Annotated in this window: 47 protein-coding genes, 1 tRNA gene and 1 other annotated feature; of the genes, 44 read left to right on the forward strand and 4 right to left on the reverse strand. The window is 37.8% G+C overall.

All coding sequences use genetic code 11. From position 1 onward, the window contains the following. Positions 1–121 precede the first annotated feature (121 nt). From EDD71_RS11555 to EDD71_RS11590, 8 genes are all read left to right on the forward strand, one after another. Positions 122–538: an ATP synthase subunit C gene (locus tag EDD71_RS11555; protein WP_133628899.1), complete on the forward strand. Its 417-nt coding sequence runs from the start codon at positions 122–124 to the stop codon at positions 536–538. A gap of 11 nt (positions 539–549) precedes the next feature. Continuing rightward, positions 550–858, forward strand: coding sequence for a V-type ATP synthase subunit F (locus EDD71_RS11560; RefSeq protein WP_133628900.1), 309 nt, complete (start codon positions 550–552; stop codon positions 856–858). Between the two features lie 9 nt (positions 859–867). Next, complete coding sequence (locus EDD71_RS11565; protein WP_133628901.1) at positions 868–1,467, forward strand: V-type ATP synthase subunit E; 600 nt, start codon at positions 868–870, stop codon at positions 1,465–1,467. 11 nt (positions 1,468–1,478) lie between these two features. Then, positions 1,479–3,248 (forward strand): V-type ATP synthase subunit A, encoded by a 1,770-nt coding sequence (locus tag EDD71_RS11570; RefSeq protein ID WP_133628902.1) that lies wholly within the window; start codon positions 1,479–1,481, stop codon positions 3,246–3,248. 5 nt (positions 3,249–3,253) lie between these two features. Then, complete coding sequence (locus tag EDD71_RS11575) at positions 3,254–4,624, forward strand: V-type ATP synthase subunit B (protein WP_133628903.1); 1,371 nt, start codon at positions 3,254–3,256, stop codon at positions 4,622–4,624. A gap of 4 nt (positions 4,625–4,628) precedes the next feature. Then, the gene (locus EDD71_RS11580; protein ID WP_133628904.1) at positions 4,629–5,267 is read left to right on the forward strand and encodes a V-type ATP synthase subunit D; all 639 of its coding nucleotides are present in this window, start codon (positions 4,629–4,631) and stop codon (positions 5,265–5,267) included. A gap of 145 nt (positions 5,268–5,412) precedes the next feature. Then, the gene (locus tag EDD71_RS11585; protein ID WP_279233028.1) at positions 5,413–6,690 is read left to right on the forward strand and encodes an ArsB/NhaD family transporter; all 1,278 of its coding nucleotides are present in this window, start codon (positions 5,413–5,415) and stop codon (positions 6,688–6,690) included. 44 nt (positions 6,691–6,734) lie between these two features. Next, positions 6,735–7,211, forward strand: a complete 477-nt coding sequence (locus EDD71_RS11590; protein ID WP_133628905.1) for a hypothetical protein — start codon at positions 6,735–6,737, stop codon at positions 7,209–7,211. Between the two features lie 18 nt (positions 7,212–7,229). Here the strand turns inward: EDD71_RS11590 and EDD71_RS11595 are convergent, their stop codons facing one another. After that, complete coding sequence (locus EDD71_RS11595; RefSeq protein WP_133628906.1) at positions 7,230–8,162, reverse strand: 3'-5' exoribonuclease YhaM family protein; 933 nt, start codon at positions 8,160–8,162, stop codon at positions 7,230–7,232. Positions 8,163–8,235: 73 nt separating this feature from the next. Between EDD71_RS11595 and ndk the strand changes: the two genes are divergently transcribed. The 11 genes from ndk to EDD71_RS11645 all read left to right on the forward strand — a co-directional run bounded on the left by ndk (position 8,236) and on the right by EDD71_RS11645 (position 20,642). Then, positions 8,236–8,640 carry a nucleoside-diphosphate kinase gene (gene ndk / locus EDD71_RS11600; RefSeq protein ID WP_133628907.1) on the forward strand — a complete coding sequence of 135 codons (405 nt, stop codon included), beginning with the start codon at positions 8,236–8,238 and terminating at the stop codon, positions 8,638–8,640. A 121-nt stretch (positions 8,641–8,761) separates the two neighbouring features. Then, a tRNA-Pro gene (locus tag EDD71_RS11605) sits at positions 8,762–8,837 on the forward strand. A 302-nt stretch (positions 8,838–9,139) separates the two neighbouring features. After that, positions 9,140–10,054, forward strand: coding sequence for a transposase (locus EDD71_RS11610; protein WP_133628908.1), 915 nt, complete (start codon positions 9,140–9,142; stop codon positions 10,052–10,054). Between the two features lie 441 nt (positions 10,055–10,495). Beyond that, the gene (locus EDD71_RS15405; RefSeq protein WP_166636467.1) at positions 10,496–10,654 is read left to right on the forward strand and encodes a hypothetical protein; all 159 of its coding nucleotides are present in this window, start codon (positions 10,496–10,498) and stop codon (positions 10,652–10,654) included. 303 nt (positions 10,655–10,957) lie between these two features. Next, a complete protein-coding gene (locus EDD71_RS11615; RefSeq protein ID WP_133628909.1) occupies positions 10,958–11,716 on the forward strand; it encodes a hypothetical protein in 759 nt (252 codons plus the stop codon). Positions 11,717–12,019: 303 nt separating this feature from the next. After that, the gene (locus EDD71_RS16010) at positions 12,020–12,322 is read left to right on the forward strand and encodes a HesB/IscA family protein (RefSeq protein ID WP_332925427.1); all 303 of its coding nucleotides are present in this window, start codon (positions 12,020–12,022) and stop codon (positions 12,320–12,322) included. 337 nt (positions 12,323–12,659) lie between these two features. Continuing rightward, the gene (locus tag EDD71_RS11625) at positions 12,660–13,622 is read left to right on the forward strand and encodes an RluA family pseudouridine synthase (protein ID WP_133628911.1); all 963 of its coding nucleotides are present in this window, start codon (positions 12,660–12,662) and stop codon (positions 13,620–13,622) included. A 180-nt stretch (positions 13,623–13,802) separates the two neighbouring features. Next, on the forward strand, positions 13,803–14,789 hold the full coding sequence (locus tag EDD71_RS11630; protein WP_133628912.1) for a hypothetical protein: 987 nt from the start codon (positions 13,803–13,805) through the stop codon (positions 14,787–14,789). A gap of 23 nt (positions 14,790–14,812) precedes the next feature. Continuing rightward, a complete protein-coding gene (locus EDD71_RS11635) occupies positions 14,813–15,703 on the forward strand; it encodes an RluA family pseudouridine synthase (RefSeq protein ID WP_133628913.1) in 891 nt (296 codons plus the stop codon). 211 nt (positions 15,704–15,914) lie between these two features. After that, positions 15,915–16,415, forward strand: a complete 501-nt coding sequence (locus tag EDD71_RS11640; RefSeq protein WP_133628914.1) for a hypothetical protein — start codon at positions 15,915–15,917, stop codon at positions 16,413–16,415. Positions 16,416–16,697: 282 nt separating this feature from the next. Further along, complete coding sequence (locus EDD71_RS11645; RefSeq protein ID WP_166636469.1) at positions 16,698–20,642, forward strand: 5'-nucleotidase C-terminal domain-containing protein; 3,945 nt, start codon at positions 16,698–16,700, stop codon at positions 20,640–20,642. Between the two features lie 20 nt (positions 20,643–20,662). Here EDD71_RS11645 and EDD71_RS11650 read toward each other — a convergent pair whose 3' ends face one another. After that, a complete protein-coding gene (locus EDD71_RS11650; protein ID WP_133628916.1) occupies positions 20,663–21,262 on the reverse strand; it encodes a class D sortase in 600 nt (199 codons plus the stop codon). Positions 21,263–21,659: 397 nt separating this feature from the next. Then, entirely contained in the window at positions 21,660–23,183 is a 1,524-nt protein-coding gene (spoVB, locus tag EDD71_RS11655; protein ID WP_133628917.1) for a stage V sporulation protein B, read from the reverse strand. Between the two features lie 270 nt (positions 23,184–23,453). Beyond that, positions 23,454–23,690, forward strand: a binding site (T-box leader). A 97-nt stretch (positions 23,691–23,787) separates the two neighbouring features. Here spoVB and leuS point away from each other — a divergent pair. The 23 genes from leuS to EDD71_RS11765 all read left to right on the forward strand — a co-directional run bounded on the left by leuS (position 23,788) and on the right by EDD71_RS11765 (position 47,990). Next, entirely contained in the window at positions 23,788–26,232 is a 2,445-nt protein-coding gene (gene leuS, locus EDD71_RS11660; RefSeq protein ID WP_133628918.1) for a leucine--tRNA ligase, read from the forward strand. A gap of 128 nt (positions 26,233–26,360) precedes the next feature. Beyond that, positions 26,361–27,143: a zinc ribbon domain-containing protein gene (locus EDD71_RS11665; protein WP_133628919.1), complete on the forward strand. Its 783-nt coding sequence runs from the start codon at positions 26,361–26,363 to the stop codon at positions 27,141–27,143. 289 nt (positions 27,144–27,432) lie between these two features. Next, complete coding sequence (locus EDD71_RS11670) at positions 27,433–28,176, forward strand: zinc dependent phospholipase C family protein (protein ID WP_133628920.1); 744 nt, start codon at positions 27,433–27,435, stop codon at positions 28,174–28,176. Positions 28,177–28,326: 150 nt separating this feature from the next. Continuing rightward, positions 28,327–28,884, forward strand: a complete 558-nt coding sequence (locus EDD71_RS11675; protein ID WP_133628921.1) for a class I SAM-dependent methyltransferase — start codon at positions 28,327–28,329, stop codon at positions 28,882–28,884. Next, complete coding sequence (locus EDD71_RS11680) at positions 28,859–30,529, forward strand: B12-binding domain-containing radical SAM protein (protein ID WP_133628922.1); 1,671 nt, start codon at positions 28,859–28,861, stop codon at positions 30,527–30,529. The genes EDD71_RS11675 and EDD71_RS11680 overlap by 26 nt, the downstream gene beginning before the upstream one ends. A gap of 244 nt (positions 30,530–30,773) precedes the next feature. After that, complete coding sequence (locus tag EDD71_RS11685; protein ID WP_133628923.1) at positions 30,774–31,100, forward strand: hypothetical protein; 327 nt, start codon at positions 30,774–30,776, stop codon at positions 31,098–31,100. Continuing rightward, the gene (locus tag EDD71_RS11690) at positions 31,087–33,021 is read left to right on the forward strand and encodes a V-type ATP synthase subunit I (RefSeq protein ID WP_133628924.1); all 1,935 of its coding nucleotides are present in this window, start codon (positions 31,087–31,089) and stop codon (positions 33,019–33,021) included. Before EDD71_RS11685 ends, EDD71_RS11690 begins: the two co-directional genes overlap by 14 nt. 14 nt (positions 33,022–33,035) lie before the next feature. Then, positions 33,036–33,527, forward strand: a complete 492-nt coding sequence (locus EDD71_RS11695) for a V-type ATP synthase subunit K (protein ID WP_133628925.1) — start codon at positions 33,036–33,038, stop codon at positions 33,525–33,527. Positions 33,528–33,541: 14 nt separating this feature from the next. After that, on the forward strand, positions 33,542–34,141 hold the full coding sequence (locus EDD71_RS11700; protein ID WP_166636470.1) for a V-type ATP synthase subunit E: 600 nt from the start codon (positions 33,542–33,544) through the stop codon (positions 34,139–34,141). 107 nt (positions 34,142–34,248) lie between these two features. After that, positions 34,249–35,238, forward strand: coding sequence for a V-type ATP synthase subunit C (locus tag EDD71_RS11705; protein ID WP_133628927.1), 990 nt, complete (start codon positions 34,249–34,251; stop codon positions 35,236–35,238). Continuing rightward, positions 35,225–35,548: a V-type ATP synthase subunit F gene (locus EDD71_RS11710; protein ID WP_207669344.1), complete on the forward strand. Its 324-nt coding sequence runs from the start codon at positions 35,225–35,227 to the stop codon at positions 35,546–35,548. The genes EDD71_RS11705 and EDD71_RS11710 overlap by 14 nt, the downstream gene beginning before the upstream one ends. Before the next feature lie 42 nt (positions 35,549–35,590). Continuing rightward, positions 35,591–37,363: a V-type ATP synthase subunit A gene (locus tag EDD71_RS11715; RefSeq protein ID WP_133628929.1), complete on the forward strand. Its 1,773-nt coding sequence runs from the start codon at positions 35,591–35,593 to the stop codon at positions 37,361–37,363. Next, complete coding sequence (locus EDD71_RS11720) at positions 37,356–38,738, forward strand: V-type ATP synthase subunit B (RefSeq protein WP_133628930.1); 1,383 nt, start codon at positions 37,356–37,358, stop codon at positions 38,736–38,738. Before EDD71_RS11715 ends, EDD71_RS11720 begins: the two co-directional genes overlap by 8 nt. A 2-nt stretch (positions 38,739–38,740) precedes the next feature. Then, positions 38,741–39,373 carry a V-type ATP synthase subunit D gene (locus EDD71_RS11725; protein WP_133628931.1) on the forward strand — a complete coding sequence of 211 codons (633 nt, stop codon included), beginning with the start codon at positions 38,741–38,743 and terminating at the stop codon, positions 39,371–39,373. Between the two features lie 334 nt (positions 39,374–39,707). After that, positions 39,708–40,619 carry an N-acetylmuramic acid 6-phosphate etherase gene (gene murQ / locus EDD71_RS11730; RefSeq protein ID WP_133628932.1) on the forward strand — a complete coding sequence of 304 codons (912 nt, stop codon included), beginning with the start codon at positions 39,708–39,710 and terminating at the stop codon, positions 40,617–40,619. Between the two features lie 15 nt (positions 40,620–40,634). Then, positions 40,635–41,972, forward strand: a complete 1,338-nt coding sequence (locus EDD71_RS11735; RefSeq protein WP_133628933.1) for a PTS transporter subunit EIIC — start codon at positions 40,635–40,637, stop codon at positions 41,970–41,972. A 74-nt stretch (positions 41,973–42,046) separates the two neighbouring features. Next, positions 42,047–43,123 carry a DUF871 domain-containing protein gene (locus EDD71_RS11740; RefSeq protein ID WP_133628934.1) on the forward strand — a complete coding sequence of 359 codons (1,077 nt, stop codon included), beginning with the start codon at positions 42,047–42,049 and terminating at the stop codon, positions 43,121–43,123. A gap of 198 nt (positions 43,124–43,321) precedes the next feature. Next, the gene (locus tag EDD71_RS11745) at positions 43,322–44,173 is read left to right on the forward strand and encodes a MurR/RpiR family transcriptional regulator (protein WP_133628935.1); all 852 of its coding nucleotides are present in this window, start codon (positions 43,322–43,324) and stop codon (positions 44,171–44,173) included. A gap of 101 nt (positions 44,174–44,274) precedes the next feature. Further along, positions 44,275–44,397, forward strand: coding sequence for a hypothetical protein (locus EDD71_RS15955; protein WP_279233029.1), 123 nt, complete (start codon positions 44,275–44,277; stop codon positions 44,395–44,397). Positions 44,398–44,499: 102 nt separating this feature from the next. Further along, complete coding sequence (locus EDD71_RS11750; RefSeq protein ID WP_133628936.1) at positions 44,500–44,760, forward strand: HPr family phosphocarrier protein; 261 nt, start codon at positions 44,500–44,502, stop codon at positions 44,758–44,760. Between the two features lie 291 nt (positions 44,761–45,051). Further along, entirely contained in the window at positions 45,052–45,522 is a 471-nt protein-coding gene (def, locus tag EDD71_RS11755) for a peptide deformylase (protein WP_133628937.1), read from the forward strand. Between the two features lie 132 nt (positions 45,523–45,654). Further along, entirely contained in the window at positions 45,655–46,788 is a 1,134-nt protein-coding gene (locus EDD71_RS11760) for a CapA family protein (protein WP_133628938.1), read from the forward strand. Positions 46,789–46,988: 200 nt separating this feature from the next. After that, the gene (locus EDD71_RS11765) at positions 46,989–47,990 is read left to right on the forward strand and encodes a sugar phosphate nucleotidyltransferase (RefSeq protein ID WP_133628939.1); all 1,002 of its coding nucleotides are present in this window, start codon (positions 46,989–46,991) and stop codon (positions 47,988–47,990) included. A gap of 22 nt (positions 47,991–48,012) precedes the next feature. Here EDD71_RS11765 and EDD71_RS11770 read toward each other — a convergent pair whose 3' ends face one another. Continuing rightward, the gene (locus EDD71_RS11770; protein ID WP_133628940.1) at positions 48,013–49,080 is read right to left on the reverse strand and encodes a hypothetical protein; all 1,068 of its coding nucleotides are present in this window, start codon (positions 49,078–49,080) and stop codon (positions 48,013–48,015) included. Between the two features lie 257 nt (positions 49,081–49,337). Between EDD71_RS11770 and EDD71_RS11775 the strand changes: the two genes are divergently transcribed. After that, positions 49,338–50,528 (forward strand): FprA family A-type flavoprotein, encoded by a 1,191-nt coding sequence (locus EDD71_RS11775; protein ID WP_133628941.1) that lies wholly within the window; start codon positions 49,338–49,340, stop codon positions 50,526–50,528. A gap of 512 nt (positions 50,529–51,040) precedes the next feature. After that, positions 51,041–51,442, forward strand: a complete 402-nt coding sequence (locus tag EDD71_RS11780) for a hypothetical protein (protein WP_133628942.1) — start codon at positions 51,041–51,043, stop codon at positions 51,440–51,442. Positions 51,443–51,600: the final 158 nt, after the last annotated feature.

The following is a 51,600-nucleotide window of genomic DNA, read 5'->3' on the forward strand; positions in this document are numbered from 1 at the left end:
TACATATATAATTCGATAAATGTTGGGGGATATCCTGCATATAGATGAATGCAGAGCCTTAAAAATTAAGCCTTTCAAGGTTTTGCAAGAGACTAATAAATATAAATTAGGGGGGATAACAATGTATTTGTTTTTAACTTTAGCGATTTTTATAGTTGTATTTACAATCACAAAGGGAGTTTTAAAGCTTTATAGAAGAGAAATTTCATCAAAGGAGCAGATTAAAAAGGATTTAAGGTTTAATGTATATTCCTTTATACCTGTCCTTACAGGCCTTATAATAACTGCAATTCCTCAAGTAGCACATGCGGCAGGAAGTGATAACTCATCGGGCCTTGGATTTATTGCAGCAGGTTTAAGTACAGGCCTTGCAGCAATAGGCTCAGGTTATGCAGTTGGTGCCGTAGGTTCATCAGCCCTCGGTGCCGTATCTGAGGATCCTAAGATACTTGGTAAAACTCTTATATTTGTTGGGCTTGCAGAAGGTATAGCAATCTACGGTCTTATCATATCCATTATGATTTTAGGAAGGCTATAGGAAGTGAAAGTATGAGGATGTATCTTTTAAGCGACAACAGGGACACCTTAACAGGCTTAAGGCTTGCAGGGATAAAGGGGATTTTGGTTTCAAGCATAGATGATGCCAGGGAAAGGCTTGAGGAGCTTTTAAACAGCCCGGATGTTGGAATAATCCTTATTACTGAAAAACTTGGGGTCAGCATGAGGGACAGAATAAGCTTCATAAAACAGAAGCTTCCTATGCCGCTTATAGTAGAGATTCCTGACAGGCATGGGAGTATCAAGGATAGTGAATATATTATGAATTATGTAAGAGATTCCATCGGTATTAAAGTTTGAGGTGGTTATATGATTACCATTGAGGAAAAGCTTAAGCTTTTTACGAAGATAGTTTATGACAGGGTTGAAAAAGAGAATAGAGGAATGGTTGAAAAGTTCAATGAGGAGTTTGGAAATATAATAGAAAGAAAAAGGCAGGAGTTTATAAATGAAGCCCAAAATATCCTGTCTCAAAACATAAGGGAAATTGAAAAGGAAAGGACAAAAATCCTGTCAAGGGCAAGAATAGAAGAGAAAAGGATAGCTCTGGAGGCAAACAGGACAATATTTGATAAAGCTTTGAAAGACCTTCTAAAATATGCTGGGGATTTTACCAAAATACCTGAATACAGTGAAATGTTTTTTGATGATTTAGAGAGGATAAAGCCCCAGCTTAAAGGAAGTATCATAGACATATATGTTACAAAATCAGACTTTGAAAGATATAAAAACAATATAGATGAAGCTTTTGATGGAAAAACAATAAATTATTTTATAGATGATGAACTTATAGGTGGCTTTAAAGCTATTGATAAATCCATCAGCATAAAGTTTGACATGTCCCTTTCAGGACGAATTAATGAAGCAAGGGAACTTATCGGCAGAAAGCTCTTTGAGATACTTCAATAGGTGGTGTTCATATGGAGGAAAGACAGGGAATTATAGAATATATAAACGGCCCGGTAATCAAGGCTTATAATATGGAAAACTTCAAGATGAGGGAAATGGTTACGGTTGGGGAGAAAAAGCTTATAGGCGAGGTGATTTCCCTGGATGGTAATACAGGGACGGTTCAGGTTTATGAGGAAACCACAGGGCTTAAAATAGGGGATATCATATATTCAACCTCAATGCCCCTATCCGTAAAGCTTGGCCCTGGAATTATTGGAAATATATTTGATGGAATTCAAAGGCCATTAAGCTATATTCATAAAATGTCAGGAGGCTTTATAAGGGAAGGTATCGGGCTTGAATCTATAGATTTAAATAAAGTATGGGATGTTGAAATTATTGTGAAAGAAGGAGATAACATCAAAGAGGGAGAGGCCTTCGGTATGGTCCAGGAAACACCACTTATAAAGCACTATCTTCTCGTTCCGCCTGGTATTTCAGGAAGGGTTGTATCGGTGGTTAAAAGTGGAAAGTATGATATGGAAAAGGTTCTGCTTGAGGTGGATGATGGTAAAATCCTTCACTCCCTTAAGATGTATCACAATTGGCCAGTTAGAACCCCAAGGCCTTCAAAGGAGAGGATACCCATTGAAAAACCCCTTGTAACAGGACAGAGGGTGGTAGATACTTTCTTTCCTGTGGCGAAGGGAGGTACAGCTGCAATCCCGGGAGGCTTTGGAACGGGCAAAACAATGACTCAGCATCAGCTTGCAAAGTGGAGTGATGCTGACATCATAGTTTATATTGGCTGCGGTGAGAGGGGAAATGAAATGACGGAGGTTCTTGAGGATTTTCCAAAGCTTGTAGACCCTAATTCAGGACTTCCACTTATGAACAGGACTATACTTATTGCAAATACATCCAACATGCCCGTTGCAGCCAGGGAGGCTTCTATTTACACAGGAATTACCATCGCTGAATACTTTAGAGACATGGGATATCACGTTGCGGTAATGGCTGATTCAACCTCAAGGTGGGCAGAGGCACTCAGGGAAATTTCAGGGCGTCTTGAGGAGATGCCTGCAGAGGAAGGCTATCCTGCATATCTTCCATCGAGGCTTGCAGAGTTTTATGAAAGGGCGGGATATGTAAGAAGCCTTGGAGGGCGGGAAGGCTCTGTTACAATAATTGGTGCAGTATCCCCCGCAGGAGGGGATTTTTCAGAGCCCGTAACACAGAACACCAAAAGGTTTGTTGGAGCATTTCTTGGCCTTGATAAAAAGCTTGCCTATGCAAGGCATTATCCTGCCATAAACTGGCTCTCAAGTTACAGCAGCTATATAGCGTCAATAGAAAAGTGGTACAGCAAAAACGTATCAAGGGACATGATGGCTCTTAGGGGAGAAATGCTTAAGGTTCTTCAGGAGGAGAGTAAGCTTCTCGAGATTGTAAAGCTTGTCGGGGAGGATGTCCTCCCTGATGAACAGAGGATCGTACTTGAAATTGCAAGGGTTATAAAGATAGGCTTTCTTCAGCAAAATGCATACCATAAGGATGATACCTTTGTAAATTTAAATAAGCAGTACAGAATGCTGAGGGCCATAAACATACTCTACGAGTATTCGAAGAAGGCTGTATCTAAAGGAATTCCTATATCTAAAATTAGAAACAGCGATGTCTTCAGCGATGTGATGAAGATGAAATATACGATTCCAAACGATTATAAGGATGAATTTGAAATTCTTGAGAAGAAGATAGATGACTATTTTAAAGGCTTAATGAATGAATATAAAGGGTGATGTATATGATAAAGGAGTACACTCATCTTGAAAGGATAGAGGGTCCTCTAATAATTGTTTCAGGCGTTTCAGGGGCTTCCTATGATGAAATTGTTGAAATAAGAACCATTCAGGGAATGAAGCGCGGCAAGGTGGTTCAGCTTTATAAGGATATGGCAGTTGTTCAGGTGTTTGAATCCACATCAGGCATGTCGGTTAAGGATGTATCAGTAAAGTTTACTGGAAAGCCCCTTGAGATAAACCTCTCAAAGGATATACTGGGCAGGGTTTTTAATGGTACAGGTGAACCAAGGGATGGTGGAGGTGATATATTCTGGGGGGAGAAAATGGATGTAAATGGAAGACCGATAAATCCCGTTGCAAGAAGGTACCCCAGAAACTACATTCAGACAGGAATATCTGCTATAGATGGACTTATGACGCTGATTAGGGGGCAAAAGCTTCCTATATTTTCAGGAAACGGCCTTCCCCACAACCAGATGGCAGCACAGATAGTAAGGCAGGCAAGGATATTTGATAATGAAAATAGCGATTTTGGAATAGTCTTTGCAGCTATGGGACTTAAGCACGACGATGCCCATTATTTCCTTAGAGCATTTGAGGAGTCAGGGGTCCTTGAAAGGGTTGTTATGTTTTTAAACCTTGCAGACGACCCTGTGGTTGAAAGAATAATAACACCAAGGTGTGCCCTAACTGCTGCGGAGTATCTTGCATTTAATGAAAATATGCACATACTTGTTATAATGACTGACATGACAAGCTACTGCGAAGCCCTGAGGGAGATATCATCTGCAAGGGAGGAGGTGCCTGGAAGAAAGGGCTATCCAGGGTATTTATATTCTGATCTTTCAAGCCTTTATGAAAGGGCAGGAATGATGGAGGGGTCAAAGGGCTCAATTACACAGATACCAATCCTTACAATGCCAAACGATGACATAACCCATCCCATTCCTGACCTTACGGGCTATATTACGGAGGGGCAGATAGTTTTAAGCAGGGAGATATTTCAGAGGAACATTTATCCTCCAATTAACATACTTCCATCTCTTTCAAGGCTTATGAAGGATGGCATTGGTGAAGGTTTTACAAGGGAGGATCACCCATCCCTTTCAAACCAGATTTTCTCATCCTATTCAAGGGTTCAGGATGTAATTGCCCTCGCCCAGGTAATAGGTGAGGATGAACTTTCAGAGATTGATAAAAAATATCTCGAGTTTGGAAGGGCATTTGAAAATAGATTTTTAAGGCAGGACTATGAGGAGAACAGGAATATATGGGAAACCCTTGATATTGCGTGGGATATATTATCCATTCTTCCAAGGTCCGAGCTGGATAGAATAGACCCGAAGTATATGGATGCGAGGTACAGGGGGTGATTTGGTGGATACAAATATTGCCCCTACCAAATCAAACCTTATGAGTGCAAAGGCTACACTTGAGTTTTCAAAAAAAGGATATGAGCTTTTAGATCAAAAGAGAAATGTTTTAATAAGAGAGATGATGGGGCTTCTGGACAGGGCAAAGGACATACAGGAGAGAATCAACATAACCTTTAAGAAAGCATATGATGCCCTTAAAATGGCCAACCTTACTATGGGAATTGCAAGTGTGGAGGATATTGCATCCTCAGTTCCAGAGAATGGAGATTTTCACATACTTACTAAAAGCGTAATGGGGGTTGAAATACCAACCATAGTCTACGAAAAGCATGAGGCAGCTCCAATGTACAGCTTCTATCAAACCAATGCCTCAGTTGATTTGGCCTTTAGGAGTTTTTGGGAGATCAAATATCTTGTTGTAGAGCTAGCTGAGGTTGAAAACTCCGTATATAAGCTTGCAATTGAGATAAAGAAAACTCAAAAGAGGGCAAATGCCCTTGAAAATATACAAATACCCAAGTATAAAGAAATAGTAAAATACATTCAGGATGTTCTTGAAGAGAAGGAAAGGGAGGATTTTTTTAGGCTCAAGGTGGTTAAAAAGAAGAGAATAAGAAAGAAAGCGTTAAAGGGTAAGTAAATTTACTTACCCTTTAAATAGTGAAAAAAATTTACAATAATTCGATTATTTTGATATATTGGATTGATTTCTAAATTGAAATATTTATGATATTATAAAGAGAAAATTAACAAAACATTAACGCAATTTTGGAGGGGGATAGACGGTGAAAAATTTATATGAAATTGTAGTAATTGCAGTTTTTTTAATTACCTTTGGTATGATTATAAGTGAAAAAGTAAACAGAACCGTTGCGGCACTATTAGGAGCAGCAGTTCTTCTGATTGCGAAGATAATCGATCAAGGGAAAGCAGTGAGTTTCATAGATTATACCACCATTGGTGTGCTTATTGGGATGATGATTATCGTAGCTATTACAAAAAGAACTGGACTGTTTCAATATCTCGCAATAAAGTCGGCGAAAATTGTAAAGGGAGATCCCTTTAAACTCATTATAGTTTTCGGAATAATAACAGGTATGATATCTGCTTTTTTAGATAATGTAACGACAGTTCTTCTTATGGCTCCCGTTACGCTGGTTATTGCCAGGATGCTTAAGATAAATCCAATCCCTTTTATGATGACCGAGGTGATTGCTTCAAATATTGGAGGTACCGCAACATTAATAGGGGATCCACCAAATATCATGATAGGAAGTGAAGCTGGACTAGGATTTATGGATTTTATTAAAAATCTTTCGCCAATTGTAATGCTAATCCTAGTTGTTATCACGTTTCTTTTAAGCTTTGTTTACAGAAAGGAACTTACAGTAAACGAAGAACTTAAGGACAATATTATGACTCTTGATGATAGGAGCGCCATAGTAGACAAGCCCCTTTTAATCAAATCCCTTTCGGTTCTGGGGCTTGTTATACTTGGATTTTTCCTTCATGAGAAGCTTGGTTATGAATCTTCAATCGTTGCAATTGGGGGAGCAACTCTTCTGCTCTTTATAGGCAGGGTAGATGTTGAAGAAATTCTCCTTGAAATAGAGTGGCCAACCATATTCTTCTTTATCGCCCTGTTTATAATAGTTGGAACTCTGGAAGAAGTTGGAGTTATATCGCAAATTGCAAAGCTTATTATGAGCGTTACTCAAGGAAATCTTATGATAACAGGCCTTATAATACTCTGGGTTTCTGCCATTCTATCAGCGTTCCTTGATAATATACCCTTTGTTGCAACAATGATTCCACTTATAAAAGCCATGGGGCAAATGTCTGGAATGGACATAATGCCGCTGTGGTGGGCGCTTTCACTTGGGGCATGCCTTGGAGGAAATGGAACTCTTATAGGTGCATCTGCTAACGTTGTTGTGGCCGGAATACTTGAAAAGGAAGGACAAAAGATAAGCTTTAGAGAATTTACAAGAATAGGATTTCCAATGATGATTGTTTCAATTGTAATTTCCACTGTTTATTTGTTGTTGTTTTATCTAATATAAAGGTGTATAATGGAAAATAATAGTAATATAAAGGGGCGATCAGTATGCAAAGGATACTGGTAAAGGGAGCTATGGATGAAATGATGCTAAGGCAGCTCGGAGCGGACGTTATATCCTTTCATGGCCTGCAATGTTATGTAAAGTTTATTGTTCAGGGTGTTGAGATAAGCTATACGTATAATATTAACGCAAAACAAAAATATTTTCTCCAACGAATAAAGCCCTATCCCATGAATGCAGGAGTATTTGAAAATGTAAGCGATGTAGTAAACTCCATCAAAATTGATTATGAACAGTTTAAAAATGCAATTAAAAGCGGTAATTTCCAGAAGTTTTTAGATATAAACAGGAGTGCCATTGAAGCAGCAAGAAACCTTGAGGATTTATTTCTATACTATAATGTAAGTCTGGAGGAACTGGAGGAATTAAAGACTCAAATAGATGGCATAAGGGAGAAGATCTTAAAATGTGCACAAAATAGCCCACGTATCTATTTTGAAAAGGAGCCGGAAAGTTTATAAGGATGGCAAAAACCATCCTTATCTTTTCTTAATATACCTCTTATAAATGCTGTTGTATTCAGTCCATTCATCAGTTCCACAATCCCTCTGAATGGCAAGATTAAAACCGTTGATTTCAGCGCTGGCCTTATCAGCATGGTGTAGTGCAGTTGCCTCAATTGTCATTGGAAGCACGGGGGAGCCAGCCTCCTGGGTACCATGATGTGAAAGTATACAGTGCTGAAGCTCGACAAGTATTTTTTTAGGGAAATTGTCTATCTGTGATGCAGCACTGTTTAAAATTTCGGTTCCCATGTATATGTGGCCGAGGAGCCGTCCATCCGTTGTATATCTGTTCTCGGGAAAATCTGAAAGTTCCCTTACCTTGCCGATGTCATGAAGAAGGGCAGCGGCTACAGCTATATCATAGTTTATATACTTAAACAGGCTGCAGAAGTGTATGACCGTTTTTGCAACCTCCAATGTGTGCTCCGCAAGCCCTCCAACGTATGCATGGTGTATTTCCGCTCCCGCAGCCTTTTTAAAGAAACCGTTTTTAATTTCGGGGCTTTTAAATATGTATTTTAGAAGAGATTTTATCTCAGGGGTATTTATACTTTCAATTATCAAGTCTATCTCATCAGAGAGCTTCATTTCCTCAAGGCTGCTTGAAGGAAGAAGCTCTTCGAGAAGTTCCTTTGCAGGGTTTGTAACAGGTTCTATGTTATCTATGTGAATTTGAATAGTTCCCTTAAACTCCCTTGCAGTGCCCCAGATGTATGCGATACAGCCCGGGGTTATTTCCCTGGCAATAGAAAGTTTATTATACCATATTTTAGCATCATAGTTTTTAACTCCGGAACTGACTTCCAGATGATAATATTCCTTGTTATTTTGACCCATTTTTTTGAGTATTTGTCTTATAAACACTGGCTGGCCCTCAAGTTTATCGTTAGCAGTTAAATTCAGCATAAAATCACCTCAATAATATTATACATAATTCAATGAAAAAATGTACATAATGAAACAATAAGGAGGTATTGCTATGGAAAGAACGTTGATACTTATAAAACCCGATGGAGTAAGAAGAAATTTGATAGGCGAGATAATTAGAAGATACGAAATGAAGGGGCTAAAAATAGTCTCTATAAAATCCATGCATCCATCTAGAGAGCTGGTGGAGGAACACTATGCTGAGCATAGGGGGAAGCCCTTCTTTAATGATCTTATTGAATATCTGACATCGGGTATGGTTGTTGCTTGCATCGTTGAAGGTTCAAATGCCATAAAATGTGTAAGGCTGATAAATGGAGCTACTAAATATTATGATGCTCTTCCAGGAACAATAAGAGGAGATTTTGCATGTGATGAAACTCAAAACCTTGTTCATGCATCGGATTGTGAAGAGGCAGCCAAAAGAGAGATTGGACTGTGGTTTCCAGAGGGTTAACTCGACGTGCCAGCCTAGAGAAAAGTTATTTTTATAATAATTAGGATGTAAATTCATAATTTGCTATTGAAAAAATATAAAAAAGGAGTATAATATAAATGTGTTCAAATCAATAGCATATCTGGGTGTGGCGCAGATGGTAGCGCGCCAGAATGGGGTTCTGGAGGTCGCTGGTTCAAGTCCAGTCACCCAGACCAATCAAAAGCCTTGGAAAAATACTTTCCAAGGCTTTTTTTCTGCTCCAAGGGACGGTTAACAAAATCAGGTACCAGCTCCAGGGACAGTTAACAAATTAAGGCAGTACCAGTCCCAGATCCTAGGGACAGTTAATAATTTTAGGCAGTGTTCTCTAACAATTCTAGGAACAGTTAACAAATCCAATTCCAGGGACAGTTAATAATTCCAGGTAGTATACGGATATAATTTCTATAAATAGTGAATATCACCTCAATCTAAAGGCAATAATCAAAAGAAAAACTTTAGTTTGAGGTGATTTTTCATGCCGAGAGTTGCAAGGCAAAAAGCTCCAGAGGGTATTTATCATATCATGTGTAAAAGCATAAGTGAAGTTGACCTTTTTAAAGACGATGAGGATAAGCTAAAGTATCTTTCCCTTGTGAAAAAATATCAAAAGACCTATCAATTTAGAGTATATGGTTACTGCCTTATGGATAACCATCTTCACCTTATCATAGATGCCAATGGTTCAGACATATCGAGGATAATGCACAGCATAAACTTCTCCTATGCACAGTATTTCAACAGGAGGCATAAAAGGCATGGGCATCTTTTTCAGGACAGGTTTAAGAGTAAGATGGTTAAGGATGAAAGATACCTTCTTGCCCTATCTGCCTATGTTCACAACAACCCAACGGATATAGAAGGATATGAAAAAGAACCTGAGAAATATGAGTTTTCAAGCCTTTCAATATATCTTGGATTAAGGCATGACCCCTACGAACTTGTTGATGATGGGTTTATAATGGGGTTGTTTGGAAATAATGCCCAATCTGCAAGGAAGAACTATGTAGAGCTTGTTTTTAAATGCGATGACAAGAATTTCAGGGAAGAGATGGAGTTTTTAAATGAGGGAACAGAATACAGAAGTTACAGAAGGATACTTGTTAGAGATATGAGGCCCGAGGAAATAGCCGAATATGTATCAATGAAAATGAATTTAAAGGAGATAAAGCTTTATACTAAAAACGCCAGAGATGTTGTTGAGGCAAAGGCTCTATTCGTTCTTTTGATGAGAAGCCTTTGCAACTTCAAATGCAGCGATATATGCAGGGTTCTTGGCAACATAACAAATGCCAGGGTATCGAAGCTCAGCAGCACTGGATTAAAGCTTATCGACGAGGATGAAAGGTTTAGGGGTTTTATAAGGGAATTTATAAAGGTTTATGCTGTATAGATATTAAACAAGACAAAATTTTAAAAAAGTAAGCAGGGAAGCTTTTTAAATTATGGATGAAAGATGGACAGGCTATAACAATATTTAGCATTAAAAAGTAGATTATGCTCCATAGAACATATCCAGAGTTAAATGAGGGATTTATTTACCCAGAAATTAACTAAAATGAAGAAATGCATTTGCAGCGTTGTTATTAACCGTCCCTAAGTATATCCAATAAATAAACCATATCAAGGGGTGAATGTGAGACCTATTTATCTAAAATTGACTTTAGAATGGAAAAAACGTATTTGCAGGGTTATTATTGATCATCTCCAAGCAGAATAGAAAGAAATATATTTCCAATATTATTATTAACCGTCCCCAAGTACCCAAGTAACTAAGTAATATTTCCAGATTCAGAATAATATATTAACAAAAAAGATTTGGCAGGTGTTTTATATGATAAGACTTGTATGTTTATCCTGCGGCAAGGAGTGGTATACAGCTAATACTTCAAAGGATCAAAGATGTGATGATTGTGGTGGAGAGCTTTTGGAGAAAGAGAATGAGGCTAAGAAAAGACCTTTAGTTAATGTTGTAAAAGATAGTGATTCATAATATTATATGATTAAAAAGCCTTATTGAATAAGAAACAAAACAAGCCTCTTGCAGAATCCACAGGAATGCTTTGAAAATAGTATTAATTCAGAAAATAAGTATTGATTTTATTGGAGTGTGAGCGAGAATCAAATTTACAGGCAAATACATGATATAATGAAATGGATTATTTTAGGACAAGCAGTATAATAAACTTCATACAAAAGTTTCATATATCACCAGTAAAAAATACTACTACTTTAAGTATATGGTAGCAAAATATATATAAGCAGCCGATTACGGAAACAGATAGGAGGAACAGCTATGGAAGAAAGAAATATTCAGTCAACAGCCCCAGGAGATGATAATATATCTATAATTGAAAATGTAAATATACAGGTAGTACAGGATACCATGTCTAAAATCCAGCAGTTCCAGGCCCTGGTTCAAAAGAACTTAAAACAAAATCATGATTATGGAATAATACCCGGGAGCAATAAACCAACCCTTTTAAAACCCGGGGCAGAAAAGATACTGATGCTCCTGGGCCTTACCAGCGAATATGAGCTTATTGAAAGGGTTCATGACTATGAGAAAGGCTTTTTCGCCTTTACAATAAGGGCAAAGCTCTACAGGGGACAGCAGCTTATAACGGAAGGAGTAGGACACTGCAATACGAGGGAGAAAAAGTATAGATATCATGACCCCTATACTCTTGCAAATACGTGCCTTAAAATGGCAAAGAAGAGGGCACTTGTTGATGCAACATTAACAGTAGCAAGCCTTAGCGATGTTTTTACCCAGGATCTTGAAGATATTGATATAGCCTCAGTAGAAGAAGATAAAAGCGAGGCTGAAGACATTGAGGATGAAGAAACTATAACTAGGGCACAGGCTAAAAGGCTCTATGCCATTAGTAATGGAAATGTAGATCTCATAAAGAAAGTTATGGAGAGGTATGGTTATAAGAGGTCTGACGAGATTAAAAAAATACATTATGACAAGATAGCTGCTGAGATTGAGAATGAGTTAAACCAAGTTATTAAGGAAGGGGACTATAGGGGGGCATCGATACGACATTAAAACTGAGAAAAATGTCTAATTTTGACTTTTAAAAATAGTATAATAAAATTTTAAAATATATTAAAATATAAGTAAACTTACTCCGCTTTGGAAAAGGGTGTACCATTGCATTATGGTATGCTCTTTTTATTTTCATTATTATGGCAGAATTAAAAGAGCGTCATTGAAAAAATAATAAAAGAACATTGTAACATTATATTGTTTAAAGCAATATAATATACTATAATATACCCATGGGGGGTAATTAATCGCTTAACTGACTAAATTAAACAGTATTATGAAAAGTTAAAAGGAGGAATATAAATGGAAGTTAGAGTGACACCAGCTGCTGCCGAGGAGCTAAAGAAAATGATTGCAGACAAAGGGGGAAGCCTTGCAGTTAGAGTATATACAGCAGGTATTGGCTGAGGTGGACCATCGTTTGGCATGGCTCTGGATGAGCCAAAGGAAACCGATAACGTATATGAGGTTGAAGGAATAAAGGTTTTGTTTAATAAAGAAAATTCATTGTATACACGGGGATTTGTAATAGATTTTAGAAATTCAATATTTGGTAAGAGGTTTTCAGTTGAGCAGCTCTACAGCACGGGAGGATCCTGCAGATAAAAATATACCCATTTGCTGCTAAACTTTCAAAGAAGTTCCAAGGCTCGAGGTGGTTAACAAGCTGTGCAAATTCGTTAAACTCCCTACGGTAAAAAACGGATTGCATTAAGACTTTTTAACCACCTCTTTTTTTGAAAACTCTAATTGTCTTCCGATACGTTCATATCATATATTTTTTTAAGTTTTCATTCCAGTTTAATTTCTTGTGATGAATTATGAAAATCCATGCAAAATATTTAAACTATATTATACAGCTTATTATTAGTTGACTGAAATAAACAATAAAGTTAATATAAATTGTGGGCTTTTGGAAAGCTAATAAGTGGAGGTGCAGTTTGTGAAGGAGATAACCATAACAGCCAACGAAGCAGGCCAGAGGTTTGATAAGTTTTTAAAGAAATATTTGAAAAATATGTCCCTGGGAGCCATATATAAATCCATAAGGACCAAGGCTATTACGGTAAATGGAAAGAAAGTCAATGAAAATTACTTTTTGAGCGAGGGAGATGTAATAAATTTTTACATAGATATAGATGAAGCAAGGAAGGAAAAAAAACTTGATTTCCTTGGAGTGGATTATAATTTCGATGTAGTTTATGAGGATGAAAACATACTAGCGGTAAATAAAACGGTCGATGTTCTTGTTCATCCCGATGAGGGCGGTGGAGTAACCCTAACACATCAAGTGCTCTCATACCTTTATGATAAGGGAGAGTATAACCCCGATGAAGAAAGGACCTTTTCACCGTCACCATGTAACAGGCTTGACAGAAACACACAGGGCATAGTTTTGTTTGCTAAAAACTATGACGCTTTAAAGGGAGTAAATGAACTTATAAGGAATGGAAATTTGGGAAAATATTATACCGCCATTGTCAGGGGTAAGATTAAAGATGGTACGTATACCGCATATATTACAAAGGACAAGAAAACCAACAAGGTTACAATACACGATAAAAAGGTTAAAAACAGCAAGGAAATAGTTACAAGGGTTATAAACATAGATACTGTAGGCCAGTTTTCCCATATTGACATAGAGCTTATAACTGGAAGGAGCCATCAAATAAGGGCCCATCTCGCCTCTATGGGAAATCCAATAATTGGAGATCCTAAATACGGAGACAGGAAGGTGAACAGTTTTTTTACAAACAAATATGGACTGAACAATCAAATGCTTGTTGCCTATAAAGTTGTATTTAGAAACTGCCCTAAAGGCCTTTCATATCTTGAAGGCAGGACTATTACAATGTCCCTCCCGGGCATGTTTAAGAAGATAAAACATGATTTATTCAGGATATAGACGATCCAAAGATTTCTCCAGCTTGCTATTTATACAGAATGAAATATAATTTACATCAATATATATATAAATAAGTAAGTTATGAGAGATGGTATTGTGGAGAGTAAAATAAATAAACATAAATTTAAAGATATTATTATAGCAGTTTTAATTTTTATATTGCTCTCCCTGGTATTATACATGTATTGGGTGTATAAAAATGACAGTATAAGAAAAACCATTAAGCCCGGAGAATATAGCTTTAAAAACATTACTTCAATTCAATATCAGGAGGTAAAGGAATCCTATGGGCCGGGAGATGGAAAGCAGATTTTAAATAACATTATCTCCTATGTGTATCCGGATAAGCTTAGAATAGAGTCAAATGTAAACAATAAAATAGTGGAAATATATAACAATGATAAATACATCTACTATAATAGCGTTAATAATAAGATCAAAGTAAAAGAATGCTTTCCACCGGATAGACCTTATATAACAGAGATTGAAGAAAGGATGTCTAAGATATTTGACAGCGGCGGTTACGAATTTTTTGGATATGAGGAAATTGAAAATAGAAGATGTAAAGTCATAGGAGTTAAATGGAAGGTTGATGGAAAAAGCTATATGCATAAATTGTGGATTGCTGATATAAATAAGACTACGCTCCCCGTCAAGGAGGAGTATTTTATAAACAATTCCGTAGTTTCTAAGACTTTATTTACCTATATGAAGATAAATGAACCAATAAATCCTGAAATATTCGATGAATCATCGCTCCCAAATGTGGAAGTTGTTAATGATGGGGTACTTCCTAAATACGTTAAGTCCATCCAGGAAGCACAAAAGCATATAAACTTCAGGCTTTTTGTACCTTCAGATACACCTGAGGGATTTTTAATTTCCGAAGTTGCAGTAATACCTCCAGTAGGCAACCCGTCTTTTTACTGTATTTATTTTAAAGATGGATACAGAATATACCTGGGTGAAAGAAAAGGGGCAGAGGATATAAGAAAAAATGGAAGGCTTGGTAATATTCCCTGCGAATTTTCGCTGGATGACGAAAAGGTATCCATACTCTGGAACCAGGAGAATGTTCATATTGTGCTTACGGGGGATGAAGCTGTTTCAGATGAAATAATTAAAATTGCTGAGCAAATAGCAAAGGGAAAACTGATTGTTGATTGAATTTATAGACAGAGGAGAAGGCTATGGAAAACAAATTAAAGGTTGAGATCACCGGAGAACATGATGATAAAAGGGTTATCAACTATTTAAAGTTTGAGCTTAAAATGTCGTCAAGGCTGACAAGAAAGCTTCTTTCAGGTGGATTTGTTACTCTAAATGGACATCCTGCAAGGGGAAAGGACGTATTAAAGCAAGGAGATATATTGGAAGTCCATCTGGATACCGGAGATACCCAGAATATAGAACCCGAAGATATACCAGTTGATGTGGTTTATGAAGATCAGGATCTACTTATAGTAAACAAACCGCCTTTTATGGTTGTCCACCCAACTAAAAGCTATCCATCGGGAACCCTTGCAAATGCGGTAATGAACTATTTTAAAAATACTGGTCAGAACTGCATAGTAAGGCTGGTGAGCAGGCTCGACAGGGATACTACGGGGCTTGTAACTATAGCAAAAAGCCAGTTTGCCCATCAGGCCATGGCGAAGAAAATGGAAGGAAATGAAATCGATAAGTATTATATAACCGTGGTTGAAGGGAGAATGGAGGGAGAGGGAACAATAGATCTACCAATAGACAGGCCTTCCATGGATTCGATTAAAAGGATGGTTATGGAGGGAGGCCAGAGGGCTATAACCCACTATAAGGTTTTAAAATCATCGGATGAAATGAGCTGCCTTCTTATAAGGCTTGAAACCGGTAAAACCCATCAAATAAGGGTTCACTTAAGCCACCTTGGACATCCAATAGTAGGGGATAGCCTGTATGGCAGGGAAAGCAGCTATATTTCAAGGCAGGCACTTCATGCCTATAAGCTAAGGTTTAATTGCATAAGAAGTGGAGAGAAGATAGAAGTTGAAGCAGAAATACCTGACGACATGAAAAGGCTCATTGAACTTATCGAAAAATAGGTGTATTTTGTGAAATATGTTGAGGATATTTTATTGAATAGTAAGATAATTCCATATATAATAAAAATACACAGGAAGAATGAGTTGCCCGTTGAGAAAAAGTGGCCAAGGCCGCTGGCACTCATTCTTCTTTATTTTTTGCATAAATTCATAAAATTGCCCTTTACGATAAAAAATATATTTATCCATTAATCTTTGATGAAAAATATTAATGAAACATGCGGCAAATGTCAGTGTAGAAAAATTTATTGATTTTGGAGGAATTAATATGAATGCCCTTGAAGAGCTAAAAGAGACAATAGGCTGTTGCATAAATGAATCGGATGAGTACATTTTACTTGATAAAAAGATAATGGAAAGTAAATCAGGTGGTGGAATTTCAAGCTTTAACATGGAATTCACCGATAAGGAAAGAAGCGTTATTTATACAGCTGTAGGAAGGAAAAATGAATATGGAAAGCTATCTATGGAATTAAGTGCAGTTTTGTTTACGGGTATAGAGGAGGATATATGCAAAAATGAGCAAATAGGTGATTACAAAATTCATATAAGAAATAACGGACATGGTAAAGAGGCGGCTGTAACTTTAAGCATAGACTCTTTGGAAGGTGAAAATATAAATTTTAAAGAGGCTATTGATATTATTAATGAGTATGGCATCAACAGGCTGGTTTATAAGTTTGTTAGGACATATCCTCCGATTAAAAATTAACGAATTGTTCTTATACCAATTGAAAATGAGCTTCTAAAAGGAAAAACCTAAGGAACGCGTTATGATAGTTTTGACTTTTATACATGCTGCGATAAAAAATATATTTCATTAATCGATACTCACTAAAAGAAACTTGATGTTATGTTTACAAATATTTATATTTAATGCTAAATATTTACAATGAAGACTGAATGATTTATAATTATAGTGCAGCATGTTGATTAACGTTTTTAGGAAATTATGTTAACAACATGCAAAATAAAAGAAAAGGGGGAGTATGTTTTGTTCAAGTCCTTTAAACTCAAAAAATGGACTAGCCTTCTGGTGGCCCTGGTAATGGTAGTATCGCTATTTGCGCCGGGGATATCAACCAGGGCATGGGCAGCTGATGGGGACGGCACAATAAACCTTCAAATTCTTGCAACAAGCGACTTGCACGGTAGGTTTATGCCCTATCAATACGCGACAGATTCACCAAATACTTCAGGAAGTTTTACTCAAATCGCAACCGTAGTTAAACAAATGAGGGAAGCGAATCCAAACACAATTCTCGTTGACAACGGAGACACAATTCAGGACAATTCATCGCAGCTATTCTTAAACGATGACATTCACCCAATGATACTTGCAATGAATGAAATGGGATATGATTCATGGACTCTTGGAAATCACGAATTTAACTATGGAGTTCCAAAGCTTGAAAAGGTTATGAGTCAGTTCAGAGGAAAGGTTCTTGGAGGCAATGTCTATAAACCAGATGGAAGTCCATTAGCTGCTTCATACACAATAGTTGAAAGAGGCGGAGTAAAAGTAGGTATAGTTGGTATGACAAATCCCAACATTACAAAGTGGGATGCAGCTAATCTGGCAGGTTATACTGTAACTAGTCCAGTAGCAGAAGCCAGAAAAGCGGTGGACGCTATAAAGAACCAAGTAGATGTTCTTATTGGTGTAATTCACGTTGGTCCAACACAGGAGTACGGCAATGATGACGGGGCAGACGTTATAGCACAGGCAATACCTGAATTTGCTGCAATAGTTGCCGGCCATGCCCATTCCAGGGTGGCTGAGACAAGAGTAAACAACGTAGTTATTACTGAACCAAGCAGTGCCGGTACATATGTATCGAAAATAGAAATAAAGCTTACCAAGGATCAAAATGGAAAATATGCAATTGCTGATAGAACAAATGATGTTAAATCAAGCTTAATTGAGATTAAAGACAAACCTGAAGATGAAGCTTTAAAGGCAAAGCTTCTGCCATACCACGAACGAGCAATAGCAGATGCCAGAACAGTAATAGGAAAGCTTGAAGGTGGGGATTTAGTACCTGAGAACGAGGTAAAGGGCATTCCAACTTCCCAGATTCAGGATACTGCTATGATAGACCTTATCAATGAAGTTCAGATGTATTATTCAGGAGCAAAGGTTTCAGCAGCTGCAGCATTTAGTACAACTGCAAACATTAAGGAAGGCGACATCACAAAGGCAGGAGTATCAAATATTTACAAATATGATAATACCCTCTATAAGGTTAAGGTAACAGGGGCACAGCTTAAGAAGTATATGGAGTGGTCAGCTTCATATTACAATACTTATAAGGATGGGGATTTAACCATTTCCTTTAATCCCAATATCAGGGGTTATAATTATGATATGTTTGACGGAGTAAAATACGACGTTGACATATCGCAGGAACCAGGAAACAGGATTAAAAATCTCACATGGCCAGATGGAACCCCTGTAGGGGACGATGAAGAAATTGTACTTGCAGTTAATAACTATAGGGCAAACACTCAGCTTTTAACGCCGGGAGTGATATACGAGAAGGATAATATGCCTGAACTCCTTGAAAAGGACGTTAGAGGGGATATAGGCGGAGTAAGAGAGTTAATAGCCGATTATATAAAGAATGTAAAGAACGGAGTTATCACTTCAACTGTTAATAACAACTGGAAGGTTATAGGGAATGATTGGAACGCAGACCATAGGGCAAAGGCGGTTAGGCTCATAAATGAAGGCAAGCTGTCAATACCAACATCTGAAGATGGAAGAACACCAAATGTTAAGAGTATTACATGGAATGACGTTTTAGATGTTCCAGACAGGGCAATTGATGTAGTTTCCTTCAATGACTTCCACGGTTCATTAAAGGAAGATGGAAAGAATATAGGCGCCGCAAAGCTTGCAGGGGAAATAAACAAGTTTAAGGCGGAAAATCCAAACACCGTCGTAGTAGCAGCAGGCGATCTGTATCAGGGAAGTGCTATGTCAAACTTAACCTACGGAGCACCGGTATCTGAGTTTCTAAAGTCAATTGGAATTGAAGCTTCAGCCGTTGGCAACCATGAGTTCGATTGGGGAGTTGACTATATTGCTAAATGGGCCAAGGATGGGAACTTTGATTTCCTTGCATCCAATATTTATAGTAAGACAACTAAAGAACCTGTAACGTGGGCAAAACCTTATAAAATTGTAGAAAGGGATGGGCTCAGGATAGGATTTATAGGGATTGCAACTCCTGAAACGGAATTTAAAACAAAGCCGGATAATGTAAAGAACCTGGAATTCAGGGACCCTGTTTATGCGGCTAATGAATGGGCAAAATACTTAAAGGAAACCGAAAAGGTTGATTTCGTTGTTGCATTAACTCATCTTGGTGCCTTCCAGGATAGCAAGACTAAGGAGATTACTGGTGAGGCAGCAGACTTTGCCAGGAACGTTAAGGGTGTAGATGCTGTTATTTCAGCACATACACATCAAATTGTAGCGGGCTATGTTAATGGAATACCCGTTGTGCAGGCATACTACAACGGAAGAGCATTGGTAAAGATAACAGTTGGCTACAATGTTGAAGGAAAAATTGTTACTAAAGCCAACGTTTATCCAGATTTATACAAGAAGGCAGATTTAGTTGAGGACCCGGACGTAAAGGAGATTTATGATAAATATGAAATAGAACTTAAGCCAATACTTGATGAAGTAATTGGAACAACGGATAAAGAATTAAGCCACGACAGGTGGGCAGGCGTTTCGCTCCTTGGCGAATGGGTATCAGATGTTATGAGAAAGGCAGCAGGTACTCAAATAGCTATAACAAACGGGGGAGGGATTAGAACATCAATACCACAGGGTAATATAACCATGGGAAAACTCTATGAAGTTATGCCCTTTGATAATACCCTCGTGAAAATGGAACTTAAAGGATCGGATATTTTAAAGAATATTGATCATGGTATAAACAATCAGGAAGTTGGATGGGTACAGTTCTCAGGTGTAAAGGTTTACTATGATCCAGCCAAACCAGAAGGACAAAGAATTACATCCATGAGGCTTCTTGATGGAACAAAGATAGAAATGGAAAAGTACTATACAGTAGTAACAAACGATTTTATGGCAGCAGGTGGAGACAAATATGACTTTAGTGGTGCAAAGAACATGGTTGATACAGGAGTTCCAATCAGGGATGCGATGGTTAACGAATTAAGGGAGGTTAAAAACCTGTCAGTAGCATATGTAGATTATCTAATAGAAGGAAAAGACCCTGCAGATGTTGTAACGCCGCCAACAGTTGATAACGATACTTCAAAGGTTGTTGATGCAGTACAGAAGGCCCCGGTTAAATCGAATATAAAGGTTGATATTACAAACAATACAGTGGTATCAAAGGCTGTATTTGAAGCAATAAAGAGCCAGGACAAGACCATAACCTTTACGAGGGATGGAATAGAGTGGACATTCAATGGTCTTGACATAGCAACCCCAATGGACCTTGACCTTTCACTGGATGTCCCAGATGAGGAAGTCAAGGATGCTATACTTGAAAAGGTTAAGGGCTATGAACCACTTATAATCTCCTTCAAGCATGACGGAAGTCTTGGACTCAAGGAAGGTGCAAAGGCAACTGTTAAGGTGAAGCTTGATGCAAACTGGTTAAATGGCAAGGATACAAGGAACATATTCGTCTACTACTACAATCCTGAAACAAAGAAGGCCGAAAAGGTTGCGGGGCCACTTGCAGTAGATGATAACGGATATGTTACATTCCAGATTTCACACCTTAGTGACTACTTTATAGCTGACAAGGACCTTGTGCAGGCAGGATTGCTTCCAAAGACGGGTTCTGTGGTGGATATTACAGGGCTATTGGGACTTGGAGGAGCTTCAATGGTTCTTGGAGCAGCCTTTGTAGTTGCCGATAGAAGGAAGAGAAACAGAGCAGCATAATAAGAAAACAACCCGGGAAGTCAATTTCCTGGGTTGTTTTCTTCACTTGTCAATTCAGAATAGACGATTAATCGATGGGTTGACTTATACAAAGGTGTGCAGGTTATAAGTGTTACAAGGGATTTACCCTTCTGAGGCTCTAAAACCTCAACCTGTTCAGGAAGAACTACCTCGGTTTTAAAGACCCTGTAGGTATACAGCTTGTCCTTGGTCTTTATGTAAATCATGTCTCCAATCTTAACTTTATCAAGCCTGTTAAAAAACCTGCCGGCGGTATAGGAGCGATGCCCGGCAATGGCAAAGTTCTGATCCGGTTTTCCAAGCTCTCCTGTGCCTTCTATGTGTCCTACAGCATATTTTAAATCCTTCTGGGTACTTCCTTCAACTATTGCTACGGATAAGTTTATAGATGGTATTTCAAGTATTCCTATTGCATTGCTTGGGCCTTTACTTTCTTTTGCTTCAGTTTGAGTGATTTGCTTTGAAGTTGTATTTTGGCTTATCTGATTGATGGTATTCATAAGGGCCCGCTGCTCCCTATAGACAAAATATTGATTTATTCCAACATATATAAGTATTCCAAGGCCTAGAACTATTAAAATATACCCTGCTTTTTTCATAGTACCTCCTTATATAGGTTATTTTCATTAAATTAACTTGTTGTGCTAGTTCATGGGCTAAGCGGAGATAAAAAATATATGAAATTCACATCAAGCGGGCAACTAGAAGTTCTAGGCGAAGGGATGCAGAAAAATCCTAGAACTTTCGTGACTTAAGCAAGGCGAGTTTAACGAAAGTTCTTGATTTTTCAAATCCCGAGCCTTAGAACTTCTTTGCTAAGCGTGCTGGTGAATGAAATATATTTTTTATCGCAGCGCCGGTCTGTACATGCTTTCTACTTTTATTCCAATGAACTTTTCAGAGTAGCACAACAAGTTAAATTATGAAATTTTTATAATAAAATTATAATGTTTAATTATGCCAATTGTCAATAAAAGGAAAGAAAAACTCTCCGGCCTATGAGCGGAGAGTAAACCTTGTCAGCTCTTTTTTGCCTCCTCCTGACATTTTAAAGAATAACATGTATACCACTATAAAAAAGCCATAGGACAGCAGAATAATCGTTGGAATGCTTGAGAGCCTGCTAAGGAAGTTTAAGGTTATTATGTATATGAGGATCGAACAAAATAGGGGAAGCAGCATTGTGTTATAAAGGTCTATTGTGTACTCAAAGGAGCTTTTAATAACCCTGTAGTTTAAAACAATGCCAAGAAGCGATGTGCATATAAAGGTTACGGCATATCCCTTTATATTAAGTGAAGGAATGCCGATGAAAATATATATGAGCATTAAATCTACGATGGAAGTAATGATTGAATTTAATAATATTTTTGTCTGCTTTCCAAGTCCGTTTAAAATTGCACCTGATATCATCCCAATATATGCAATAGGTATTCCAGGTGCAAGTATCCTTAAAAGCTCTCCAACGGAGGAATCCTTAAAGAAAAATTCCCCAATCCTTTCCGGCATGGAAAGTAAAATTGCAGTGGAGGAGAATGCGGTTAGCGATGCAACACGAACAGCTACGTTCATTCTGTGGTTTATAATTCTATCCTTTCTGAAGGTTACCGCCTCGGATATGGATGGTATGAGTATTACATTTAATGCACCTATAACGACGGTTGGATAGAATACGATGGAAAGTGCCATGCCCTGAAGCCTTCCAAAGAGTCCCAGGGCCTTTTCATAGGGAATGCCTGATGCCTGAAGCCTTTTAGGAATAAGGACTGCCGTAATGGTTCCAAAAACCGTTGACATTATACCGTTTATAGCCAGAGGAATTGCAAGTTTTAGCACATTGAAAATAAGCTGCAGGTCGTTATCACATCTTCCAAAGCCAGGATGCTTTGAAACGTAGGTTCTATAGCATATGTAAAACAGAATGAGGCTTCCAAGTTCACCTATGGAAAGGGCCAAAACAGCCGCAGCAGAGGAAAATTCAACACCATACTCCTTAGCGTACTCAACCAGTGCAAACATAGCCGCCACCCTTATAAACTTTTCAATCATATCTATCATTGCAGGCGCAACTACCCTCTGAAGCCCAAAAAATGTCCCCTTATATATGGATGAAATGGATATTATAATAAGTGCCGGGCAAAATGCAAGTATGCTGTAGAAAGTCCTTTCGTCGGATAAAAAGCCTGAAGCAATATAATTTGCACATAGAACGACAATGGATGTTATAAGCAGCGACCAGAAAAATTCGAATATAACTGTAACCTTTACTATTCTATAGAGCTCCTTGAAATTCCCTGTAGCCTTTTTCTCTGCAGCGATCTTAGAAACAGCAACTGTGGTACCTCCTCCGGTTATGAATAGAAACATGATATAAAGAGGCATAACAAGCTGATAAAGCCCCATTCCACTTGGCCCTATTTCCCTTGACAGTATTATTGAATATATGAATGACAATGTGCCCGTTATTATATTTGATAAGGTCAGGAATACTGTATTTTTAAAAAAAGAGGAGCTTTTCATACCTCACCTTCAAAATAGTGCTCTTTTTAATAATATGGCAATATATACGCTGCTATGATATAAAAATCCTCCCATCAAACAGTACTATGCTTTAACTTGTTGTGATAATTTTGATTTTAAAAGGCCCTGCGATGAAAAATATATTTCATTCACCATTAACTCAGTAAAAAGGATACTTCCATTTCAGATTATATGGGAGTTAAAAGGTGGCTATAAAAAGTCACAGGTTGTTGACAAAAAAATATAAATATTGTAAAATAAACTAAAATAAAAAAAGCATTGATTGGGACTAGTAGAGGAATTTGAAGATTTTCAGAGAGCCGTGTCTGGTGCGAATCGGTAATTTTCAATCCTTGAACTCACCCATGAGCTGCAGCCTGAAACTGAAGTAGGGTGTGCCGCACTTCCAGCGTTACAGGGATAGATGGTGTCAGCCATCGAAATGAGGTGAGCCTGAACCCTTCAGGCTAACAAGAGTGGTACCGCGGATTATGCTCCGTCTCTTAACGAGATGGAGTTTTTTGTTTGCTTTGCAACGCTAAAATATCAATTGGCACAATTAGTTAAATTGACTAACAATAAAAATTAAAAAGGAGTGATCGTCATGCCATACTCACCGGATATAGATAGAAAATGGCAAAAAAAGTGGGAAGAGACAAAACTTTATAAGTTTAATCCCGAAAACGTGGATAAGAAACTCTACGTACTTGAAATGTTTTCCTATCCATCGGGTGCAAAGCTCCACGTAGGACACTGGTATAACTACGGCCCAAGCGATTCATGGGCAAGGATGAAGAAGATGCAGGGCTATGAGGTATTCCAGCCAATGGGGTTTGATGCCTTTGGGCTTCCGGCAGAGAATTATGCCATTAAAACAGGAATACACCCCCAGGATTCAACTATGAAAAACATCGAAACCATGGAAAGGCAGCTAAGGGAAATGGGAGCCATGTTTGATTGGGATTATGAAGTCATAACATGCCTTCCAGAATATTATAAATGGACTCAGTGGGTCTTCCTTCAACTATATAAGGCTGGCCTTGCCTACAGGAAGGAAGCTCCTGTAAACTGGTGCCCAAGCTGCAACACCGTTCTTGCAAACGAGCAGGTTCAGGATGGAAGATGTGAAAGATGTGGAACTGAGGTTACAAAGAAAAACCTTACCCAGTGGTTCCTGAAGATTACAGATTATGCTGAAGAGCTCCTTAATAATATAGACGAACTTGACTGGCCTGAAAAGACGAAGAAAATACAAACAAACTGGATAGGAAGATCAGAGGGGGCTGAAATCGAGTTTAAGGTTTACGGTAAGGATCTGTCCTTCAGGGTATTTACAACCCGTGCGGATACCCTTTATGGGGTAACCTATGTTGTTCTTGCACCCGAAAATGAACTTGTTGATAAGATAACTACCGATGGACAGAGAAAATATGTGGAAGAATACAAAGAGTTTGCAAAGAAGCAGAGCGAAATAGAAAGGCTTTCAACTACAAAGGAAAAAACTGGGGTATTCACAGGGGCCTATGCTGTTCATCCCCTTACAGGAGAAAGGCTTCCAATATGGATTGCCGACTATGTACTTGCAACCTACGGTACAGGGTGCGTAATGGCAGTTCCTGCCCACGATGAAAGGGATTATGAATTTGCCTCCAAGTTTAATCTCCCGATAAAAAGGGTTGTAAAATCTTCAAATGGAGAAGATGATGTCCTTCCATATACTGAATACGGGGTTCTTGTAGACAGCGCTGAGTTTACAGGAATGAAGTCAGAGGATGCTAGGATAAAGATAGTTGAAAGGCTTAAAGAGGAAGGTAAGGCGGAGATTAAGGTAAACTACAGGCTCAGAGATTGGCTTGTATCAAGGCAAAGGTACTGGGGAGCGCCCATTCCTGTAATTCACTGTGAGAAGTGCGGAATTGTTCCTGTACCTGAGGAAGACCTTCCTGTAAGGCTTCCATACAACGTGGAATTTGCACCGGATGGGGAATCGCCTCTTAAAAAGAGCGAGGAGTTTATGCATACAACCTGTCCAAATTGCGGAGGGCCAGCCCTTAGAGATCCTGACACGCTGGATACCTTTGTGTGTTCATCCTGGTATTATTTAAGATATCCTGACAACAAGAATAGTGAAAAACCCTTTGATACAGAGTGGATAAACAAGATGCTTCCCGTTGACAAGTATATAGGAGGTGCTGAACATGCGGCGATGCACCTTCTCTACGCAAGGTTTATTACAAAGGCATTGAGGGATTTAGGGTATTTGAAGTTTGATGAACCATTTAAGTCCCTAATTCATCAGGGAACCATCCTTGGGCCAGATGGAAATAAGATGAGCAAATCAAAGGGGAATGTAGTATCTCCAGATGACTATATAAGCGTCTATGGTTCCGACGTATTCAGGCTATACCTCATGTTTGGATTTGCATATACTGAAGGGGGACCATGGAATGACGATGGAATAAAAGCCGTGTCAAGGTTCCTTTCAAGGATTGAAAGGCTTATTGAAAGGATTAGCGAAATAAGGACCTCACAGGGCAAGGATGAAATCGACAGGGATGAAAAGGAGCTGAACTTTACAAGGCATTATACAATAAAGAGCGTTACTGAGGACGCTGAAAAGTTCCAGTTCAATACATCTATTTCAAGGCTTATGGAGCTTGTAAACGCTCTTTACAAATACGATAACGATGTTAAAGTTAAGAACATTAAGTTTATGGAGGACGTAGTTGCCGACATGCTAAGGCTTATGGCACCCTTTGCACCCCACTTTACAGAGGAAATGTGGGAGAAGATGGGCTATGAGTACTCAATATTCAACCAGAGCTGGCCAAAGTGGGACGAAAGTGCACTTGTAAAGGATGTTGTCGAAATAGGAGTTCAGATAAACGGAAAACTCAGAGGAAGGGTAGAAGTTCCTTCAAACGCAGAGGATAAGGAAATTGAAAGAATTACCCTTGAAGATGAGAAGATAAAGGAATATGTAGAAGGTAAGGAAATAAAGAAGATCATAGTTATCAGAGGAAGGCTTGTAAATATAGTTGTAAAATGATAGTTGAGAAAAAACTACGGCATGTGATATCCCCATGCCGTAGTTTTTTAATAAAATTTTTGGGAAAAGAAGGAATTTAATAAAAACGTAGAATTATATAAATATACACTGGAATAGGAGGGGGTTAAATGGGAACATGTAAAAAATGTGGTGCAGAGTTCGGGAAAAACGATCAATTCTGCGTAGTGTGTGGTGGACAGATAATAAAAGATGAAGGTAAGAAGGATTTTGGAAACGAAATGTTGCAGGAGACTGCAGCAGCTTCAGAGCCAGGGATTAGAAGGCTAAAATATAAAATAAATATTGATAAATCAAGGTTTGAGAACTATGGAAGAGAAATATTCACTCTTTTTAAGGACGTGTTTACAAAACCTGTTGCAGCATCTTCAAAATATGCAAGAGAGCCATTAAAGGAAGCATCCTTTATATCGATGCTTATTATGGGAATCCTTCAGGGATTTCTTGCCGTCTGGATATCAAGCAGGCCCTTTGGTAGAATTCTAAAGGGGTTTTTGCCTATCTTTAAAACAGGAAGAATTTCGCCCTATGGCATTATATTCTTAAGAAGCTTTATAGTCTTTGGGATTGTACTTTTCGCTTTAACGCTTGGCCTTTTCATATCGGCACAGCTTTTATACAACGTTAGAGTTAAGCTTCTATCTCTCTGGAATATAGTATCCATAAGCGGCATACTTTATGTAACTATGATGCTTGTTTTGATAATGACCTATTATGCAGCGCCATCGGTCAATATAGTTTTCGCAATGTTTATAACCGTTATAATACTTGTTAGCATATACCAGAGTATAAAGGAGATAACAGGTCTTTCGGAGGACAGAGCAGCCTTTACAGCAGGGGCTGGGTTTATTCTGATGGCAGCCATAATCTATCTTTTATCAGCCATTATATAAGTGAATAAACTTCAGAGTTTTTGAAATAATATATTTATAACAAGACTTTAAAAGGTTGTTAAGTTTATAAAATATTTATAATTTAACTCTTTACAATATGTCGAATTGTAGCTAAAATATATTTTGTGTGTGAAATTGCGTAAGGTTTTTTAACATATAATTCCCTAAAACCCCAATATCAAGGATTCCCTCCACATTGGAGGGTATTTTTTATTTCCATGCCCTATGAGGATAATATAAAAATACTGGTTAAAAATAAGATTAGATTAACTTTCATAGGGTGATGGTTATGAACTTATTTGAAAAATCATATTCAGTAATGTTTAAAAACGTCCTCAGGGCAGCGAATCCAATTAAAAAGAGAATAATCAAAACGGAGTGCGAAGTTCACAGGTTCATAAATAACCAGGGAGTAGAAATTTTAAAAAATGATGGCTACATCGATGCATATAATCTAATGTCAAAATATATAAAGGAAATTAATGAAGGTGCGGTGTGGGCAGATCAGGATTTTAAAAGTGCCAATCATTTCTATAATCCTGAAACCGGAAGAGGCTTATACGGAAACAGCAATGCCTTCAGGGAGATAATGACATATTACGGCAAAGCACTTAATCTGTATTATAACGACAATGTAAGGGATGCGATGTTTTATTTTGGGGCAGCCTGTCATATAATTCAGGACCTTACCGTTCCCCAACATGTAAATGTAAGGCTCCTCGATAAGCACAGACAGTATGAACAGTGGATTATAAGGACATATAAAGAGCATGATTTATTTAAGGTATACAGAAACGGAATATATTTAAAGACTATACCTGAATTTATAGAATATAATAGCAGACATGCAATAGGTGCTTATAAAAAGTTTTTATATGAAAAAAACAGACAGGTTAAATTTTTTAAAACTACATCTGTAATTCTGGTTCTCGCCCAGAAAACAACTGCAGGGGCAATGCTAAAGTTTTATAATGACATACAGAGGATGAAGCCCTATATTGAAAAAAGAAAAAAGGATATGTTGAAAATATGAGAAAGTATATTCCTGTTTATTGCAGGAATTTTTTTCTATGTAAAGAAATAATTAAGGACAAGGATTAAAGCCCATGTTTTAATATGTCGATAAATACATTATTAAAGTATATTTTATGCGGTAAATTAAGGGGTTCATTGGGGTGATAATATGAAAAAGGACATAACTGTTGAACTTGGAAGTTTGAAACTTCATGGAAACGTGCTTGACATTTCCACAAGGGGCAATAACATAATATCTGAAATAGTTAATATAACCTATACAAAAAATGAAGCTGAAAGCCTGGAGAAGGAATATATAGTATGGGACAATATAAATATTTCCTCAAAGGATAGTTTTTACGATTATGCATGTTCCTTTTTCTCTCTAGGCTTTATAAGGGGGAAAAGAAATTTAAACAAAAGGCTCAAGGAGTTAAAAAGAGTTTTAAAGAAGGATGGAAAGCTTTTTATATGGGATTTGCATATACCATCTACAACGCTTTTTGGAGATTTTAATGTTATTGCAAAACTTCCTGACGGACGTGAAAAAAGGCTCAATTTAAGAGTTAAATTGAATCCTTTCAGAGTAAAATTTGTTGACATGTTGAAACTTTTAGAGAATAATGGTTATAAGATAATTATTAGCACTATAAGTAATAACAAATACTACATAGAAGCAGTAAACATTAAGGAGGAAAAGGATGAAGACGGTTCTGGCGGCCCTTAATGCAAAGCATATTCATTCAAACCTTGCAATTAGATATCTAAAGGCCTATGCGGATGACGATAATATAGAAATATACGATGCCACAATAAATGAAAACCCTCTTAACATAGCAATCGATATTGCCAGAAAAAAGCCTGATCTAGTTGGGTTTTCCTGCTACATATGGAATATTGAAAATACCCTCAAAGTCTGCAGTGCTCTTAAGGAAATTGATGGGAATATATTTATACTCCTTGGGGGGCCGGAGGTTACATATGACAGCAAAGCTGTTTTAGAAAGATATGAATACATAGACTTTATAATTCAAGGAGAAGGTGAGAGGCCTTTTAAAAACTTTATTTGCAAGCTTAAGGAAGGGAAAAAATCCTTTGAAGATGTAGAGGGGCTTGTTTATAGATGCGGGGACAAGATTATAGAAAATCACTCCAGAAGTTTTATAGAAAACCTCGATGAGATTCCCTTTCCATATAAAGATGGTATTACCGACAGAATTATATACTATGAAACCACACGGGGATGCCCCTTTAGCTGCAAATATTGCCTCTCCTCCATTGAAAGGGGGCTTAGGTATTTCAGCCTTGATAGGGTTAAAAGCGATTTAAAGTATTTTATAGACAGAGATGTAAAAATAGTGAAGTTTGTTGACAGAACCTTTAATGCAAATAAAAAGTTTGCAATGGAGATATGGAAGTACCTTATAGAAAATAGAAAGAACACAACCTTTCATTTTGAAATAGCAGCAGATATATTGGACAGGGATGCAATAGAGATTTTAAAAGGTGCTCCAGATGGGCTTTTTCAATTTGAAGTGGGAGTGCAGACAACTAATCCTGAGGTTTTAAATAACATAAATAGGACTATGGACTTTGAAAAATTAAAAAGAAACGTACTGGAAATAAAAAAGTCAGGAAATATCCACTGCCACCTTGATCTCATTGCAGGGCTGCCTGGAGAAGACTTTTCCTCCTTTAGAAGGTCCTTTGACATGTGTATGGATATGAATCCTGATGTGCTTCAGCTGGGTTTTTTGAAGATATTAAAGGGTTCTCCAATGTATTATGAAAGCCATAAATATATTATGCATTATACGAAATTCCCTCCATATCAGGTGCTTAAAACAAGGGATATAACCTTTGATGAAATGGTTAGTCTTATGGAATTGGAGGAGGTTTTTGAATCCTATTACAACAGTGGCATATTCAGTATAACTATGTTTTATGCTCTTTCAAAGGTACATTCAAAATTCGATTTCTTTATGGATTTTACAGGTTTTCTAAAGGACAAAGGATTTTTCAGCAGAAATATGAGCTTAAACGATAGATTTAAGCTGCTCTATGAGTTTTTACTTAAATATTGTAATGAAAATATAATTAGGGATGTGCTTCTCCATGATTATATTATAAATACTAAAAAATCTGTAGTTCCTGATTTTCTCAAGAGAGAAAATATGTTGAATTTAAAGGACTTAGTGTATGAAAACAGAAGTAAAATAGAAAAATATTTTGGCAGGATTGATTTTAAAAGAATATTTTATGTACCTGTTGATGTTAAGATATTAAAGGACATGTCATCATATAGTATATTAGAAGAAAGAGGGATTGCAGTTTTTAACCTGGAAAAGGGGGAATATATGTATTTGCAATGAATTAAAAAATATTGATAAAAATTTACTTTTAAAAGTTATTAATGCAAAAAATATTTTTCTGAATGTATGTGATTATAATCAAAGCCTTTAAAAATAAAGTAATTAAAATATTTTATAAATAGCCGCTGTTTTAAGTTTGCATTTTTTTTAAATTATATTCAAATTATGGAAAACTTATAATATAATAAGGATTACATGGAAATGTTATGAGAGCATTATAAATTAGTATAAGGGTGGTGATACCTTGGCCTTGGAAGTAGTAAAGGATATCCTTGAAATTGAAAAGGAGGGGGAAGAAATAGTTAGAAAGGCCCAGAGCCTTGCCGCTGAAATAGAAAAATCTGCAAGGGAAGAGGCGGATTCAATAATTGAAGGTGCTAAAAAAGAAGCAGAAGAGCATTTAAGTAGCGTAATTTCAAAGTATGAAGCTGAAGCCCTTGAGGCTGCAAAAAAGCTAAAAAGCGAAGAAGAAGAGGCTATAGGCAAACTAAAAAATATTCCTTCCGAACTCATGGAAAAAGCAGTAAATATGGTTATCGAGAGGATAGTGAACGGCCATGGCGATAGTTAAAATGAAAAAGCTTACCATTGCTGCTCCCCTGGGTGACAGGGATAGGCTGTTAAATACCCTTCAAACCCTTGGAAATGTGCATTTAATCGATCTCAAGGATAAAATTAACGATACTTCAGATGTGGAAATTTTTGAGGAAGCCAAAAGCGTTTCACAAACTGAGATAGAGTTTAATCATATTAAATTTACATATGATTTTCTAAGGCGTTTTCATAGGGAAAGGGTAGGTCTCTTTTCAAAAAGGGAGATTATTTCAAAGGAAGAGTTTGAGGAGCTTGAGAACAAAATAAACTGGAGAAGTATTTATGCAGAGGCTAAAGGAATAGAAGAAGCCCTTGGCATGAATAGAAACAAAAGAAATAGAGTTTTGTCTTCCGCAGAACAATACAGGCAGTGGAGCAGCCTTGATATCAGCATAAAAGAGCTTGAGAAACTTAAAAAAACAGCATATTTTGTTGGAGTTATATCCGGAAGGTATGAAGCACAGCTTAATGATGAGTTAACCTCAAATTTCGAGGATGTATATATTGAAAGAGTATCCGATACTCAGCAGGATATAGGGCTTTTTATATTGTGCCATAGGGATGACTTAAATAAAGTATCGGATATACTTAAAAAATATGGTTTTGCAAAGGCAAATATCGACCTTGCTGAGGTACCTGTAAATAAGCTTAAAAGGCTTCAGGAGGAGCTTGTGAATATCGATGATGAATATGATAAGCTCATCAAAAGGGCTGAAGAACTTTCAAAAAATGCAGGGGATATCGAGAAGATGTTTGATTATCTGTCAACCAGGCTTGAAAAGGAAAGGGCAATATCAAACCTTATAAAGACCCGTAAAACCCTGATACTTCAGGGATGGGTTCCGGAGGATGAAGCTAAGAAGGTTTCTGAAACTTTAAATCATAATTTTAAAGATGTTTATATAGATTTTGAAGAGCCAGAGGAGGATGATAACCCTCCAATTGCATTTAAGAACAATGCACTGGTTGAGCCCTTTGAGATAGTGACCTCAATGTACAGCCTGCCTTCTGCAGGGGAAGTTGATCCTACGCCTGTTTTAACACCGTTTTTCCTGTTGTTCTTTGGAATGATGATGTCCGATATAGGCTATGGTTTTGGGATGCTCATATGTTCTATTATAATGCTTAAGTTTATGGACCTTGAGGGAGGAGCTAAAAAAATTGCAAAGCTTATACTCTACAGCAGCATACCGACAATCATATTTGGAGCGCTCTACGGAGGAGTCTTTGGAGTCTCAATTAAGCCCCTGTGGGTGAATCCACTTGATAACCCAATGCTTATACTTGGAATATCTGTAGTCCTTGGAGTTTTACACCTTGTTATAGGGCTTGGAGTTAAAGGATATCAGCTTATAAGAAGCGGCCATGTTCTTGATGCAGTTTTCGATGTAGGAACTCTGTATGCCATAATATTCGGTATTGCATGGTATGCCGCAGGTACACAGGGCATAGTTGGAGGGACTGAAATCGGAAAATGGCTTGCAATAACAGGGGTTGTTGGAATATTCCTTACAGCTGGAAGGGCCAACAAGGGAATAGGAGGCAAAATCGGTGCAGGGCTCTTTGGAGTATATGGCCTAACAAGCTATGTTGGTGATGCATTGTCCTATTCAAGGCTTATGGCATTAGGGCTTGCAACAGGGCTTATAGGAAATGCCTTTAATATAATGATAGGCCTTATGGGCGAAGGCATAACCCTTCCAAAGCTTATACTTGGCCCCATAATACTTATTGCAGGCCATACCTTTAATCTCTTAATAAATGCCCTGGGATCCTATGTTCATACAAGCAGGCTTCAATACGTTGAATTCTTTGGTAAATTTTATGAGGGTGGAGGCAAAGCCTTTGAACCTTTAAAAATAAAAACCAAATATATCAAAGTTAAAGAAGAAAAATAAGGGAGGAATTTTAAATGAATTTCATGCAATTCTTAACTTCTCAAAACGGTGGTTTAATACTTACACTGCTGGCAGTTGCTCTTGCCGCCTTAATACCTGGAATAGGTTCAGCAAGGGGTACAGGGCTTGTGGGTGAATCCTCAGCAGGGCTTATCGCAGAGGATCCGGAAAAGTTCGGGAAGGCATTGATACTTCAGGTTATTCCTGGTACACAGGGACTTTATGGTTTCGTTATAGGAATCCTTATACTTGTTAAAACAGGGTTCCTTGCTACAATACCTGACCTCAGCCAGGGTTTTCAGCTTTTAATGGCATCCCTTCCAATAGCAATCGTTGGATATAGATCAGCGATATATCAGGGAAAAACAGCGGCAGCAGGTGTTCAAATACTTGCAAAGAGGCCGGAAAAGTTCTTTAACGGCGTTATATTTGCAGTTATAGTTGAAACCTATGCGCTTCTTGCATTCGTTATTTCATTCTTAATGCTAAACAGCATAAAGCTATAAGGGAGTGGCAAAAAATGGCCGGAATTGAAAATTTAAAGTCCAGAATCCTCAGGGACAGCGAAGAACAGGCAAGGCAGATAGAAAACGAGGCCAGAGCAAGAGCCGATGAAATTGTAAAGTCTGCTAAATTAAGGGCAGAGGAAATACTTGAGGAGTTTAAGGCTAAGGCTGAAAGGGATGGCAGGGACAGAAGGGACAGAATAATCGCAAGGGCTCAGCTTGATTTAAGAAATGCTGTTCTTGCGGCAAAGCAGGAAGCCATAGATAAGGTTTTAAATACTGCCATAAGAAAAATACAGTTTATGAGCGTTGAGGAGTATACAAATTTCATTGAAAGGCTTCTTTTAAGCAACATAGAAACAGGTGATGAGGAAGTAATTTTCTCTGAAAATGATAAAAACAGAATAGACCCTGATTTGCTTAAGAGAGTTAATAAAAAATTACAATCTGAAGGCAAAAAGGGACAGCTTAAAATAAGCGGTGAAGTAAGAAATATATCTTCAGGATTTATACTGAAAAGAGAAGGCCTTGAGGTAAACTGCTCCATAGAGGCACAAATAAGGGCCTTAAGGGACAGCCTTCAGGGCGATATAGCAAACCTTTTATTTAGTTAAAGGAAAACTCATAGTACTTTCAATAATTCAGAAGTGGCTTTTCGGTGATGTCAATGGGGATAAACCCTGACATCCCATCTCTAACTTCTGTTGGGGAGTGTTCATGAATGGATAATACTATTTTTGCCCAGAGTATCGCCCGCATAAGGGTTTATGAAACAAGACTGCTTACCAGGGCGAAACTTGAAGGGGTGAGCGAGGCAAGGGATTTTGATGAGGCTATTAGGATGCTTCAGGATTCGATTTACGGCAGCTACATTAGTATGCCATCCTATGAGGATGGGCTAAAGGCATCGCTTGAGGAGCTGTACAGAGACATGAAAAAATTGGTGCCTGTGAGGGAAGTTATAGATATACTTTCAGCAAGATACGATGCCCATAATATCAAATCCCTTATAAAGGGAAAACAGTCCGGTGTTGATGTGGATTCCCTGCTCATCGATGCAGGTACCATACCTTTAGATAATCTAAAAATGATGTTCAGAGATGAGGATTATAAGGAAATGCCGGAGATTCTAAGGGATTATGTGCTGAAGGCCTTTGAAAGCTATAGAAATGCGGAGGACCCACAGGAAATAGATATAATCATGGATAAAGGCATGTATAGGTATATGCTTGAGATTGCGAAGAATAGCAGATTGGAATATCTTAATAAAATTGTAAAGCTTATGATAGATGTTACAAACATAAAGGCTTTCATAAGGGTTAAGGCCCAGGAAAGGGGCATTGAATTTTTTGAAAGGGTTTATATTGAAGATGGAAAATTGGAACTTGACCTTTTCGCAACAAATTTCAACAATCCACTTGACAGCTTTGTGAAAAAAGTTTCATTTACTCAACATGATAAATGGGTAAGAGAAGGAATAGAGGAATATGAGAAGACCGGTGACCTTGGAAGGATAGAAAAAGCCGGGGATAATTACATAATAGACTATCTAAGATCCGCTAAGTTTGTAAGCTTTGGACCGGAGCCGATAATTGCATATATTCTGGCCAGAGAAAACGAAATAAAGGTTCTTAGAATAATACTTACAGGTAAGAAAAATGAAGTTCATCCCGATATCATAAGGGAAAGGCTGCGTGATACATATGTATAAGATTGGAGTAGTTGGAGAAAGGGACGCAGTTTTAGCCTTCCTGGCCCTGGGTATGACTGTAAAAAGCGTGGAAAGCCCCGAGGAGGCCATTAGAGCTGTAGATTCCATGGCAAGGGAAGGCTACGGTTTAATATTCCTTACTGAAACGATGGCAAAGGACATGGAGGAAACACTAAATAGATACAAAAATCAAATGCTTCCTGCAGTTATTCTAATACCCGGAAGCAGAGGAAGCCTTGGCATAGGTCTTGCCAAGATCAGAGAAAATGTTGAGAAGGCTGTTGGGGTTGACATATTATCTGAGAAGTAACATCGATAAGTAACCATCTATCAAAGAAGGAAGGTTGATAGCTTGAGTAGCGGGAGAGTAATAAAGGTTTCAGGTCCCCTTGTTATAGCAGAGGGAATGGAACACGCCAAGATGTTTGACGTTGTAAGAGTTGGAGATAAAAAGTTAATTGGTGAAATAATAGAGATGAGGGGCGACAAAGCCTCCATACAGGTATATGAAGAGACAGCAGGAATTGGCCCTGGAGAGCCCGTTGAAACCACAGGAGAGCCTTTAAGTGTTGAGCTTGGCCCGGGGCTTATTGAGTCTATGTTTGACGGCATCCAGCGTCCCCTTGCAGTTATGAGGGAGGTTGCAGGTGACTTCATAAGCAGGGGTATTGACGTGCCTGTGCTTGACAGGGAAAAAAAGTGGCAGTTTAAGGCTGTAAAAAATCCAGGGGATTTTGTTGTGTCCGGTGATATTATAGGAACAGTTCAGGAAACATCAATAATAGAGCACAGGATTATGGTTCCCTATGGCATTGAGGGGGAAATAGTTGAAATCAGTTCTGGGGAATTTACAGTTGTTGACGTTGTGGCAAGGGTTAAAACAAAGGGTGGAGAGATAAAGGATCTTATCATGATGCAAAAGTGGCCTGTTAGAAAGGGAAGGCCGTACAATAATAAGATAGCGCCTGAAGAGCCGATGCTTACAGGGCAGAGGGTAATAGATACCTTCTTCCCAATTGCAAAGGGAGGTACAGCATGCGTTCCAGGACCCTTTGGAAGCGGCAAGACGGTAGTTCAGCACCAGCTTGCAAAGTGGGCTGACGCAGAGCTTGTTGTATACATAGGCTGTGGAGAGCGCGGAAACGAGATGACTGATGTTCTTATGGAATTCCCTGAACTTAAGGATCCAAAGTCAGGAGAACCACTTATGAAAAGAACGGTGCTTATTGCAAATACATCCAACATGCCAGTTGCAGCCCGTGAGGCCTCCATTTATACAGGCATTACAATAGCGGAATATTTCAGGGATATGGGGTATTCAGTGGCCGTTATGGCGGATTCAACATCAAGGTGGGCGGAGGCCCTTCGTGAAATGTCAGGCCGCCTTGAGGAAATGCCAGGTGAAGAAGGATATCCGGCATACCTTGTATCAAGGCTTGCTGAGTTCTATGAAAGGGCTGGCAAGGTTGTATGCCTTGGACAGGATGGAAGAGTTGGAGCCCTAACTGTTATAGGCGCAGTATCACCTCCAGGTGGAGACCTTTCAGAACCTGTAACCCAGGCAACCCTTAAGGTTGTTAAGGTGTTCTGGGGGCTCGATTCGCAGCTTGCCTACAGAAGGCATTTTCCGGCCATAAACTGGCTTAACAGCTATTCACTTTACCTTGACAAGATTGCACCCTACATAGAAAAGACTGGCGTTAAGGGATGGACGGAGATGGAAAGGGAAGCCATGAGAATACTGGAAGAGGAGTCGGAGCTTCAGGAAATAGTAAGGCTTGTTGGTATTGATGCCCTCTCTGAGAGGGATAGGCTTACCCTTGAAGCGGCAAGGTCCCTTAGGGAGGACTATCTTCATCAAAATGCATTCCATGATGTCGATACCTATACTTCCATAACCAAGCAGCATAAAATGCTTAGCCTTATACTTGAGTTTTACCATCAGGCGCAAAGGGCCCTCGATGATGGTGTATATCTAAGCAGAATACTTGAGCTACCCGTTAGGGAGAGAATTGCAAGGGCTAAGTACATTTCAGAAGCTGAAATGGAAAAAATAGATGAAATCTTCGCAGCCCTCAAGGAAGAAATGGATTCACTAAAGGAGGGAGGCAGTCACAATGCTTAAGGAATATAGAACCATAAGGGAAATCGCAGGCCCCCTTATGCTCGTTGATAAGGTTGAGAAGGCGGCCTATGATGAGTTAGTTGAGATAGAAACTCAAAGTGGAGAAATAAGAAGAGGAAGGGTTCTTGAAGTTAATCAGGATAAGGCCCTTGTTCAGCTCTTTGAAAGTTCAACTGGAATTAACCTTAGGGACAGTAAGGTTAGATTTTTGGGAAGAACCATGGAGCTTGGAGTATCTATGGATATGCTCGGAAGGGTATTTGACGGCCTTGGAAGGCCAAAGGATGGAGGGCCTGAGATAATACCTGAAAAGAAGCTGGACGTTGCAGGAGAACCTATAAACCCTGTTGCAAGGGACTACCCTTCGGAGTTCATTCAGACTGGTATTTCGGCGATAGATGGTCTAAATACCCTCGTTAGAGGACAAAAGCTTCCTATATTCTCTGGTTCCGGACTTCCACATTCACGCCTTGCGGCCCAGATTGCAAGGCAGGCAAAGGTTTTATCAGCAGATAGCAAGTTTGCAGTTGTATTTGCCGCAATGGGTATAACCTTTGAGGAAGCAGATTTTTTCATAGAGGACTTTAAAAAGACCGGGGCCATTGACAGGGCAGTCCTCTTTATAAACCTTGCAAACGATCCTGCAATTGAAAGAATTGCAACGCCAAGAATGGCCCTTACCTGTGCGGAATATCTTGCATACGATAAGGGTATGCACGTACTTGTTATAATGACTGACATGACAAACTATGCAGAGGCCCTCAGAGAAGTATCTGCCGCCAGGAGGGAAGTCCCGGGAAGAAGAGGCTATCCTGGATATCTGTACACCGACCTTGCAATGCTTTATGAAAGGGCAGGAAGAATAAGGGGCAGAGAGGGGTCAATAACACAGATTCCAATATTAACAATGCCTGAGGATGATAAAACCCATCCTATTCCAGACCTTACAGGATATATTACAGAGGGACAGATAATCCTGAGCCGTGAGCTGTATAGAAGAGGACTTATGCCTCCTATAGACGTTCTTCCATCCCTTTCAAGACTTAAGGATAAGGGAATAGGAAAGGGAAAAACAAGGGAGGATCATGCCGATACAATGAATCAGCTCTTTGCTGCCTATGCTCAGGGTAAACAGGCAAAGGAGCTTGCGGTAATACTTGGTGAATCTGCCCTTTCAGATACCGATAAGCTCTACGCAAAGTTTGCAGATCAGTTCGAAAAGAGATACGTTTCTCAGGGAGAATATACTGATAGAAGCATAGAGGAAACTTTGAATTTAGGATGGGAGCTTCTATCAATACTTCCAAGGGGAGAACTCAAGAGAATAAGGGATGAATACCTTGATAAATACCTCCCTAAAAAAGGGGATGAATGAAAATGGCAAGGCTTAATGTAAACCCTACCAGAATGGAGATGAGCCGTTTAAAAAAGAGGCTCCAGACTGCCAGAAGAGGGCATAAGCTTTTAAAGGATAAACAGGATGAGCTTATGAAAAGATTTATAGACCTTGTTAAGAAAAACAATGAGCTTAGAAAAAAGGTTGAAGAGCAGCTAACGGAATCCCTTAAGGACTTTATGATGGCCAAGGCTGTTATGTCTACACAAATGTTTGAAGAGGCCCTTATAATGCCTGCTGAGAAAATCCTTCTGGATGTTTCTCGAAGGAACGTAATGAGCGTAAACGTTCCAGTTATGAAGTTCGAAAGGAAAGGTGGGGAGGGGGCAAGCATATATCCCTATGGTTTTGCCCAAACCTCCGGAGAGCTCGACGCTGCAATAAAAAAGCTCTACGATATACTACCCAATCTCTTAAGCCTGGCTGAAATTGAAAAGTCATGCCAGCTTATGGCGGACGAAATTGAAAAGACAAGGCGAAGAGTAAACGCCCTTGAATATGTGATGATTCCCCAGCTTGAGGAAACCATCAAGTATATAACAATGAAGCTCGATGAAAATGAAAGAGGAAACCTTGTAAGGCTTATGAAGGTTAAAACTATGATAAATCAATAAAAAAGCCGCAGTGGCAGAAGTGCCACTGTGGTTGTTTTTTTGCCATAGATAATGAATGCTGAATCGACTTTCTCTTTAAAAGTTTCCTATTTGCTAAATATAATCTTTGAAGCAATATCATAATTATAACTGGAGTATTATAAAATTTCCCTGCATATCTAGTCTATAAAAATGTTTTATGGCATTTGTTTTCTGTTAAATAGTAATCAATTTATGAAGGGATGCACTATATTGAAATGAAATTATATTACAAAATTCAAAAATTGTATTGAAATTTAATTACATAAAATATATAATTAAATCAGAAAGATAATTAAAAATTGGAGGTGTGATTTTGGCAAATATAAATTTAGACAAGCTAGTTACAGAGGGTAGAAATCCAAATACGTTGAATATAGACAGCGTTTCTACCATTGAAATGGTAAGGATGATAAATGAAGAGGATAAGAAGGTTGCACTTGCAGTAGAAAAGGAGCTGGAGAATATTGCGAAGGCAATAGACGAAATATCAAAGGCATTTGAAAAGGGAGGGCGCTTAATATATGTAGGGGCTGGCACCAGCGGGAGACTTGGTATACTTGATGCGTCAGAGTGTCCGCCAACTTTTGGAGTAGACGAATCAATGGTTCAGGGAATTATTGCAGGAGGAACTGAGGCTATATTTAGGGCAAAGGAAGGAGCGGAGGATAATAAAGAACTGTGTGTAAATGACTTAAAGGGTATTGATTTTTCGAGGAATGACGTTCTTGTAGGTATTGCAGCAAGCGGAAGAACACCATATGTAATTGGGGGCCTTGAATACGCAAAGAAATTGGGAAGTGTTACAATAGGGGTCACATGCAATCCTGATTCTGAAATTTCAAAAATTGCTGATATATCAATAGCTCCTGTTGTAGGACCTGAAGTTATAACTGGCTCTACAAGACTCAAGGCAGGAACAGCTCAAAAGATGGTTCTTAATATGCTAACAACAGGATCGATGATAAAAATTGGTAAGGTTTACACAAATCTTATGGTTGATGTTAAGACAAGCAATGAAAAACTGATAGAAAGAGCTAAACGAATAGTAACTCAGGCTACCGGTGTTACTAAGGAAGAAGCAGAGAAAATACTAAATGAAACAAATTATAACGTTAAACTTTCGATATTTATGATAATGTCAGGGCTTAAAAGGGAAGAGGCAGCAAAGATTTTATATGAAAATAAAGGCTTTATATCAAAAGCCTTGAAAGCTATAAATAAATAAAAAGGGGGAAGAAATATGTCAAAACTTGTACCCAGAGAAATTGCTGAACAAATTAATGACGTAGTTGGGGGAAGACAGAATATAGTGCAGATAGCGTACTGTATGACGAGGCTAAGACTTAAAGTTGTAAACAAAGTTAATACAGAGGCCATTAAAAAGATAGAAGGAGTAATGGGGGTGGTTGAACAGGGAGATCAAATCCAGATAATACTGGGACCTGGAAGAGTTAACAAAGTTGCAAGTGAGCTTGGTAGTATAACTGGGCTTGAAGTTGGTGAAATAGATGAAGCTGCTGCGAGAAAAGCAGAAATTAGTGCAAAAAATGCAACTCCATTTAAGCTCTTTTTAAAGAAATTATCTAATATATTTATTCCTTTGATACCGGCATTTATTGCGTGTGGACTTGTAACAGCCATACTTAACGTTGTATTAAAGTATAATCCCGGCTTTGCAAATACAACCATTGGTGGAATATTAAAGGTTGCAGGAAATGCAGTATTTTATGGGCTAAACCTCTTCGTTGGTGTAAATGCAGCTAAAGAGTTTGGGGGCTCGCCTATGCTTGGTGGTGTAATGTCAGCGATTATAACACATCCGTCTTTAGTTGATATTAAACTTGGTGGAAAAGCCCTTGTACCTGGAAGGGGGGGAATTATTGCAGTACTATTGGTTGTAGCATTTTCAAGCTGGCTTGAGAAGAAACTTAGAAAGGTTGTTCCAGAAGTTTTAGATCTATTTATTACTCCACTGCTTGTTATATTGATTTCATCATTTGCAGCAATATTTGCCCTTCAGCCATTAGGAGGATATATTTCTGATGCTGTCGGAACTGCGACAAAGGCGGCTATCTCAGGTGGAGGAGCCTTTACAGGATTTATACTTGGTGGAACATTCCTTCCACTTGTAATGACAGGACTTCATCAGGGACTTACCCCAATTCACGCAGATCTTCTAAAAACAACAGGACAGAATCTACTTCTTCCAATACTAGCTATGGCAGGCGCAGGACAGGTTGGAGCATCTATAGCAGTTTTTGTTAAAACTAAAAGCCAAAGATTAAAGAGAACTATAGCTTCAGCCCTGCCAATAGGCATGATGGGAGTAGGAGAGCCTTTAATTTACGGTGTAACACTTCCACTTGGCAAACCTTTCATAGCTGCATGTATAGGTGGTGCCTTTGGAGGAGCAGCTCAGGCATTCCTTAAAGTAGCATCTACAAGTATGGGTCTTTCTGGATTACCACTTGCAGCCATAACAAATAAGCCGATGTTATATATAATTGGACTTATCGTAGCATATATAGCAGGTTTTGTGGCAACATTAATACTTGGATTTGAGGATTTAGCAGAATAAATATAAAATATTAAAAGTCTTCCTAAACTTAGGAAGACTTTTAATGCTAAAAATAATCAATTGGGGTGATTAATTTGGGTAAAGGTATTTCAGTATTCCTGGGGATGAAATATTCCCTTGAAGAGAATCTTGAGTATGTAAAGTTTGCACATAAAAATGGATTTGATAGAGTATTTACATCTTTACATATACCCGAGGCCGATTATAAGAAAATAATAGAAGATTTTAAAACTCTTGTAGAAACAGTAAAGCAGCTTAATATGTCTATGATAGCCGATATTTCACCTAAGGGTTTTGAATATTTAAATTTATCTCTTAAGGATTTGAAATCTATAAAGAACATGGGCATTGATGTAATAAGGGTGGACTTCGGTTTTACTCCTGAGGAAATCGCGGAGTTTACTCGAAATCCCTATGGACTTAGGATAGAGATAAACGGAAGTACTGTTACCGAAGGATTTTTTAAGGAGTTTGCAAAGTTTAATCCTGATTTTAACAATGTTCAGGCATGTCATAATTATTATCCAAGGTTAAATACTGGAATATCCATAAAAAGTTTATTGAGAAAAAATGAAATTATGAAAAGATATAATATAGAAATCTCAGCCTTTATACCGTCTTTAACAAACAAAAGAGGCCCGATATATGAAGGTCTTCCTACACTTGAGATTCATAGAAAGATGAATCCTGAAGTAGCTGCAAAACATTTATATGCTTTAGGTATTGACAGCGTATTTTTTGGTGATAGTATACCATCCAGAGAAGAAGTTGAGTCAGTAGGTTCTTTAAGGGAAGACGTTATAGAATTCAGGGTTAGGCTCTTAGGAAATTCAGAAGTAGAAAAGCTTCTGTTGTTAAGGGACTACTATACGAATAGGAGCGATGGAGCTGAGGATGTTATAAGGGCAGCTGAGAGCAGGATGTACATCAAAGGTAATGTGATTAAACCTTTTAACACTATTGATAGAAAAAAAGGTGATGTAACTGTTGACAATGAAGGATATTTAAGATATATGGGTGAACTTCAAATATGTAAAAAGAATTTACCTGCAGACTCAAGGGTAAACGTTGTTGCATCCATTGTTGAAGATGAGCTGTTTTTGCTGGACTATATAGATGAAGAAACTAAATTCAAATTTAAATTAATATAACAATATCTCGATTTTGTGATATATTAAAAATATAAAGTTGCCAAAATAAATTTAAGTTAAGTTGTCAGCTGCCCCTGGTCTAGACCTCTGTGTGCAAGCTTAGTTGTGAGTGCAATATATTTTTTGTCCTGGTGTTTTTTAAAGTAAAACTATCGCAATACGTAAAGGTAAAAAATAACGATTAAAAGGAGAATTTACATGAGCTGCCTTTTAGCAATAAAAAATAATTTTGAGCAATACACGTCTTCAGAAAAGAAAATAGCAGAATATATCATTGAAAATCCAAGTGAAATATATAAGCTGTCAACATCTGAACTGGCTGAGTTAACTAAAACAAGCACTGCAAGCGTTGTAAGGTTTGCAAAAAAGCTCGGATATGAGGGATTTCAAGAGTTAAAGATAGAACTTGCAAGGGAAAATGCTATTAATAGTGATATTAAAGAGGATTACGGGTATATAGATACCCATGATTCTGTAAAGGATATCATTTTAAAAATTGGAAGAAAGAATATGAACATAATTGAAGAAACTGTAAAGCTTCTAGATGAAAAGCAAGTTGGAGAAGCAATTAAGGCTATTTTAAATGCAAGAAAAGTGTATTTGTTTGGAGTTGGAGTATCGGGGCTTATAGCTATGGATCTACAGCATAAGTTATTAAGGATAAATAAAAATGTTCAGACTCATATGGACAGCCATATGCAGATGTCACTTGCAGCCCTTACAACTTCTGAAGATCTTGCAATTGCGATATCCTACTCAGGAAGAACCAGGGAAGTATACAACTGCCTTTCTGAGGCTAAAAAAAATGGGGCAAAATGTATTTCAATAACTAAATATGGAAGCAATCCCATTTCGGAAATTTCTGATATAAGACTTCAGGTCTCCGGCATAGAAAAGGATATAAGGGTTGGGGCAATTTCTTCCAGAATAGCACAGCTGACGCTAATCGATATCTTATTTGTTGGGGTGGCCAAGGAAAACTTTGACGTTGTTGAAAAATATCTGAAGGCAACAAGAAGAATGGTTTCGGATCTAAAAATAAAAAAATGATATTTTTTTAAATGTGTCAGAACTCAGAATTTAAGGATTTTTGAAAAATACAATCTTTCATAAGCTGCAGCATGGGCCCTTAATCAGGAGAAGGCTGAAATATGGAAGGTTGTGAAAAAAATGTTAAAAGCTTAGAGTTTTTCGACGCAGCAGCCAGCGATGGAATATCATATGGCAGGATAGGAAAACTAAATATTAGACTGCAAATTATATTTTTTGACTGAAGTTTAATCCAATTGTTAAGATTTTAAAATGTAAGATTGCATAAATAGTCATGTTGGGTTAAACTATTATTTGACAAATATTTTAACAGGAGGGAATATTCCATGGTGGAAAGAAAAGTTGTAGTAAAGAATAAAACTGGACTACATGCAAGGCCAGCTACTCTTGTTGTAAGCGAAGGAAACAAATTTAAAAGCTCAATAACCATAAAGAAGGGTGAAAAGGAAGTAAACATAAAGAGTCTTCTTGGTCTTCTTGGGCTTGGCGTTGCAATGGGAGACGAAGTTATAATAAAGGCTGAGGGAGAAGACGAAAACCAGGCAGTAGAAGCTATAGTGAAATTAATAGAAAACCTTAACGAATAAAACAAAGGAGCAGCTAAGCTGCGTCTCAGATTGTTGATAACCCCCTATGATTTTTAAAAAATCATGGGGGGTTAATATTTGCAGCTTTTTTATCTTGCCACTATTAAAAAGCCCAACGATAAAGCTGGTTTTAAAGGTTTTATGTCCACCCAATGGAGTATTTACAATAAGTGTTTTTAAGTGTAGAATAATATCATAATTTAAACAGTAATAAAGATTTATCATTTTTGTTGTAGGGGAGAACAGTGTTCTCCCGTCCGGTATCATTTTAATTTATACGGAGGAATGTACATGGCAGTTAGGGAAATAGTACAAAAGGGTCATCCTGCCTTAAAGGCAGTGAGTGAACCTGTTAAAAGAATAGATGAAGAAGTTTTAAAGCTAGTTCAGGATTTAAAGGATACACTGTATAGTACAGATAATGGTATAGGCCTTGCTGCACCACAGATTGCTGTTAATAAAAGGGTTATTTTTATTGACCTGAGGGATGAGACAGGACCGATAGTTCTTATAAATCCACAAATTGTAAAAAGCTCAGGGAAGCAGGAAAGTGAAGAGGGATGCCTTAGCTATCCTGGATATTATGGATTTGTTGAAAGGCCATCAAAGGTTGTAGTAAGGGGGCTAAATGAGAAGGGCCAGGTTGTGGAATACAGGGCTTCTGAGCTTCTCGCAAGGGCTCTGTGCCATGAAATAGACCATCTTGATGGAATCATGTTTACAGACAGGGCCTATAAGATATATAAGGAAGAAGAACAGTAAAATAAGGCAATTAAAATAACCATGCTGGTAATCAGTATGGTTATTTTTATTTAGGAAGCATTTACACGTGGCGCGATGTAGTGTAAAATATTGCCATACCCCAATAAAAATTAAAGTAAAGTTGGTGTTTACATGAAAAAAACAGTTAGCCTTTTTTTATCCATTTTACTTTTAATTTATCTGTCGGCCTGCAGTGCGACCAATAATACTCCTGGAAAAAGCAGCGATATGTCAGGCAGCGGTCAGGAAAAAGATATTGTAAAGGAAGAGCCTGTAAGAAGGGAAATCACCATTCTTACGGCGGGGGATATTATGTTTCACAATCCACAGATAAAGGCAGCATATACCGGGAAAACCTACAATTTCAAACCCTCCTTTGAAGAGATAAAACCCATCATAGAAAAGGCAGATATTGCAATAGGAAATTTCGAAACTACAATAAATCCCGACAAAAAACCATCGGGATATCCAACGTTCAATGCGCCGGTTGAGGTCCTGGATGCTATAAAATATGCAGGATTTGACGTTCTAACAACCGCAAACAACCACGCTATGGATACAGGGACAAAGGGACTTTTGAATACCGTTGAAGCTATTAAAGAACATGGGATGATACCGGTTGGAACAGGTAAAAAGGATGATGACAAATTTGCTATAGTTGAGAAAAATGGAGTTAATGTAGCCATATTGTCATATACCTATGGAACCAATGGAATTAAGGCCCCTGATGGAATGGTGAATTTAATAGATAAGGATAAAATAAAAAGCGATATTGAAAGGGTTAAAAATCGATCTGACTTTGTTCTTGTAATGCTTCATACCGGAACGGAATACATAAGAAAGGTTGAAGATTTTCAATATGCTCTTTTTAGGGAGATAGCGGATATGGGGGCTGATGCTGTAATTGGAGGTCATCCGCATGTTGCACGAAAGTCGGAGGTTTATAGCTCAAATGGAAGAAATGTGTTTATATCATACTCTATGGGGAATTTTATATCCAACCAAACAGCTAAATATACTGATATAGGTACTATGGTGGAGCTTAGGGTAGTTAAAACCGATACTGCAAAGATCGAGGATGCGAGGGTAATACCTGTTTACAGGTCGATCATAAAGCAGGGAGGAAGGACTATCCATCAGGTTTTGCCTGCAGAAAATATCGATAAATATTCGGATAAAGTGCCTGTGAGCCGGAGAAGCTATGTAAAGCAGGTTTATGGTGAGCTTACGGATATAAAGGATATTGAGGTATTTAAAAACAGATAAGGAGCCCTTTTGAAAATGTGAAATGATTATAGGATTTATTTCGTGAGACTTTTATATAGTCTCTTTTTTTATGCAAAATTGTGTCAAGTCCTGACGAAATGAATATTTTATAGTAGGCATCTATTATTTAAACTTTATATTCTTTTAAGACATGATGGAAAATCATCGCCTAATAATCATTTAGTCGGGAGGGGATATGGATGAAGGGGGTTCTGCTGTGCGGTGATATTATAAGTGATAGCAGGCTAAAGCCTATAATTTATTCGGTTTCCAGGTCAATGATACCTATAGCAAACGTTCCATTTATAGAATATCTTATAAAACAAATGGTGGAATGTGGAATAGACAACATTGCAATAGTGGTTGGGGAAGGGAAACAGGATTTTGAATTATATTTCAAAAACGGAAAGGATTTTGGCTGCCGCATCAGATATTACAGGCAGCATAAAAATACGGGGCTGGCAGGCCAGCTTTTATGTATCAAGCATTTTGTAGATGATGACAACTTTTTTGTGGCTCAGGGTAACGTATTTATAGATTTTAAAATGGAACAATACTTAAAACAATTCAAAAAGGAAAAATGTGATGGGCTTTTACTCACAAAGGAAATTGAAAAACCGTGGAAGCACGACATTGCTATATTTGAGAAAGGAAAACTAATTGAGATAATTAAAAAACCCAAAATAACCAACAGTAAAACTGCACTAACAGGCATATATATTTTCACTCCGGCTATACTTCGGGCTGCATCAAAAATAAGGCCCTCAAAAAGAGGGGAATACGAAATTACCGATGCCATTCAATATTTAATCGATAGAGAATATAAAATATCAACTATGGATATGGACGATGGTACATGGATAGATGCTTCAAGGGATAGTGATCTTTTGGAGTGCAATAAATATGTATTATCAAAAATAGATGGAAAAAGTAAAATCGATGAAGATAGTAAAATAGAAAACAGTATAATTGGTGATTATACGTCCGTAGGGAAAAGATGTTCCATAAAAAATGCAGTTATTTCGAATTGTATAATAATGAATGACTGCATAATTGACGGTGTAGAAATGAAGGACTGCATAATAGGAGAATATTCAACGATAATAGGAAATGGGTGCATAAGTGGTATTATGGGACCTAAAACAAAAATATACTTGACCCCATCCCTGACAGATGAGAAAGAAAAAGATGAATATATTTAAATATAAAAAGTGGGGGTTTACCTCACTTTTTATCAATTTCAAGAAGAACATCTATTGCCGGTTTAATGAGCCTCTTGTCATAACCCCAGCTGTCCTTACCCATAACCTTCATACCTCCGCTGTATTTTTCAAATTCCTTTGATGTAATGGTTTGAAATATCAAACCTGAGCTGCTGTCTTTAAGGTTTATATAGAAAACACTTCTTAAATTTCTGTTTTTAAAGTAGTCCATGGCATTTTTAATGTTCGTTGTTATAATAATATCAGAATCCTCGTAGCCGTACTTTAAAAGGTTCGATTTAATGAGAGATGAAGTATCGTTTTCATTGTCAATTATTAAAATGCCATCGAACTTCATGGGCATGTTTCCAATTGTAGAGGAAAAAATTTCTGCAAAGCTTTTTGAGCTGTGTACCGGCTTTGTAAAGCTGATTTTAACACCGGCCTCTCTGGCCTTTTCAATAACAGATTTTACCGACGGCTTTTCCTCAACGTTATAGTCAGCGGAGTAGTTTATGATGATGATTTCACTGCAGCCATCGGCCAGGGCGGAATAAATAGAATCCTTAAGTCCTGGAACGTACCCCGAAAGGGCAATGTAAAAGTAATATGGCTTGTAATTTAAAAGGGAATTTTTAACATCTGAAGCTATCTTTAAGAGATCTAAATTTTTCGTATTTACTCCTATCTGTCTGTATTCCTTCTTTAACTGCATAGTATACAAAGGTTTAAGGAGTGTTGGAATGTTTTCTAAAAAATAGTTTGCATAATAGGGTGTGTACTTCTCCATTTCGCCTTCAGAGTAGAAAATAACAGCTTTTTTACCCGGATCTAAATTACTGATCCCTTTAAATTGGAAGCTGGCAGGTTTGAAAATCGTATATGTACATAACGTATAGGATAGGAAAAAAAGAGCAGCAGCCCCGGCGTTAAAGTATCTGTTTGAAAATTTAAAGTGTTTTCGCGCTATGAAATACATGAGAATCGATATACCAAGAACCACTAAAAAAAGAGGATAATACCCATAGGGAGCACATAATATAAGCGTTAGAAGACCTCCCCAGAGTATACTGAATAGCAAAATTATCAATGTAAACACCTCCTAAAAGCCTTCATTCTAATATATTTATGGTGATGGATGATATATGAATAAATATTTTAATTGAATATACAAGATAATATATTTATAATAGAATTTAGATTAGACCTTATAAAAATATTTCTAACGGAAAAATATTTTCCATAAACATATTTTATTAATTAAAAAAATGGTGTATAATACAATTGATAATTAATAATCGGATGAAAAGCTTTACATTACAAACGATTAATCGGAGGTGCCATTCAATGAGTTCAGTAGAAATCAAAAAGGATGTTTATTGGGTTGGTGTCAGAGACCCGGAGCTTAGAGTTTTTGATATAATTATGAGAACAGATAAGGGTACAACTTATAACTCATATTTAATTGTTGATGAAAAGGTTGTTTTAATTGACACGGTTAAGGAAGGTTTTTCCAAGGAGTTTATTTCTAATATAAAGAGCGTTATAGGCGATAGGAAGATCGACTATATAGTAGTGAACCATACTGAGCCTGATCACAGCGGCGCGATGAAGGTAATACTTGAAGAGTACGGAGATGCTGTAATATATGGTTCAAGGTCAGCTCTTAACAACATTAAGGAAATAACCAACAGGGATTTTAAAGGCGTTGAAGTGAAGCATAACGATGAGCTTAATATAGGCAGGAGAACACTTAAATTTGTATCTGCACCGCTTCTACACTGGCCGGATACAATATTCACATATGTTGAACATGATAAAGTGCTATTCTCAGGGGACGTGTTTGGGTGCCATTACTGTGATGACGATCCGTCAAAGATATTCAATGACGAAGTTGGAGATTTCTCACATGAACTTAGATACTACTATGACGTTATTATGGGACCGTTTAAGAAGAAGGTTCTTGAAGCAATAGAAAAAATCAAGCAGCTTGATATAGACGTTATATGTACAACACACGGACCAATCCTCAGGGAAAAACCATGGAAGTATGTAGACCTCTATGAAGAATGGAGCAGGGTTGTTCTTGAGACGGGCAAGGAAAGAAGGGCTCTTGTTGTTTATGTTTCTTCCTATGGCTATACAAGGGAAGTTGCCCATGAAATTGCAGAGGGCATAAAGGAAACTGGTGCAGAGGCTCTTGTATACGACATTACAGAGCACAAGATAAGCGACCTTGTAGATAAGCTTGAAAAATCGAAGGCCCTTGCAATCGGTTCGCCTACCATAAATCAGGATGCTGTAAAGCCGGCATGGGACTTCCTCTCTGAGGTATCGCCAATTGTAAACAGGGGTAAACTTGCTGTTGCGTTTGGTTCCTATGGATGGAGTGGAGAAAGCGTTCAGCTTTTAACTGACAGACTTAAGGGGCTCAAGTTCAAGGTTATCGAACCGGGTCTTAAAATAAACTTCAGGCCATCGGATGAGGAAATGAAAAAGGCAAGGGAACTTGGAAGGCAAATAGGAAATCAGATATAAAATAAGCCGGATTACATCCGGCTATTTTTTAACGCTAAGGGCAAAGGCCTCTGGTATGAATATGCTTCAGATCTGCATAATGCTTGCATCATTTAATCTTGTATGTACAATGCTTTCTGTACCGGCGGGAATTTTGTCCGATAAAATAGGCAGGATACCTTTTTGAAATAAATAAAAGTGCTCCCTTCGTATTTGGTTCGGCCCTATCCTTTGCTGGGGTAATAGCATCTAATAAAATGCAAATATTTTTTAAAACCTTCGCATAATAAATGCGTAGAAATCATGCTTTATGAATAATATTTTCCAATATGTATATATTAACAGTAAATTAACTCGTTGTGCTGGATAAGTTTACAGATCGACGCTGCGATAAAAAATATATTTCATTCACCAGTACGCTTAGCAAAGAAGTTCTAAGGCTTGGGATTTGAAAAATGTGAATTTCATATATTTTTTATCGACCCTCAGCGCCTGAACTAGCACAACAAGTTGAATTATAAAGGGGTGATATTATGATAGACAGTTCAAAAGTATTTGAAATACTTGAAAAGGAGGGCTTTGAAGAGGTGGATGAAATAGGATATAAGGATGATATCAAGGTATTTAACTTTTTCTACACCTTTGATGAAGCAGAAATTGAGGCGGCGAAGGATTATGCAAACGAAAATTATGATGAAGGAGAGGGTGAGGATAATTGGTATAATGAATTCTTCCTCCCATATCTTACAGATATAGCTGGAGATAATATAAAGGATATAGTTGATGAAATATGTGAAGAAAATGGCCTCACAGGGGAATTTGTATTATATGAAATAGATAGGGATAATTATGAGCAGTGTGAAGTCACCCTGATACTTGGAGAGGGATCAAAGGAAATTGATGTGGATAGGGTACTTAACGATCTGGAGCTATAGGAGGCTGCCCCGGAGCAAGGCCTTTTAAAATTTCAGAAAAAAGAAATTTGATGTAAAAAACATTCTTAAATTGCAATATTAAATGCAACACTTAGTGAAAAATCATGTTGAATAGGGTAAGATAGCCCATACTTAACCTTAAGCCCATCTTAATTACT

The organism is Fonticella tunisiensis, from assembly GCF_004364155.1.
Lineage (GTDB): Bacteria > Bacillota > Clostridia > Clostridiales > Caloramatoraceae > Fonticella > Fonticella tunisiensis.

Excerpts from the sequence above, each read along its gene's own strand:
- EDD71_RS11615 (WP_133628909.1), top strand. The coding sequence starts at position 10,958 with ATGGAAGAAAGAAATATTCAGTCAACAGCCCCAGGAGATGATAATATA.
- spoVB (WP_133628917.1), bottom strand. The coding sequence starts at position 23,183 with ATGAAAAGCTCCTCTTTTTTTAAAAATACAGTATTCCTGACCTTATCA.
- EDD71_RS11610 (WP_133628908.1), top strand. The coding sequence starts at position 9,140 with ATGCCGAGAGTTGCAAGGCAAAAAGCTCCAGAGGGTATTTATCATATC.
- EDD71_RS15955 (WP_279233029.1), top strand. The coding sequence starts at position 44,275 with ATGGAAGGTTGTGAAAAAAATGTTAAAAGCTTAGAGTTTTTCGACGCA.
- EDD71_RS11725 (WP_133628931.1), top strand. The coding sequence starts at position 38,741 with ATGGCAAGGCTTAATGTAAACCCTACCAGAATGGAGATGAGCCGTTTA.
- EDD71_RS11745 (WP_133628935.1), top strand. The coding sequence starts at position 43,322 with ATGAGCTGCCTTTTAGCAATAAAAAATAATTTTGAGCAATACACGTCT.
- def (WP_133628937.1), top strand. The coding sequence starts at position 45,052 with ATGGCAGTTAGGGAAATAGTACAAAAGGGTCATCCTGCCTTAAAGGCA.
- EDD71_RS11760 (WP_133628938.1), top strand. The coding sequence starts at position 45,655 with ATGAAAAAAACAGTTAGCCTTTTTTTATCCATTTTACTTTTAATTTAT.
- EDD71_RS11665 (WP_133628919.1), top strand. The coding sequence starts at position 26,361 with ATGGGAACATGTAAAAAATGTGGTGCAGAGTTCGGGAAAAACGATCAA.
- EDD71_RS11735 (WP_133628933.1), top strand. The coding sequence starts at position 40,635 with ATGTCAAAACTTGTACCCAGAGAAATTGCTGAACAAATTAATGACGTA.
- EDD71_RS11700 (WP_166636470.1), top strand. The coding sequence starts at position 33,542 with ATGGCCGGAATTGAAAATTTAAAGTCCAGAATCCTCAGGGACAGCGAA.
- EDD71_RS11750 (WP_133628936.1), top strand. The coding sequence starts at position 44,500 with ATGGTGGAAAGAAAAGTTGTAGTAAAGAATAAAACTGGACTACATGCA.
- EDD71_RS11670 (WP_133628920.1), top strand. The coding sequence starts at position 27,433 with ATGAACTTATTTGAAAAATCATATTCAGTAATGTTTAAAAACGTCCTC.
- EDD71_RS11565 (WP_133628901.1), top strand. The coding sequence starts at position 868 with ATGATTACCATTGAGGAAAAGCTTAAGCTTTTTACGAAGATAGTTTAT.
- EDD71_RS11705 (WP_133628927.1), top strand. The coding sequence starts at position 34,249 with ATGGATAATACTATTTTTGCCCAGAGTATCGCCCGCATAAGGGTTTAT.
- EDD71_RS11630 (WP_133628912.1), top strand. The coding sequence starts at position 13,803 with ATGTATTGGGTGTATAAAAATGACAGTATAAGAAAAACCATTAAGCCC.
- EDD71_RS11590 (WP_133628905.1), top strand. The coding sequence starts at position 6,735 with ATGCAAAGGATACTGGTAAAGGGAGCTATGGATGAAATGATGCTAAGG.
- EDD71_RS11675 (WP_133628921.1), top strand. The coding sequence starts at position 28,327 with ATGAAAAAGGACATAACTGTTGAACTTGGAAGTTTGAAACTTCATGGA.
- EDD71_RS11720 (WP_133628930.1), top strand. The coding sequence starts at position 37,356 with ATGCTTAAGGAATATAGAACCATAAGGGAAATCGCAGGCCCCCTTATG.
- EDD71_RS11775 (WP_133628941.1), top strand. The coding sequence starts at position 49,338 with ATGAGTTCAGTAGAAATCAAAAAGGATGTTTATTGGGTTGGTGTCAGA.
- EDD71_RS11570 (WP_133628902.1), top strand. The coding sequence starts at position 1,479 with ATGGAGGAAAGACAGGGAATTATAGAATATATAAACGGCCCGGTAATC.
- EDD71_RS11640 (WP_133628914.1), top strand. The coding sequence starts at position 15,915 with ATGAAACATGCGGCAAATGTCAGTGTAGAAAAATTTATTGATTTTGGA.
- EDD71_RS11555 (WP_133628899.1), top strand. The coding sequence starts at position 122 with ATGTATTTGTTTTTAACTTTAGCGATTTTTATAGTTGTATTTACAATC.
- EDD71_RS11650 (WP_133628916.1), bottom strand. The coding sequence starts at position 21,262 with ATGAAAAAAGCAGGGTATATTTTAATAGTTCTAGGCCTTGGAATACTT.
- EDD71_RS11595 (WP_133628906.1), bottom strand. The coding sequence starts at position 8,162 with ATGCTGAATTTAACTGCTAACGATAAACTTGAGGGCCAGCCAGTGTTT.
- EDD71_RS11635 (WP_133628913.1), top strand. The coding sequence starts at position 14,813 with ATGGAAAACAAATTAAAGGTTGAGATCACCGGAGAACATGATGATAAA.
- EDD71_RS15405 (WP_166636467.1), top strand. The coding sequence starts at position 10,496 with ATGATAAGACTTGTATGTTTATCCTGCGGCAAGGAGTGGTATACAGCT.
- EDD71_RS11560 (WP_133628900.1), top strand. The coding sequence starts at position 550 with ATGAGGATGTATCTTTTAAGCGACAACAGGGACACCTTAACAGGCTTA.
- EDD71_RS11575 (WP_133628903.1), top strand. The coding sequence starts at position 3,254 with ATGATAAAGGAGTACACTCATCTTGAAAGGATAGAGGGTCCTCTAATA.
- EDD71_RS11695 (WP_133628925.1), top strand. The coding sequence starts at position 33,036 with ATGAATTTCATGCAATTCTTAACTTCTCAAAACGGTGGTTTAATACTT.
- leuS (WP_133628918.1), top strand. The coding sequence starts at position 23,788 with ATGCCATACTCACCGGATATAGATAGAAAATGGCAAAAAAAGTGGGAA.
- EDD71_RS11765 (WP_133628939.1), top strand. The coding sequence starts at position 46,989 with ATGAAGGGGGTTCTGCTGTGCGGTGATATTATAAGTGATAGCAGGCTA.
- EDD71_RS11690 (WP_133628924.1), top strand. The coding sequence starts at position 31,087 with ATGGCGATAGTTAAAATGAAAAAGCTTACCATTGCTGCTCCCCTGGGT.
- ndk (WP_133628907.1), top strand. The coding sequence starts at position 8,236 with ATGGAAAGAACGTTGATACTTATAAAACCCGATGGAGTAAGAAGAAAT.
- EDD71_RS11780 (WP_133628942.1), top strand. The coding sequence starts at position 51,041 with ATGATAGACAGTTCAAAAGTATTTGAAATACTTGAAAAGGAGGGCTTT.
- EDD71_RS11680 (WP_133628922.1), top strand. The coding sequence starts at position 28,859 with ATGAAGACGGTTCTGGCGGCCCTTAATGCAAAGCATATTCATTCAAAC.